The sequence below is a fragment of the Sphaerisporangium album genome, assembly GCF_003323745.1.
In the GTDB taxonomy this organism is placed as follows: domain Bacteria; phylum Actinomycetota; class Actinomycetes; order Streptosporangiales; family Streptosporangiaceae; genus Sphaerisporangium; species Sphaerisporangium album.
This window is the reverse complement of record NZ_QOIL01000001.1, coordinates 1-57,671: the sequence shown is the minus strand read 5'-3', so window position 1 is coordinate 57,671 and position 57,671 is coordinate 1. Positions and strand designations below refer to the sequence as shown.

Below are 57,671 nucleotides of genomic sequence, written 5' to 3'. Positions count from 1 at the left end.
CGACCCTCTACTACGGGGACAACAACACCCACCAGCCCGCGGAGTGGGCCGGGCTCACCGACTTCGACACGCGGCAGAACGGTCAGGGCCCGATGGGCGGACCGGTCTACCACTACGACGCGGAGAACCCCTCGCCCACGAAGTTCCCCGCGTACTGGGACAAGAAGTACTTCTTCGCGGAGTTCTCCCAGGACTACCTCGCCGCGTTCACGATGCCGGACGCCAACGGGCCCGTGACCGCGATCGAGAACTTCCTGCCGAACAGCGAGCTGCGGACGATGGCGATGCCGATCACCGACAGCCCGATGGACATCGAGTTCGGCCCGGACGGCTCGCTGTACGTGCTGGACTACGGCAACGGCTTCTTCCGCGAGAACCCCGAGGCGGGCCTGTACCGCATCGACTACACCCCGGGCAACAAGACCCCGCAGGCGAAGATCTCCACCGACAAGCGGTCCAGCAGCGCGGCCCCGCTCACCGTCCAGTTCAGCGGTGCGGCCTCCCGGGACACCGAGCCCGGCGACCTGGAGTACGAGTGGGACTTCGACGGCGACGGGACCTTCGACGCCTCGGGCGTGACCGCCTCGCACACCTACGACAAGCTCGGGCAGTACAACGCCCGGCTGCGGGTCACCGACGCGCAGGGCAAGTTCGGGCTGACGTCCGTCGAGATCACCGTGGGCAACACCGCGCCCAAGGTCGAGATCGCGACGCCGGGCGACGGCGGCTTCATCGACTGGGGCAACGCGGTGCCGTTCCAGGTCAAGGTGACCGACGAGGAGGACGGCAACAACCCCGTCTGCGGCCGGGTGCAGTGGTCGTTCGGCCTCGGCCACGACAACCACGCCCACCCGACCAGCACCGGAACCGGCTGCACCATCGGCTGGGTGACCCCCGCGGACGCCCCCGAGCACGGCGTGACCGAGAACATCTTCGGTGTCGTCGTGGTCAGCTACCGGGACAACGGCGCCAACGGCATCCCCGGCGCGCTCGGTGACGCCACGGTGGTCCTCAACCCCAAGCTGATGCAGGCCGAGCACGCCGACGCCTCCAGCGGCGTCACCAAGACGGCGGACGACACGGCGTCCGGCCTGAACAAGATCACCTCGTTCGACGCGGGCGACTGGATCGCCTACGACCCGGTCAACTTCGCCGGCATCACCTCGGTGAAGACCGTGGCCTCCGGTGAGGGGACGCTGTCCCTGCGCTGGAACTCCGCGACCGCGCAGCCGTTCGCGACCGTCAGCGTGCCCGCCGGCTCCGGCTGGCAGACGGTCACCACCGCGCTGGCGAACCTGCCCGCGGGCAGCGGCAAGCTGTACGTCACCTCCACCGGCGGGGTCGACGTGGACGCGTTCACCTTCGTGGGCGACGGCGTCGCCGACAAGACGCCGCCGACCGTGACGGCGACGCTGAACCCGGCGCAGCCCGGCGGCGAGAACGGCTGGTACACCGGCAACGTGACGCTGACGGTCACCGCGACCGACAACGGCACGGTGTCGAGCCGGCAGTACTCGATCAACGGCGGCGCGACCTGGCTGAACGCCAACAACCCGATCACGCTGAGCACCGAGGGCACCACCGAGGTGCGCTACCGCGCCACCGACAACGGCGGCAACGTCTCGCCGGTCGGCACCGTCACGGTGAAGATCGACAAGACCGCCCCGGTGCTGTCGGTGAGCGGCGTGGAAGCGAAGAAGTACGGCGACTCGGCGTCGATCACCCCCGTCTTCTCGGCGACCGACGCGGTGTCGGGCGTGGCGGGCGTGACGGCGGACATCGACGGCCGCGCGGTCACCTCCGGCCAGGCGGTGCCGCTGTGGACGCTGCCGCTCGGCGCGCACACGCTGAAGGTCACCGCGAAGGACAAGGCCGGCCGCACGACCGAGCAGAGCGTCGCCTTCGAGGTCACGACGTCGTTCGCCGACCTGGACGGGCTCCTGAAGTCATTCACGGCGGCCGGGAAGGTGAGCAGTGGTTCGCTCGCCGACCAGCTCGCGAACGCCAAGAAGGAGGCGGACCGCGGCCGGACCGGCAAGGCGATCGAGAAACTGGAGAAGTTCGCCGACCTGGCGGCGGATCCGGGCAAGGTCACCGATCCGGCGGCCCGGGACGTCCTGGTACGGGACGCGAAGGCGCTGATCGCCCAGTTGCGCGGTTAGCCGTCGCGAGACGAACGTGCGGGGGACGGGCCGGTCGGCTCGTCCCCCGCACTCATGTTGACCTCGTGGGCCCGCCTCCGCCCACGCATCACGCTGGACAAATCCACCTTCCGGTGATGTAAGAAGAGAGAACCGCTGAGCGAGACGCGTCGGCGACGCAGAGCCACCGACCGGGTCACCGTGCATGATGCACACCCGGAGGTGTCCGAGTATGCCGATCGCATCGTGACGAGGACGTGGCCGGTTCCTACCCTCGGACCACCACGCGTGTGGTCAGGCCCCCTGGCACACCTCGCTCCGCCCCCCGGAGGCAACCATGGCATCTTCTCTAGGCACCGACGACTACGCCATAACCCGGGTCCCCGCCCGCGCCCGCTACTCGTGGGTGTCCGTCGCCGTCCAGCGGTTCGGGCAGATCTCCGCCCTCAGCCAGTTCCTGCTCGGCGCGACCCTCGGGTTCGGCATGAGCTTCTGGAACGCCTTCTGGGCGATCACCTTCGGCGCGGTGATCCTGGAGCTGGTGGCCATCGCGCTCGGCGTCATCGGCATGCGCGAGGGCCTGACGACCTCCACCCTCGCCCGGTGGTGCGGCTTCGGCCAGGCGGGTTCCGCGCTGATCGGCCTCGCCATCGGGATCAGCCTGGTGGGGTGGTTCGGCATCCAGTCGGCGGTGTCGGCCGAGGGCCTGCACCAGCTGATGCCCGCCCTGCCGGTGTGGGCGTGGTCGCTCCTGTTCGGGCTCGCGGTGACGGCCATCGTGGTCAAGGGCTTCCATTCGATGGCCTGGACCGCGTACCTCACCGTGCCGGCCTTCATCCTGCTGGTCGCCTGGTCGGTCGGCACGGAGATGTCCCGGCACTCCCTGTCGGAGCTGGCCGCCACGGCCCCCGCCGGGCCGTCGCTGACGCTGCTCCAGGGCACGACGCTGGTCGCCGGCGGGTTCATCGTCGGCGCGGTGATCACCCCGGACATGACCCGGTACAACCGGTCGGTCGGCGACGTGGTGAAGCAGACCCTGCTCGGCATCACGCTCGGCGAGTACGTGATCGGCCTGATCGGCGTGCTGCTCGCGCACGCGGTCAAGTCCGCCGACATCATCACGATCGTCACCTCCACCGTCGGCTGGGTCGGGGTCCTGGTCATCATCGTCGGCACCCTGAAGATCAACGACTGGAACCTGTACTCCTCCGGGCTCGGCCTGGTGAACTTCGTGGGCACCGTCTTCGGCCGGCAGGTCAACCGCGCCCTGGTCACCCTGGTCATCGGCGTGGTGGGCAGCGTCCTGGCCGCCGCGGGCATCCTCGGCGGCTTCACCGACTTCCTCATCGTCCTCGGCGTCGCCTTCCCGCCGATCGCCGGGATCATGGTCGCCGAGTACTTCGTGGTCCGGACCTGGCGCCGGGAGCTGGACGCCACCCGGGCGTCGGGCGGGGTGCCGGAGCTGGCGCCGCGCTGGGTGCCGGCGACCTTGGTGATATGGCTCGCCGCCGCACTCGTCGGAAAGTTCGTGACCTGGGGCCTGCCCAGCATCAACTCACTCGTCGTCGCCTTCGTGCTGTACGCCGTCGCGGGCCGCCTCGGCCTGGTCAGGGGCTACGGCGTCGCACGCACCGAGACCGCCGACGGGGCTCCCACCGGCGTGTCCGCGCCGTCCGCCGCCTGAGCCGCGGGCCCTCTGAAAGGAACGGGAATGCGCATCGGAATCGACGTCGGGGGCACCAACACCGACGCCGTGCTCATGGACGGGCAGAGCGTGCTCGCCGCCGTCAAGACCGCGACCACGCGCGACGTGACCAGCGGCATCAACACCGCGCTGGCCGCGCTGCAGACCCAGCGGGCCTTCGACCCGGCCGCGGTGTACGCGGTCATGATCGGCACCACGCACTTCATCAACGCCCTCGTCGAGGCCGACCGGCTGGCGCCGACCGCCGCCGTGCGCCTCGGGCTGCCCGCCACCGCGTCGCTGCCGCCCATGGTCGACTGGCCGGAGCGGCTGGTGGAGGCCATCGCGGGCCGGGCCTACCTGTGCCACGGCGGGCACGAGTTCGACGGGCGCCGCATCTCCGAGCCGCGCGAGGACGAGATCCGCCAGGTGGCCGGGGAGCTGCACCGGCACGGCATCCGCAGCGTGGCCATCTCCAGCGTCTTCTCCCCGGTGAACGCCGAGTTCGAGCAGCGTGCCGCCGACATCCTCACCGGCGAGCTTCCCGGCCTCGCCGTCTCGCTCTCCTCGGAGATCGGCCGGATCGGCCTGCTGGAGCGGGAGAACGCGACCATCATCAACGCCTCGCTGCGCGAACTCGCCACCCGCATCGTGGACGGGCTGGTGGGGTCGCTCGAAGGCGCCGGCATCCACGCGCCGCTCTACCTCAGCCAGAACGACGGCACGCTGATGGACGTCGACTTCGCCCGCCGCTACCCGGTGGCCACCTTCGCCTCCGGCCCGACCAACTCCATGCGCGGCGCGGCGTTCCTGTCCGGGGCGCAGACGTGCGCGGTGGTCGACGTGGGCGGCACGACCAGCGACATCGGCGTCCTGCGGCACGGCTTCCCCCGTGAGGCCACCACGGAGGTCAGCGTGGCGGGCATCCGCACCAACTTCCGGATGCCCGACGTGCTCAGCCTCGGCATCGGCGGCGGCAGCCGCGTCCGGGGCGGGCAGGGGGACGTGACGGTGGGGCCCGACTCCGTCGGGTACCGCCTCGCCGAGGAGGCCCGGGTGTTCGGGGGCTCCACGCTCACCGCCACCGACGTCGCGGTGGCCGCCGGCCGCGCCGCGATCGGCGACCCGGGCCTGGTCCGGGACCTGGACCGGTCGCTGGCCGAGGCGGCACTGCGGCGGATCGCCTCCGACATCGCCGACGCCATCGAGCGCGTCCGCACCTCCCCCGACCCGCTGCCCGTGGTCGTGGTCGGGGGCGGGTCGATCCTGCTTCCGGACGAGTTCGAGTCCGGCCCCGTGCACCGGCCCGAGCACTTCGCCGTCGCCAACGCCATCGGCGCCGCCATCGCGCAGATCGGCGGGGAGGTCGACCGCATCTTCCCCGTCGAGCCCGGCCGGCGGCAGGCCGTGCTGGACGACGCCAAGCAGGAGGCGGTGGACAAGGCGATCGCCGCAGGGGCCAAGCCGGGCAGCGTGCGGGTCGTCGAGGTGGACGAGGTGCCGCTCGCCTACCTGCCGGGGAACGCCACCCGCATCCGCGTCAAGGCGGTCGGGGACCTGCAACTGGAGGGCGGCCGTGGCTGAGCGGCTCATCACCGAACCCGACCTGGACGACCTGGCGGCCGGCGCGGCCGTCCTCGGCACCGGCGGCGGAGGGGACCCGCACATCGGCCGCCTGCTCGCGCGGGCCGCGATCCGCGCGGGAGGCCCGGTCCCGCTGGTCCCGCTCGGCGAGGTCCCGGACGACGCGGTCGCCGTGGTGGTCGCCATGATGGGCGCCCCCACCGTCATGCTGGAGAAGGTGCCGGCCGTCGAGCAGGCGGCCCTCGCCGTCCAGGCCGTCGCCGCCTATCTCGGACGGCGGCCGACGCATCTGATCTGCGCCGAGGCGGGCGGCGTCAACGCGCTGGTACCGGTCGTCGCCGCCGCCGGGCTCGGGCTCCCCGTGGTCGACGCCGACGGGATGGGCCGCGCCTTCCCCGAGCTGCAGATGGTCATGCCGACCCTGTACGGGCTCGGCGCCACCCCGATGTCCATAGCCGACGAGAAGGGCAACCGCGGCATCTTCGACACGGTGGACAACAAGTGGGCCGAACGGCTCGCCCGGTCGGCCACGATCGACATGGGCTGCGCGGCGATGATCGGCCTGTACCCGATGACCGGGACGCAGGCGCGCGAGGCGCTCGTCCCGGGCACCCTCTCGCTGTGCGCGGAGCTCGGCCGCGTCGCGCGCGAGGCGCGGGCCGCGCACCGCGACCCGGTCGCGGCCGTCACGAGCCTGCTGGGCGGCGTGGAGCTGTTCGGCGGCAAGGTCGTCGACGTCGTCCGCCGCACCGAGGGCGGGTTCGCCCGCGGCGAGGCGGTGCTGGAGGGATTCGACGGCCGGCACGGCGAGCTGCTGCTGCGGTTCCAGAACGAGCACCTGGTGGCCGTCCGCGACGGCGAGGTGGTGGCCACCGTCCCTGACCTGATCTGCGTGCTGGACGCCGAGACCGGCGCCGCCGTCACCACCGAGTCCCTGCGCTACGGCCAGCGGGTGCGGGTGCTCGCGGCCCCGTGCGACCCGCGCTGGCACACCGCCGAAGGGCTGGAGCTGGTCGGCCCGCGGTACTTCGGCTACGAGCACGACACCGTCCGCGTCCCCACCGGACCCGCGGGCCACCCCCACGCCGGCCACGTCGAATCGGGAGCCCGCGCGTGAGCCGTACCATCACCCGGCACGACCTGGCCGACCTCGCCCGCGGGGCGGCCCTGCTCGGCACCGGCGGCGGCGGCGACCCGTACGTCGGGCGGCTGCTCGTCGAGCGGGCCATGCTCACCGGGTCCGGGACGATCACGCTGCTCGACCCCGGCGAGCTCGGCGACGACGACCTGGTCATCCCGGTCGCGCAGATGGGCGCGCCGACCGTGATGGTGGAGAAGATCCCCGGCGGCGGCGAGGCCGTGGCCGCCCTGCGGGCGCTGGAGGAGCGCCTCGGGCGGCGGGCGGACGCGACCATGCCCATCGAGTGCGGCGGGATCAACTCGATGATGCCGCTCCTGGTCGCGGCCCGCACCGGGCTGCCGGTCGTGGACGCGGACGGGATGGGCCGCGCGTTCCCGGAGCTCCAGATGGAGACCTTCTCGGTGTACGGGGTGCCGGGTTCGCCGCTCGCGATCGGCGGCGAGAACGGCGAGACCGTCATCATCGACACCGGCGCCGACAACGCGCGTATGGAATGGCTCGCCCGGGGGATCACCATCCGGATGGGCGGCGTCGCGCACATCGCCGAGTACGCGATGAGCGGCGCGGACGTCAAGCGCACGGCCGTCCCGAACACCCTCGGCCTCGGGCTGCGCATCGGCCGCGCGCTGCGCGAGGCGCGCGAGGAGCACCGCGACCCGGTCCAGGCGCTCGCCGCCGCGATGGAAGGCACCCTGTACGACAAGGTGAGGGTGCTGTTCCGCGGCAAGGTCGTGGACGTCGAGCGGCGCACGGTGGCCGGTTTCGCCCGCGGGCACGCCCGGCTCGCCGCCTTCCAGGGGCCCGGCGAGCTGGAGCTGACCTTCCAGAACGAGCACCTGGTCGCGCGGGCGGACGGGCGGGTGCGGTGCGTGGTCCCCGATCTGATCTGCGTGCTCGACGCCGACTCCGGGGAGCCGATCACCACCGAGGGGCTGCGGTACGGGCAGCGGGCCGTCGTCGTCGGCATCAGCACGCCCGCCCTGATGCGCACCCCGGAGGCCCTCGCGGTCTTCGGCCCACGCGCCTTCGGCCTCGACATCGACTTCCGCCCCGTGGAGGACCTCGTGTCGCCCTGAGTCGCGTCCCCCTGAGCACGTGTCCCCCTGAGTCCGTCTCCTTCTGAGCACGTGTCACCCTGAGCAGGTGCCCATCCATCACCTCGGCGAGGCCGACATCGGCCACCTCGCGCGCGGCGCCACGCTGCTCGGCTCCGGCGGCGGCGGGCAGACCGACGCGGCGGCCCGGCTGCTGCTGCGCGTCCTCGGCGGCGGCCGGGTCTCCCTGCTGAGCGGGGACGAGCTCGGCGAGGGCCACGTCGTGCCGGTCGGGATCGTCGGCGCGGTGTCGGTGTTCACCGAGAGGCTGCCCTCCGGCGGCGAGTGGGCGCACGTGCTCGCGGCGGTCGCCGGCCGCACCGGGATCCGGCCGGCCGGGCTGATGTCCATCGAGGCGGGAGGGGTCAACGGCGTCATCGTGTTCGCCGCCGCGGCCGAGCTGGGCCTCCCGGTGGTCGACGCCGACCTCCAGGGCCGTGCGCTGCCGCGGCTCGACCAGATGTCCGCGGCGGCGCTCGGCGAGCCTCTCACCCCACTGGCCATCGGCGACGCCGGCGGCCGGCTCCTGGTGCTGGACGGTCTGTCGGCGCCGGCCGCCGAGCGCGTCGTCCGGGCCGCGCTGAGCGAGTTCGGCGGCTGGGCGGCGATCGCGCTGCGGCCGATTCCGGTGGCGCGGCTGCACAGCCTGGCCATCGTCGGGTCGCTGAGCCGCGCCCTTCGCCTCGGGGCCCGCCACGCCGCGTGGACCCGCACCGCCGACGCGCGCGAGATGGCCGCGTCCCTCGGCGCCCGCGTCCTGGTCACCGGGCGGGTCGTCGAGGTCGTCCGCCACCGGGCCGCGACGGGGTTCGGGCGCGGGTCGGTGATCATCCGGGCGGACCGCGGGGGCACGCTCGTCCGGCTGGAGATGGAGAACGAGTACCTGCTCGCCCTGGTCGACGGCCTGCCCGTCGCCTCCACGCCGGACATCCTGTGCGTCCTCGACCGCGCCGGAGGGCTTCCCGTCTCCTGCGACACCGTGCGCGGCGGCGCCGAGGTCGTCGCACTGCACCTGCCCGGCCCGCCGTTCTGGTGGCGGCCGGAGGTCCTGCACGCCGTCGCGCCGCGCGCCTTCGGCCTGGACACCGACCCCGTCGCCCCGCCCCTGGACCACGGCCGTTCCGAGACGGGACCATGCGACCATTCCCCGGCGCGGCCATGATGACCAGTCCCCGGCGCGGCCATCACGACCATCGCGAGGCGGCCTCACGACCGCCGTCGCAGGGTGAGACCATGACCGTCCCCGCAGGACGCGATCACGGCGACCGGCGCGAGATCGGCGCCATGAGGGTCGCCCACCTGCGAGAACACGGCGTTGCCGCCAAGGTGGGGACATGACCGACGCCGCACCGACCCTGCGCGAGCTGATCGGCCACCCCCTGCTGGCCGCCGCCACGCCGCTCTCCGGGGACGACGACCTCGACCGGCCCGTCACCGGGGTGACGCTGATCGACCCCGCCGAGACCGGCCTCGTCAGGACCGGCGAGATCGCCGTCTGCCCGGCCGTCCCCGCCGGCTACCTCAGCAGCTGGCGGCTGGACGCCGTGATCCGCCGGCTGCGCGACCAGCGGGCCGCCGCGCTGGCGCTTCCGGTGCCGGGGCCGGGCGGCGAGACGGTCCTGGACGGCAGCCGCCGCCTCGCGCGTCACCTCCACCTGCCCATCCTGGGCATCGGCACGGCGCCCCTGCGCTGGGCGGGGGCGGCGGTGGCGCTCGTGCACTCCCCCGCCGTGGACGCGGCCGACCGCCTGCGCCGCGCGCACCGCGCGCTCACGCGTGGCCTGCTGAGCCCGCAGGACGTCGCCCGGGCCCTCGCGGCGATCCTGGAGCGGCCGGTGGCGGTCTTCGGCCCGGACGGCACCCCGATCGGCGCGTCCTTCGAGCCGCCGCCCGGCTTCGACCCGCACGCCATGGTGGCGCAGATCCTCACCGTGGACGGCGGGACGACCGTGGTCGTCCCGGTTCCGGGCGCGACCAGCGGAACCGCCGGCCTGTGGCTGGCCGCGGCCCTCGGACCCGCCCCCGCCACCTGGGCGCGCGGCGCCCGGGACGTGCTCCAGGCGGGGACGCTCGCCGTCCAGCGCTGGCAGGCCACCCGCCGGGTCGTCCTGGAGCGCGACGCCCGCCTGCGCGCCGGCCTGTTCGGCGACCTGCTCGAAGGACGGCTCGGCGGGGGCGACGCGCGGCAGCAGCGCGCGGCCGAGATCGGCTGGCGCCTGGACGGCTGGCACGTGGCGTTCCACCTGGCCGCGCTCGGGCAGGTCGACCTGCTCGGGCACAGCGACGCGGTCGCCGCCGCCATCGCGGCCGAGCGCATCGACGCGATCGTGGTGGAACGCGGCGACGGCTGGTCGGCGTGGACGACCGGCCGGACCGAACCGGACCAGGACGCCAGCCGCGACCTGCTCGCCGCCCTGCAACGGGTGCGGCACCGCCTCGCCGGCCGGTTCGACTGCGCCATCGGCGTGGGACGCGGCTACCTCGACGCGAGCGGGCTCACCCGGAGCCTCGCCGAGGCGTGGGACGCGGCCAGGCTCGCCCGCGGCCGCCCGCAGACCGGCCGCCTGGTGCACATCGACCGGCTGGGGCTGGCGCAGCTCCTGGTCGCCTGGGCGAGCACCGAGACCTTCGCCCCCACCGCGACCCGCCTGCTCGGGCCGCTGGAGTCCCAGCCCGGCGAGCTGACCGCGACGCTGTCGGCCTACCTGGACGCCGGAGGGTCGGCCGCCGACACCGCGGCGATCCTGGGCGTCCACCGCAACACCGTCGCCGCCCGGCTGCGCCGCATCGAGGAGCTGCTCACCGTGGACCTGAACAACCCGGACGACCGCCTCGCCCTCCACCTGGCCTGCCGCGTCACCCAGGACCACCACCCGGGCTCGGCGTGACGGGCGAACGACGGCCCGGCTCCGCGGTCAACCGTCCACGACGGTGGTGCGGGGACGAGCCGGCGGGCTCGTCCCCGCGCCGTTTCACGGGGTCGCTTCTGCGGGCACCGCGGGAACGGTGCGCGCGGGGGGCGCGGCGGAGGCCGGGCGCCGGCCGGGCAGGAAGGCCGCGAAGGCGATGGCGACGAGGGCGGCGCCCGCGCCGATGGCCATGACCACGCGGAAGCCGTTCTGGGACGGGACGGTGACGGAGCCGAGCGTGATGGTCATCTGGGCCAGGACGACGCCGGACACCGCGCTGGAGATCGAGGTGCCGATGGACCGGCTCAGCGTGTTGAGGCTGTTGGCGGCGGCCGTCTCGGACACGGGCACGGCCGCCATGACGAGCGCGGGCATCGCCCCGTACGCGAGGCCGATGCCGGCCCCGATCACGGCGGAGACGAGCACGAGGTGCCAGATGGCTGACATCAGGCCGACGCCCACGCCGTAACCGGCGGCGACCACGAGGGCGCCGAGCATCAGCGTCACCTTGGGCCCCCTGGCCTTGGAGATCCGCGCGGACAGCGGTGCCGCGGCCATCATCACCAGCCCGGAGGGGCCCATCACCAGGCCGACGGCCAGCATGCTCTGTCCCAGCCCGTAACCGGTGGCCTCGGGGAGCTGCAGCAGTTGCGGGAACACCAGGGACATCGCGAACATCGAGAACCCGAACACGGCGGACGCGAGGTTCGTGAACAGCACCTGACGGCGCGCGGTGGTCCGCAGGTCGACCAGCGGCTGCCCGGTGCGCAGCTCGAACCATCCCCACAGCACCAGCGCCACCACCGAGGCGACGGCCAGGCCCCCGGTGAGGGCGCTCGTCCAGCCCCAGTCGGCGCCCTTGGAGATCACCAGCAGGAGGCAGACCAGCCCGGCCGACAGCCCGGCCGCGCCCACCAGGTCGAAGCGTCCTCCGCTGCGGACGGCGGACTCCGGCACCAGCGCCAGCACGAGCACGGCGGCGAGCGCGCCGATACCCGCCGAGGTCCAGAACAGCACGTGCCAGTCGGCGTGCTCGGCCATGAGGGCCGCCGCGGGCAGTCCGAGCGCGCCGCCCACGCCCAGTGAGGCGCTCATCAGCGCGGTCGCCGCGCCGAGCCGTTCGGGCGGCAGTTCGTCGCGCATGATGCTGATGCCCAGCGGGATGACACCGGCCGCCAGCCCCTGGAGAGCGCGTCCGACGACCATGGGCGCCAGCGTGCCGCTGAGGGCGGCGACGACCGAACCGGCCACGAGCAGGACGAGGCTGGTCAGGAGCATCCGCCGCTTGCCGTACATGTCGCCGAGCCGTCCCACCACCGGCGTCGCGACCGCGGCCGCGAGCAGCGTGGCGGTGATCGCCCAGGCCGTGTCGGACGCCGAGGCGTTCAGGAGGTGCGGGAGCTGGGGGATCAGCGGGATGACCAGCGTCTGCATCAGCGAGACGGTGATCCCGGCGAGGGCGAGCACCACCACGACGGTGGTCGCCCTCGGCGGGGAGGATGCCCCGGCGGGTTCGGCAGGGACATGGGGCATGGCGAAGTCCTCCGTCTTGGAAGATGTGGGCGCGCACGACTTGGGTGGATTTTAAATCAGTCGCTTGACTTAAATTAGCAGCCCAAGTTAACTGGCCATCAACTGCGAGATTGCTCAAAGGAGGACGCGGTGGGTCAGGGTGACGGCGGGCCGGCCTTCGGCGCCGGGGCGCACGCGCGCCTCGGGCAGGTACGGTGATGACCATGGCCAGGACCGCCCGGGCCGAGCGGGTCGGCGCGACGCGGGAGTCGATCCTGGCGGCGGCCGAGCGGCTGTTCGCCGAGCACGGGGTGCTCGCCGTGTCCAACCGACAGGTCAGCGAGGCCGCAGGGCAGGGGAACAACGCCGCGGTCGGCTACCACTTCGGCACCAAGGCCGATCTGGTGCGCGCCATCGTCCGCAAACACGCCGAGCGGATCGAGCGGGTGCGCCTGCGGATGCTGGCCGAGATCGGCGACAGCCGGGACGTGCGGGACTGGGTGGCCTGCCTGGTGCGCCCGAGCGCCGAGCATCTGGCCGCCCTGGGCAACCCCACCTGGTACGCCCGCTTCGGCGCCCAGGTGATGACCGACCCCACGCTCCGCGCGATCATGGTGGACGAGTCCCTCACCTCGCCGTCGCTGCTCCAGGTCATCGACGGGCTGCACCGCTGCCTTCCCGACCTGCCGGCCGAGGTGCGCGCCGAGCGCGGGGACATGGCCCGTCTGCTGATGGTGCAGATGTACGCCGAGCGTGAGCGCGCCCTCGCCGAGGGCGCCCCCACACCCCGCGCGAGCTGGCACGACGCCGCGACCGGGCTGGTGGACGCGATCGTCGGGCTGTGGCTGGCGCCGGTCACGCTGGGCCAGAGCACGTGAGCGCCCCATGACGGCCGGGTGAGGCCGCTCCCGGTGACGGCCGCCCTCGCGTCCGCCCGCCGCCCCGTGGCCATCGACATCGAGGAGTGACACCCGCACCGCTCGGCACGAGCCGGCGCCCGCGAGCGGACGCCCGTGATCAGGCGGCTGCCCGCTCATAGGCGATGTCGTACTCGGCGGCGACCCGCGGTTCAGCCGAGCCGGGTCCGGCCTGCCTCCCGTACCGGCCTGAGTCCTCGCAGTCGAGCGGCGGCGATGCCCGGGGGGTCCGTACGGCCATGACGCCGAAACCCGGGCTCCGGCACACCCGCTCCGGAGCGGTCAGCGCGTCTCTGTGGAAGAAGGTCGCCCAAGGAGCCAATCGAGCCCGAACTCCCCCTCGTGGCGCACCCCTTCCACGAAGGCACACCACTCGGCCCGGGTGTACCGCACGACCGTCCCCGGTTCCTCGCCCGCTCCCGCCTCGTCCCGGACCAGGACCCGTTCCCCGTCGAACAAGACGAGAAGACGCTCATCGACACGAACCGGCACGCGCCCCGGAACCATCAGCCGCTCCAGGTCCAGATCTCGGGCCTGGCAGTCACCATTCGTGAGGCGCCACCGGGATGCCGCAGCGGTCGCAGTGGGTGGCGGTGAGCACGCGTAGTGACGTGACCGAGACGCGTGTGCCCGCCCGCGACCAGCGCGGCGACGACGTCGCGTTTACGATCGTTTCCTAGTGAGTTTCGAGACTTTCGGCCACAGCTGACGAGTGATGTAGTCCCATGTCAACGGCCATGGCTACGCCCTTCGTCCCGACGTGTGCAGGCGACGGGAGTGCTCGGATATGCCACTCCGCATCGCCGGATCGGCCGAATGTTTCCGAAACTGTTGACGACATATGTTCGAAACACCTAGCGTGGCAGCGATCGAGTTCATGGCCTGAGCGAAGGCCGCCGGCGAGGGCGAAGTGCCTGGTCCGGCGGGTGCGGCGACGGCGGTCGGGGACGGATGGGTCGCATGAGAGCCGCGCTGCTGGAACGCATCGGTACACCCCTTGTCATCAGCGGCCTGGAGCTCGACGAGCCACACGCGGAAGAGGTCCTCGTCCGGGTCGAGGCGGCCGGCGTCTGCCACAGCGACCAGCACTATCTCGCCGGGGACCTGCGGTGCCCGCTGCCGGTCGTCCCCGGGCACGAGGGCGCCGGTGTGGTGGAGGCCGTCGGGCCGGGCGTCACCCGGTTCTCGCCGGGCGACCGCGTCGGCCTGATGTGGCGGCCCCGATGCGGGCAGTGCCGCTACTGCCTCGTCGGACGGCCCGCGCTGTGCGAGGCGGCCGGCATCCAGGCGAGCTCGGGCGGCCTTCTCGACGGGACCACGCGCCTGCGTTCCGACGGGGAACGGGTCCATCACCTGCTCGGCGTCTCCTGCTTCGCCGAATACTGCGTCGTCTCCGAGCGCGCCCTGGTGCCCGTACCGGCGGAGGTGCCGCCCGAGATCGCCGCGATCGCGGGATGCGCCGTCGTCACCGGCGTCGGCGCCGTGCTGAACGTCGTGGGCAGGTGCGCGGGCGACGGCATCGTGATCTTCGGTGCGGGCGGCGTCGGGCTGTCGGGCGTCCTCGGAGCGGTCCTCGAAGGCGCGAATCCGATCGTCGTCGTCGACGTCGTGCCCGAGCGCCTGGCGATGGCGGCGAAACTGGGCGCCACGCACACCGTCGACGCGTCCGAGGAGGACGTCGCCCAGGCCCTGCGGGCGATCCGCCCCGGCGGCATGGAGTGGGCGATCGAGGCGATCGGCCGCCCCGCCACGCTCGAGACGGCGATCGACGTGCTGCGCCCGGGCGGAACGCTCGTGGCGGTCGGCCTGGGCGCGGTCGGCACGACGTTCGACGTGCCCCTCAACGTGCTCGTGCAGCGAGAGAAGCGGGTGGTCGGCAGCCTGTACGGCTCGGCCAACCCGCTCATCGACCTGCCCCGGCTGTTCGACCTCTATCTCGCCGGACGCCTGCCGCTGGACGCGCTCATCGGCCGGCGGTATCCGCTGGACCACATCAACGAGGCCTTCGCCGACCTGACCAACGGTTCGGTCGGGCGGGGCATCGTCCTGCCCTGGGAGTCGCAGTGACCGTCACACGAGACGAGCTCCGCTACGCCGTCTATCCGAGCCTGCGCGACCGGGTCGCCTTCGTCAGCGGCGGCTCGACCGGCCTGGGCTCGGAGTTCGTCTCCGCGCTGGCCGCGCAGGGTGTCCGGGTCGGCTTCGCCGACATCGACGCCGCGGGCGCGGAGCGGCTGCTCGACCGGCTCAGCCGTACGGACTGCCCGAAGCCGCTGTTCGTCGAGACCGACGTCCGCGACGTCGCACGGTTGCGTGCGGCGATCACGGAGGTGGGGAACGCGCTCGGGCCCATCTCGATCCTCGTGAACAACGCCGCCAACGACGAGCGCCACGACACGCGGGCGGTGGACGAGGCCTACTGGGACAACGCGATCGCGGTGAACCTGAAGCACCACTTCTTCGCGATCCAGGCGGTGGCGCCCGGCATGCGCGCGCTCGGCGGAGGTTCGATCATCAACCTGGGCTCGATCAGCGCGCACGCCGACTTCGTCGGGATGCCTGCCTATGTGACGGCCAAAGCCGGCATCGAGGGCCTCACCCGTACGCTGGCCCGCGAGCTCGGCCCGGACCGTATCCGCGTCAACTGCCTCATACCGGGCTGGGTCTTCACCGAGCGGCAGCTCGCGCAGCTCGTCACACCCGAGACGCTGGCGAAACTCGGCCAGGTCCAGTCGCTGAAGGACAACATCATGCCGGCCGACGTCGCGCGGATGGTGTTGTGGCTGGCGGCCGACGACAGCGCCATGTGCACCGGCCAGAAGTGGATCGTCGACGGGGGATGGATGTGAACGACATGACAGGGCCCACACGGCGCAGCGCGCACTGGTTCGCCGCGGAGGGGCGTTCCGGCATGCTGTACCGGTCCTGGATGCGCAACCAGGGGTTCGGGCCGGAGGTCTTCGACGGCCGTCCCGTCATCGGCATCGCGAGCACCTGGTCGGAGCTCGCGCCGTGCAACTCGCATCTGGACCGGGTGGCGGACGCGGTCAAGCGCGGCGTCTGGCAGGCCGGCGGTTTCCCGCTGGTGTTCCCCGTCCTGGCCACCGGCGAGACGCTGATGCGCCCGACGGCGATGTTGTACCGCAACCTGCTCGCCATGACGGCCGAGGAGCTCATCCGGGCCAACCCGCTGGACGGCGTGGTCCTGCTGTCCGGTTGCGACAAGACGACGCCGGGGCTGCTCATGGGCGCGGCCAGCGTCGACCTCCCGGCCGTGATGGTGACCGGCGGGCCGATGCTCAACGGCAAGTTCCAGGGCCGCGACGTCGGTTCGGGCACCCACGTGTGGAAGTTCGAGGCCGAGATCAAGGCCGGACGGATGACCGCGGAGGAGGGCTACGCCGCCGAGGGCTGCATGGCGCGTTCGAACGGGCACTGCATGACGATGGGCACCGCCTCGACGATGGCCTGCATGGCCGAGGCGCTCGGCATGCAGCTTCCCGGCTCGGCGACGTGGCCCGCCGTCGACATGCGCCGTATGGAGGTCGCGCAGGAGGCCGGGCGGCGGATCGTGGACATGGTCGAGCAGGACCTGCGCCCGAGCACGATCCTCACCCGCGAGGCGTTCGAGAACGCGATCAGGACCAACGCCGCCATCGGCGGGTCCACCAACGCGATCATCCACCTGACCGCGCTGGCGGGACGACTCGGCGTCGACCTGTCCCTCGACGACTTCGACGCCCTCGTGCGGGACGTGCCGACCATCGTCGACCTCATGCCGTCAGGCCGGTTCCTGATGGAGGACTTCTGCTACGCGGGCGGCCTGCCGGTCGTCATGCGCCTGCTCGACGAGGCGGGCCTGCTCCACTCGGATGCCGTCACCGTCACCGGCCGCGCCGTCGGGCAGAACGTCGCGGGCGCGGAATGCTGGAACACCGAGGTGATCCGCCCGCTGGCCGATCCGCTGCTGCCGTCCGGCACCGGCACCGCGATCCTGCGCGGCAATCTCTGCCCGAACGGCGCGGTGATCAAGCAGTCGGCCGCGTCGCCGTCCCTGATGCACCACGAGGGCAGGGCGCTGGTGTTCGACTCGCCCGAGGCCTACCACGCGGTGTGCGACGACGAGGAGCTCGACGTCACGCCGGACGACGTGCTGGTCATCCGGGGGGCCGGGCCGAAGGGGTACCCGGGTATGCCCGAGGTGGCCAACGTGCCACTGCCCGCGAAGCTGCTGCGCGAGGGCGTCAGTGACATGGTGCGCATCAGCGACGGGCGGATGAGCGGCACCGGGTTCGGCACGGTCGTGCTGCACGTCTCGCCCGAGGCGGCCGTCGGCGGCCCGCTGGCTCTGGTGCGAACCGGCGACCGCATCGAGCTCGACGTGCCGGCCAGGCGGTTGACGTTGCACGTGGACGACGAGGAGCTCGACCGGCGGCGCGCCGAGTGGAGCCCGCCCGCCGTGGACGAGGCAGGCGGATACCGGTGGCTGTACCGCGAGCACGTCCTGCAGGCCGAGGACGGTGCGGACTTCGGGTTCCTGCGGGGCGCCCGCGGAGGCGCGGTCCCGCGCGACTCGCACTGACGCCCGTGCGCGAAGAGCGAACACCAAGGAGTGACCGTGAACATCGTCAGATACCGCGTGCGAGATTCCGCGAAGCCGCGGGTGGGACTACATGACGAGGACGGCGTCGCCGAGTTCGCGGGTGTGCGGTCACTCGCCGAGCTCTGGGCGTCGCCGCTCGCGGGCCTGCGGGAGCGGCTGACCGGCGGCGCGCTCGGAGACCGGGTGCCCCTCGCGGAGGTCGATCTCCTCGCGCCGGTCGACGGCACGACCGAGGTGTGGGCGGCGGGCGTCACCTACGAGACTTCGCGTGAGGCGAGAGTCGAGGAGAGCGAGCGCGCCGCGACCGTCTACGAGCTGGTCTACGACGCCGAGCGGCCGGAGCTGTTCTTCAAGTCGGTCCCGTGGCGGGTCGTCGGCCCGGACGGAAGCCTGGGCGTCCGCGCCGACTCGGTGGTGGACGTGCCGGAGCCCGAGCTGGCGCTGGTGGTGAACCGCTTCGGGGAGATCGTCGGCTACACGGTGTGCAACGACATGTCCTCACGCAGCATCGAAGGGGAGAACCCCCTCTACCTGCCCCAGGCCAAGATCTATTTCGGCGCCTGCGGCCTCGGCCCCTGGATCAGGCCGGTCTGGGAGATCGAAGATCCGTACGACCTCACGATCGAGATGACGATCCGCAGGGACGGCGAGCGGGAGTGGAGCGGCCGGACGAGCACCGCGCGGCTGCACCGGCGCCTCGACGAGCTGGTGTCGTACCTGATGCGCGGCGACGTCCACCCGGACGGGGTCGTCCTGTCGACCGGCACGTGCCTCGTTCCGCCGGCACCGTTCACGCTCGCGGACGGCGACACGGTCGAGATCGGCATCGAGGGCGTCGGGGTGTTGCGCAACACGGTCGTGCGGCGGGGCACGCGTGACGAGAAGCCGTTCGAAGGGGCCCGGTCATGATCGAGGACATCCGCGGTTTCGCCAGCGTCGATCCGAGGACGGGTCGTGAGGTCGAGCGGATCGGCGCCGAGACGTCGCCCGCCGATCTGGACGACCTCTGCGCGCGAGCGGCCGTGGCCGCGCGGGAGCTCGCCGCGCTGGGGCGCGCGGGACGCGCCCGGCTGCTCCGATCGATGGCGCGCTCGCTGGCGGAACGCCGGGCCGGCCTGGTCGCCGTGGCCGACCGTGAGACCGCCCTGGGAGAGCAGCGGCTGAACGGCGAGCTGACCAGGACGTGCTACCAGCTCGACCTGTTCGCCGACGTGGCGCAGGACGGCGCCTATCTGGAGGCGACCATCGACCACGCGGGGGAAACCCCGATGGGACCACGCCCGGACCTGCGCCGGATGCTGGTCCCGCTCGGACCTGTCGCGGTGTTCGGGGCGAGCAACTTCCCGTTCGCCTTCTCCGTGCCCGGCGGCGACACGGCCTCGGCCCTGAGCGCGGGCTGCCCGGTGATCGCCAAGGTGCACGGGGCGCACCCGGCGACGTCGGTGCTCAGCCACGACGCGCTCGCCGCGGGCGCCAGGGCGGCCGGTGTCACCCCGGATGTGGTCACCCTGGTCTGGGGGCGAGAGGCGGGCGTCGGCCTGGTCGGGCATCCGGCCGTCCAGGCCGTCGGGTTCACCGGCTCCCTCGGCGCCGGGCGCGCGTTGTTCGACGTCGCGTCGTCCCGGCCGTCGCCGATCCCCTTCTACGGCGAGCTGGGCGCGCTCAACACGCTCGTCGTGTGCCCCGAGGCCGCCGCGTCGCGCGGCGAAAAGATCGCCGCGGGGCTCGCGGCCTCCTTCACGCTCGGTGTCGGGCAGTTCTGCACGAAGCCGGGCATGGCACTGCTCCCCGCCGGCGTGCACGGCGAGGCGATCCGCCGCTCGCTGGCGGAGCACGTCGACGCCATGTCCGCCGGCTTCATGCTCAGCGAGCGGACGGCCGACGCCTACCGCCGCGGCGCGGACACCCTGCGCGGCATGGACGGCGTCCGGATGCTCGCCGGCGGGAAGGAGACCGGCGGGGGCGGCGGCTGGACCGGCGCGCCGATGTTGCTGCACGCGGACGCCGGCGCCGTGACGGGCGCGCTGATCGAGGAGTGCTTCGGGCCGGTCCTGGTGACCGTCGAGTACACCTCCGAGGAGCATCTCCTCCGGCTCCTCGAGACCTTCGGCCCGGCTCTCACCGGGACGGTCCACGCGGACGCGGCGGACGGCGGCCTGTCGGCCCGGCTTCTCGCGCAGCTGTCCGGCACGGTCGGCCGTGTGGTGTGGAACGGATTCCCGACCGGTGTGGCGGTGGCCTGGGGCATGCACCACGGCGGGCCGTACCCCGCGACCACCAGCGCGCTGCACACCAGCGTCGGCACCACGGCGATCCGCCGCTGGCTGCGCCCGATCAGCCTGCAGAACGTCCCGCAGGAACTGCTGCCGGACGAACTTCGCGACGCCCCGGCCGCCTCCACCGGGCTCGTCCGCCGAGTCGACGGCGTCCTCACTTCGGTCCGCGAGCCGGCCCGGATGGCAACGGACTCGACGAAAGGGACATCGCCGCGATGACGACACCATCCGAGGCGTCCACGCCGCTCCGCTGGGCGATCATCGGCACCGGCGGCATCGCGGGCATGTTCGCCGACGACCTGCGGCTGTCGGGCCATGGCGAGCTGGTGGCCGTCGGCTCCCGCTCCGCGCGGCGGGCCGAGGCGTTCGCCGCCAAGACCGGCGCCGCCCGCTTCCACGGCGACCACGACGAGCTGCTCGCGGCCGGCGACATCGACGCCGTCTACGTGGCGGTGCCGCACAGCGCGCATCGGGACGTCGCCGTCGCCGCCATCGAGGCGGGCAAGGCCGTACTGGTGGAGAAGCCGTTCACCGTCAACCGCGCACAGGCCGAGGAGCTGGTGAAGCTGGCCCGCTCGAACGGGGTGTTCCAGATGGAGGCGATGTGGACGCGCTTCCTGCCGCACATGGTCCGCGTCCGCGAGCTGCTCGCCCAGGGGCGTCTCGGCGATGTCCGTCAGGTCAACGCCGAGCTCGGCGTCTGGTTCGAGAAGGACCCGGCCCACCGGATGTTCGACCGCACCTGGGCGGCGGCGCGCTCCTGGACCTCGGGGTCTACCCGGTGTCGTTCGCGTCCATGGTGCTGGGCGACCCCTCGAACGTGCACGGGACCGCGCAGTTCGGCGACACCGGGGTGGACGGGCAGACCGCCGTCGTGCTCCAGTACGAGCAGGGCAGGCAGGCGGTGATCGCGACCTCGATGGAGGCGTGGCTGCCCAACCAGGCGTCGATCTCCGGCACGGACGCGCGCATCGACGTCGACTTCATGTGGTTCACCCCGAAGTCGTTCACCTTGACCGAGCGGACCGGGGCGGTGGAGCGTTACGACTTCCCCGTGACGGGCAACGGGCTGCGGTTCCAGACCGAGGAGGTCGCGCGGTGCGTCCGCGAGGGCCTGCTGGAGAGCCCCGTGATGCCGCTCGACGAGTCCTGCCAGATCATGGGCACGATGGACGAGGTGCGGGCGCAGATCGGCCTTCGCTACCCCGGCGAGTGACACGAGTGGCGAGGGCGGCCCGGGATCTCCCGGGCCGCCCTCGCCGTCTCCTGGCGCCGATGGCCGGCGCCGCGGACCGCTGTCAGCCCTCGGCGTCCGCGGACGTGACGGTCGCCGCCATGACCCGGTCGAAACCGACATGGCGCCGCGGCCCGGTCATGGAGACGGAGATGGTCTCCCGGATGTCCCTGCTCGACGCGCCGACCCGCAACTCCACCGCGCCCGGGTCGACCAGCCTCCGTCCGGACGCTCCGGTGTAGGAGGTCTGGTCGGCGTGCAGCGTGATCGTGACCTCGCGCGTCTCCCCCGGCTGCAGATCGACCCGATGGGCCGTCAGCAGCGACTGCACCGGGCGGGCGACCTCGGCGACCGGGTCGTGGAGGTAGACCTGCACGACGTCGGAAACCGGGCCGGCCGCGCCGTTGTGGAGCGTCACCCGCACGTCGAAGGTGCCGTCGGTCGGCCACGTGGCCTCGGCGTCGGCGGTTACGCCCTTCCACGTGATCGGGGTGTACGACAGTCCGTGGCCGAACGGGAACAGCGGAGTGGGGTCCACCGAGCTCACCTCGCTGCGCCCGCCCAGCGGCGCGGCCAGGTAGGTGGAGGGCTGGTTGCCGCCGTCGCCGGGAAAGCTCACCGGGAGCCGTCCCGCCGGATCGGCCCGGCCGGACAGCACGTCGGCCAGAGCCCGCGCGCCCTCCTCGCCGGGGAAGAACCCGCACACGACGGCCGCGAGACGGTCGATCTGCCGGGCCAGCTCGTACGGCCGGCCGACCAGCAGCACCAGGACGACCGGGACGCCCGTGGCCAGCACGGCCTCCAGCAGCTCCTCCTGCCGCCCGGGCAGGCGCAGGCTCGCGGCGTCGCAGCCCTCCCCGGAGGTGCCGCGCCCGAACAGGCCCGCCTGGTCGCCGAGCACGGCCACGCAGACGTCGGCGGCCGCCGCCGCGGCGACGGCCGCAGCGATGCCCTCGTCGTCGCCGCCGAGAACGGGAACACCCTGCTCGTAGCGCACGTCATAGCCGGCGGGGTCGGCGCGCAGCGCCTCGGCCAGGGTCGGTATCTCGATGCCGATGGGCACGTCGGGGTGGTGCACGCCGACGTGCATCGGGAACGAGTAACAGCCCATCATGGCCTGCGGCGTGTCGGCCCGGGGCCCGACCACGGCCAGGCGCAGGCCCGCCGCCAGCGGCAGCGAGCCGGTGTTGCTGAGCAGGACGACGGAACGGCGGGCCAGTTCGCCCGCGAGGGCGCGCTGGGACTCGCCGTCCAGCACGGCGTCGCCGGTCTCCTCCAGGACGGCGGGCTCGGGCGCCCATCCCTCGTCGAGCAGGCCCAGCCGGACCTTCTGTAGCAGCACGCGGCGCAGCGCGCGGTCGACGAGGGCGACGTCGACCTCGCCGCGGCCGATCGCCTCGATCAGCGGCGGGCCGTAGGCGTTGACCGTGGGCAGTTCCACGTCGATCCCGGCCGTCAGCGCCAGCCTGGCCGCGTCGCCGGGGGACTCGGCCACGTTGTGCAGGGTCTGGAGGAAGGCGACGGAGAAATAGTCGGCCACGACGGTGCCGGTGAAACCATAGGTGTCGCGTAGCAGATCGGTGAGCAGGGCGGGGTCGGCCGCGACCGGGACGCCGTCGATGTCCGCGTAGGAGTTCATCACCGAGTCGGCCCCGGCCCGCAGCGCCATCTCGAACGGAGGCAGCAGCACGTCGGCGATCTCCCGCCGGCCCACCGACACGGGGGCCAGGTTCCGGCCCGCCTTGGAGGCCGAGTAGCCGACGAAATGCTTCAGGGTGGCGATCACACCCGCAGACTGAACGCCGCGGACGTACGCGCTGCCGATCGTGCCGACGAGGACGGGGTCCTCGCCGATGGTCTCCTCGACGCGGCCCCATCGCAGGTCGCGGGCGACGTCCATGACCGGGGCGAGGCCCTGGTGGATCCCGAGACGCCGCATGGTGGCGCCGATCTGCGCCCCCATCCGCTCGACCAGGTCCGGGTCGAAACCGGCACCCCAGCACAACGGTGACGGGTAGACGGTGGCCTTCCAGGCGGCGAGGCCGGTCAGGCACTCCTCGTGCACCAGCGCGGGCACGCCCCATCGTCCCGCCGCGGCGATCGCGCGCTGGGCGTTGGCGAGCGTGGTCGCCCCGGTCAGGACGTCGACGGGCGCGGTGCCGAACGGCCGGGTCAGCTGGCCGATGCCGTTCTGGACGAGCTCGTCCCACCCGACCGGCAGTGACGTGAACTCGTGCTGGTGCGGGGCCATCTCCCCGTCGCTGTTGTCGATGCCCACCCAGACGCCGTAGAGCTGCGCGACCTTTTCGGCCAGGCTCATCCTGGCCATCAGCGCCTCGACTCGGTCCTCGTCGGGGACGCCGGCGTCCCTCCACGCCTCCGCCGGGGTGTCAGTGCTCAAAGCCACGGTCTTCTCCGTTTGTCGTTGGAATCGCTCGTACGGCCGTCGGCCGCATCAGTCCAGCCACCCGCCGGACGACGGCGTGTACCGGTCGAGCTCGTCCCACAGCTCGGGGGCGATCGGGGTGGTGGCGAGATCGAGGGTGGTCTTGATCCGCGCGGGTTCCGAGACGCCGACGATGGTCGACGTCACCCGGGGGTCGCGCAGCGAGAACTGCAGCGCGGCGGCGGCCAGGGGCACGTCGTGGGCGGCGCACACCCGCCGCATCGACCGGACCGCGTCCCTGACGGACTCGTCGGTGTCCCGGTAGGCGTAGCGAGGCTGGGCGTCCGGGCCCTTGACCAGCATGCCCCCGCCGTACGGCGCGCCGTTGACGAAGGCGACCCCCCGCGCGACGGCCTCGTCGAGCAGCGGACCGGCCTCACGGTTCACCAGGGTCCAGCGGTTGTGGTTGATCACCGCCTCGAACACGCCGGTCCGGACGAACCGCCGCATCAGCTCCACGGGGCCGCCGGCGATCCCGAGGTGGCCGACGACGCCGGCGTCGCGGAGCGCGACCAGCGCCTCGACCGGTCCGCCCCGGGCCATCGCCTCCTCGAAGGTGACGTGGTACTCCGGGTCGTGCAGGTACATCATCGGCACGTGGTCGACGCCGAGCCGTTCGAGGCTCTCCTCGACCGAGCGTCGCACGCGCTCGCCGGAGAAGTCGCCGGTGCCGGGGTCGGCGTCGGCCTTGGTGGCGAGGACGAACCCGTCGGGGATCCCGCCGCGGCGGCGCAGGACGGCGCCGATGCGCAGCTCGGCGCTGCCGCCGCCGTAGTTGTTCGACGTGTCGAGGAAGTTGAACGGCCCGTCGAGCACGGCCTCGACCGTCGCCTCAGCCCTGTCCTGGCCGACCGCGTAGCCGTACAGCGCGGGCATGCTCGCCAGGGGGCTGGTCCCGATGCAGACGGGGGTCACCGTGAGGCCGGTGCGGCCGAACGCGCGGCGCTCGGCCGGGTCGGGCGGCCCGTTGTGCGTGTGGTCATCGGCCATGTCAGATCACGAATTCGGTCGTGCGGCGGCCACGGCATCCGGGCTCGGCCCGGAAGATCATGCCTGCCGTGGGCTGACGCCGCAGGTCGTCGGGGGAGAGTTCCTCGGTGGAGGTGCTGATGACGAGCCGGTCCAGATCGGGCCCGGCGAAACAGCACGACGTCACCTGGGACACCGGCAGGCCGATGGTGCGCTCGACCAGGCCGTCCGGGCCGAAGCGGCAGACGCGCGAGCCTCCCCAGAAGGCCACCCACACGGCGCCCTCGGCGTCGACCGTGAGCCCGTCGGGCATCCCGGGGATGGCGGAGGTGTCCGCGAACACGCGCCGGTCGGAGAGGGCACCCGTCGTCACGTCGTAGTCGAACACGTCGACGCGGCGAAGGGGGCTGTCCACGAAGTAGCACAGGGTGGTGTCGGGCGACCAGTCCACCCCGTTGCCGATCGTGACGCCGGTCAGCACGGTGTGCAGAGATCGGTCGGCGTCGAGGCGGTACAGGCGGCCCGCGCCCGGCGCGAGGTCGTACGCCATGCTGCCGGCGAAATATCGCCCGGCGGGATCGACGCCCGCGTCGTTCATGCGGATCTCCGGCCGGCCGGCCAGCGGGGCGGCGAGCCGTTCGGTCACCCCGTCGCGCGTGGCCAGGGCCACGCCGTCGCCGTCCGCGACGACGAGGGTCCCGGGCTCGGTCGTGGGATGCACGGCCGTGACCGGCGCCGGCAGGTCGAACCAGCCGACGTCGGCGCTCCCGGCGTCCACGCCGGCGTCGAAAACCCGCCCGCGGGGGATGTCGACGAACCGCAACCGGCCCGCGGCGTCGTCCCACACGACGCCCTCGCAGTGGACGCCGGAGACGTCCAGCCAGGGCTCCGCCGCCAGGCCGGCTCCGGTGCCCGGCATCACGGCGCCAGCGCCGCCGCGGCGGCCCGGTACCCCTCGACCAGCCGGCCCAGGACCGCGTCCGTCTCGGCGTCGGGGCGGGCCTCCCCGGGGTGGGCGGTGCGCCATTCCTGCAGCCGCCGGGCCCCGACCGACCAGGTGATCGTCGGCTGGAACGCCGGGACGAACCGCTTGATCTTGGTGTTGTCGAACACCGCGCTGTGCATGAGGTCGCCGACGATGAGGTCTGACCAGAACCAGTCGGGGGCGACGACCCGGATGAGCTCCGCGGGCAGGTGCAGGAGCCGGGCCGGCGTCCCCGCGGTGCGCCCGATGATCTCGTAGATCTCCTCCCACGTCAGCGCCTCGTTGGAGGTGATGTGGAAGTCCTCCCCCAGGGCCTGCCAGTTGCCGATCAGGCCGACGAGCCCCACCGCGAAGTCCCGCGCGTGCGTCAGGGTCCACAGGCTGGTGCCGTCACCGGGCACGACCAGCTCGTCGCCGCGAGCGATCCGGTCCCACGCGGTCCAGTCGCCGGGCAGCGGCGGGTGGGCGTCGTCGTAGGTGTGCGAGGGCCGCACGATGGTGACGGGGAAGTCGCGCTCCTCGTAGGCCCGGTGCAGGACGTCCTCGGCGGCGATCTTCTCCCGGGCGTAACCCAGGTAGGGGTTGCGCCGGGTGGTCGACTCGACGAACGGCACCTGCCGTACCGGCTTGTGGTAGACCGAGGCGCTGCTGATGTGGACGTACTGGCCCGTACGGCCTTCCAGCAGCTCGACGGCGGCAGCGGCGTCCTCGGCGCCGAAGCTGAGGAAGTTGACCACGCTGTCGAATGTCGTGCCGTCGAGGGCCCGGCGCACCGACTCCGGGTCCTGGACGTCGGCTTCGATCGTCGTGACCCCGGCGGGGAGAGGCCGGCGGCCGGCGGTGCGGCCACGGTTCAGGACGTGGACGTCCTGGCCCTGACGCACCGACTCGGCGACGGCGGCCGAGCTGATCGTGCCGGTGCCGCCGATGTAGAGAACCTTCACTGCAGGACTCCGGATCTTGGATGTATCTTGGGTTCGTGGGGTGGGCGATCAGCTGCGCGACTTACCGGCGTACCAGTCCTCGAAGCCGTTCTCCACGACGCTGATCAGCAGATCCTCGGGCCGGATGCCGATCTCCTCCAGCCGCGTGGCGATCTGGTCGAACATCGCGTACTTGGTGGTCACGTCGTACATGTGCACCATCAGGATCTGGATGCCGACCAGCTGCCGCCGGTCCACGCCGTTGTAGCCCGGGTCGAAGACGATTTCTTCGGGCGCGTGCGTGCGGAAGATCTGGAACTTGTCGGTCGGGTCCATCCCCAGGCCGTCCACCAGGGCCTGGTGGACCCCGTCACTGATCTGCCGGCCCAGCCGTTCGGCGAGGGAACGTTCAAGGTCGATCTGCACGAGAGGCAACGATGGTTCCTTTCAACGCCGGGCGTCGGCCGGTTGTCCGGGCACCACGGCGGGGATGCGCGAGATAGGGCGCCGAAAACTTTCGGAAAGTATTTGAAACTTAAGGTCCGCAGCGACAACGTAGAACGGTGTGTCGAGGAACGTCAAGGGTCGAAAAGCTGACATAGCGACATCTTTGCTTGTCAGGAGACCGAAGTGCTGATCATTCCCGTTCCGCGGCTCCGGCTGTCGCAGGCGCGTCCGAGTCCGGGCGAACGCCCTCGGTCGCCGAGAAGGCGAAGCGTTCTCCCTGGCGAGCGGCATGATCAGTGCGGTGGATCGCGGCCGTTCCCCCGTGGCCACGGCTCGCGACCACGCTGGAGGGGGGACGCCTGCGGCCGACACCGGCCAGGGCGGAGTGCCGCAGGAAACTTTCTATAAACTTTCGCCCCACTCGGCCCGCGGGAATCTCTTCCGCCGGGACGACACCATCCGGGAGTGGGGCCACGTCGACGTCCGCGACGCCGCGCGGGCCTGCCGGCCGCCCGCCGGCGCCGGCGTGTCAGCCCCGGGCGCGTGAGCTCCGGGCCGCAGGCTGGTACGGCGCGGTGCTCTGCCTGACCACCAGGCTGGTCGACAGTTCGAGACGTAACGGCTGCTCACCGGGGGAATGCGTCGTCTCGAGCACGTTGCGGATGGCCAGCACGGCCATCTGTGCGAGCGGCTGCCTGATGGTGGTCAGCCGCGGCCACATCCACTCGCACACCTCGGTGTCGTCGAACCCGACGACGCTGAGGTCCTCGGGAATGCGCAGGCCCCTGGCGCGGGCCGCGTCGTACACCCCGGCCGCCTGCTGGTCGGAGCCTGCGAAGATCGCCGTGGGCGGTTCGGGCAGGTCGAGCAGCTCGGCGGCGGCCCGCCTGCCGCCCTCGGAGTAGAAGTCACCCTGTCGCACCAGGCTCTCGTCCAGCGGCAGCCCCGCGCGCCCGAGAGCGGCGCGGTACCCGTCCAGGCGCTCGAGACTGCACCGGACGTCCTCGGGCCCCGTGATCACGCCGATGCGGCGATGGCCCAGCTCGGCGAGATGTTCTGTGGCGGCGAAACCGCCCGCCCAGTTGGTGGCGCCGATGGTCGGGACGTCGCGGTCGTACCCGCCGACCTGGTCGATGACGACGAAGGGGGTGTCGATCGGGCGCAGCTTCTCCGGGGACACCTGCCGGGTGTTGGTGACCACGAGGACCACGCCGTCGGTCGGCCGGGAGGCCAGCGTCTTGAGCCACTCGCGCGGCTGAGCCTGCCGATCGTGGGTCACGGTCAGGATGAGGCTCGCGCCCAGCCGGTAGGCCTCCTGCTCCGCACCTCTCAGCAGCTCACAGGCCCAGGCCGTGTCCAGCTCGGTGATCACGAAGTCGACCACGCCGACCTTGCCCGCGTCGGATCTGGCCCTGCGCTGGTAGCCCGTCGAGACCAAGGCGTCCTGGACCCGGCGGCGGGTCTCGGGGCCGACGGCTTCCCGGCCGTTGAGCACCTTGCTCACCGTCGGGGCGGACACGCCCGCCGCCCGCGCGACCATCGCGATGGTCACCCGGTCGGCGTCGGCACCCCGGGGAGCCCCCGCCGCCCGCTTCTGCGTCCTCGTCCGCTGCTCGGTCGCCACGACACCTCTTCACGCGCTGAGTCAGTGTTGTCGAAAGTTTCTACAACGGTAGCACCGCTGGTAGCGGGCTCGCTGGCGCCTGCGGCGGGTAGGCTGCTCACGGCATTAATACCGAATTGTCCGATTTTGGGCTGTAACGTGGCCTGTCGGCACGCGGAGGCACCGGCCCGCACGGCGTCCTGGACCGTCTACGCCGTGCAGGGGCCCGGCAATGACCTGCGGGACGTCACACCGACGATCTCGATGTGACCGTCCCCTCCAGAGGCGGGCACTCCCGCCGGCGGCCGCGGGACACCTCCAACGTAACTGAACGGAAACAAATTCGGCCGTGGTTATTGACACTGTCGCCGACCCGGTGTTTCTCTCTCACCAGAAGACTTTCCGAAACTTTCGGTTTCCGCAACCGTGCAACTTTCGACGATCGGCAACCCCGGCCGCAGGAGGACGCACGTTCCTTTCCGCGCCCCGTGCCGACCTCGTCGCCACGTGCGAGCGGACCCCGTGCTCTTGCGTGAGCACGGACCGTCGCGGTCGTCCCCCTTCAGCGGAGGACGCGCGGCGTCGACACGACCAGTGCGTGCGAGTCACGTGCAAGGAGAGATCACATGCTGGGATCCTCGCGAATCTGGAAGCGCCGTCTCCCCGGAGCCGCAGCCGTGTTCACGGCCGCGGTGCTGGCGCTCGCCGGATGCGCCGGCGGAGCCACGACCGAGACCACGGACAAGGGCTCTGCCGACTCGGGCACCATCACCTGGTGGGGGTGGACGCCTGACGCGGCCCCCGCCGAGGCGTACATCAAGGCGTTCAACAAGGCCTATCCGAACATCAAGGTCACCTACAAGAAGCTGACCATCGACGGCTACGACGCGGCGATCCGCCCCGCCCTGGCCTCGTCGGTCGGCCCGGACGTCTTCGACGTCGCGCCGGGGGCCGCCAACGGTTCCGTCGACATCTACGGCGTGAACGCCATCGACCTCACCCCCGCCGTCGAGAAGTCGCTCGGCGCGGACTGGAAGTCCAAGCTGGCCCCGATCGGGGTGTCCAGCCTTACCAAGGACGGCAAGCTCGCCGCGCTGTCGGTCGGCTCCAACTACGCCGGATCGGTCTGGGTCAACCAGGACCTGTTCGACAAGTACGGCCTGAAGCCGCCGGCCACCTACGACGAGTGGAAGAGCGTCTGCGCGGCCTTCAAGACCCACGGCGTCAAGTGCTTCGTGCAGGGCGCCGCCCAGACGGCCTTCAACGAGGACACCCTGCAGGCGATCAGCAACAACATCGAGCCGGGCGTGTGGGCGCGGGCCCTGGACAAGAAGGTCCCGTGGACCGACCCGACGATCGTCCAGGCGCTGACCATCTGGAAGAAGCTGTTCGACGACAAGATCATGCAGGATGGGGCACTGGGCGTGCAGCAGTACCCGGACGCCAACAACGACTTCATGTCGGGCAAGGCCGCGATGGTCATGATGGGCACCTGGTACATGCAGTACTCCACCGTGGAGGGCAGCACGGCCGCCATCTCCGGCGCGGGCGTCGCGAACCCCAAGCCGTTCACCCAGTTGCCGATCGCGTTCCCCGACGTGGCCGGCACCGGCAATGTCGGGTCGCTCTACGGTGATGCGGACTTCGGCCTGGCCGTGAACAAGAAGTCCAAGTCCATCGCCGCCGCCACCACCTTCGCGACCTGGCTCGGAACGTCGCAGGCGGGACAGCAGGCGGTCGGCGACATCCTCAACGACATCCCGGCCCTGACCAGCGTTCAGCCGGACTGGACCTCGATCAAGCTGGTCAACCCGACGGCGCAGCAGCCGGCGCTGGAGAAGCTGATCAGCGACGCGGGCAAGTCGGCCGAGCCGCGCCTCGCGACGGTGAGCGCCGACCTGCAGACCGCCATCGGCGTGGCGTCGACCACGGTGGCGGCGGGGCAGGCCACGCCCGAGCAGGCCGCCGCGACCCTGCAGAGCGCCGCCGAGAAGCTGAAGTAGAGCCGCTGACGGCCCGTCTCATCCCACCCGCGCAGGGAGATCCATGACTTCCACAACCTCGCCGAAGATCGAGGCGCGCCGTCCATCGCCCGCCCCTGTTCCGGGCAACCCCAGAAACAGGGGCGGGAGGCCCTCGGGCCTGCCGTGGATCTTGCCGGCGTTCGTCTTCGTCGTCGGACTGATCTATTACTGCATCGTCGAGACCGGCTACCTCTCGACGCTCGACTGGGACGGCACCAGCCCGACTCCCACGTCGGTCGGGGCCGCCAACTACACGGCGATCATCCAGGACCCCATCTTCTGGAGGGCCATCTGGCACACGGTGGTCTTCTTCATCGTGACGTTCACCGTGCAGACCGCCATCGGGTTCGTGTTCGCGGCGCTGCTGCACTCGAAGGTGCGGCTCGGCGCCGTCTACAAGGTGCTCGTCTTCACGCCGGTGGTGCTCGCGCCGGCGACCATGGCGCCGGTGTTCCGGCAGATGTTCGCCGCGGACGGCCAGCTGAACTGGGCTCTGGACCACATCGGTCTCGGCTTCCTGTCCCAGCCCTGGCTGGCCCAGTCGGCCACCGCGATGCCGGTGGTCATGTTCATCACGGTCTGGCAGTTCACCGGCCTCACGTTCGTCCTCTACTACGCCGCGATGGGGCAGATCGACCCCGAGACGCTCGAGGCCGCCCGCACCGACGGGGCGAGCAACCTCCGCGTCCTGATGAACATCGTCTGGCCCGGCGTGCGGGGCACGACGGTGGCCCTGGCGATGCTGGGCGTGATCGGTGCGCTGAAGACCTTCGACGTTCCGTATCTGGTGACCATCGGCGGCCCGAACTACAGCACCGAGTTCCTCGGGACCTACATCTACCGGATCAGCATCCCGTCGGCCCACGTCGGCTACGGGGCGGCCCTGTCGATCCTGCTGCTCATCCTGGCGTTGCTCGGCGCGATCACCGTCGCGGCCCGCGCCAACCGTAAGGACGGTGAATCCAGTGTTTGAGGCGCGCCGGCTGTCGACCAAGCTGCTGCTTCAGATCCTCGTGACCCTGATGATCATCCCCTACCTGTTCCCGCTGGTGGTCATGGTCCAGGGATCGCTTGCGGGTGAGGGAGTCGGCAACTACCAGGCCGTCTTCGCCGTCGGCGCCGTAGGGACGTTCTTCAGGAACAGCGTCATCGTCTCCGCCTCGACCATCCTGATCGTCTACGTCCTCACCATGTTCGCCGCCTTCGGGTTCTCCAAGCTGCACATCCGCGGCAAGGAGATCTATTTCTGGATGATCCTTGCCGCCCTCACGCTGCCCGAGGTCGTGCTGCTCACCCCGCTGTTCGCGACGACCCTCAGCCTCGGCGTGTACGACACGTACTGGGCGGTGGTGTTGCCGCTGGCCGCGCTGCAGATCCCCTTCGCCGTCCTGCTGGCCCGCAAGTTCGTCGACGGCGTCCCCGACTCGCTCTTCGACGCGGCGCGGGTCGACGGCGCCAACATCTTCATGGCGTTCCGCTACATCGTCGTGCCGATGACACGCCCCATCGCGGCGGCGATCGTCGTCCTGACGCTGATCGGTTCCTGGAACGACTACCTGCTGCCGCTGGTGCTCATCCAGGACCCGGCCAAGCAGACGATCACGCTGCTGCCGCAGTTCTTCGTCAGCCAGTTCAGCAACGACCAGACCAAGGTCCTGGCCAGCGCGGTCATCACCGCGATCCCCGAGATCGTGGCCTACCTGTGCCTGCAGCGCCTCTTCGAGAGGGGCCTGGCGGCCGGCGCGCTGAAGTAGCCCTACACCCGAGACCACCCCATGATCCACCGCGCTTTCCAGATTTGAGGAACAAAGCACATGACGTCGAACAACACGGCCTTCCTCCGCACGGCAGGCCGCGAATTCGTCGACCAGACGGGCACCGTCGTACGCCTCCGGGGCGTCGCCGTGGGTGGCTGGCTGAACATGGAGAACTTCATCACCGGCTACTCCGGCAACGAGTCACTGATGCGCGACACGGTCCGCGAGGTCTTGGGCGAGGAGAAGTACGAGTTGTTCTTCGAGCGGCTGCTGACCGCGTTCTTCGACGAGGACGACGCGAAGCTGCTGGCCGGCATGGGCATGAACTGCGTGCGGTTCCCCGTCAACTACCGCCACTTCGAGGACGACGCCAGGCCGTTCGAGTTCAAGGAGGACGGCTTCCGCCACCTCGACCGGGCCATCGAGGCGTGCGCGCGGCATGGGATCTACTCGGTCGTCGACCTTCACGCGCTGCCGGGGTCCCAGAACCATCACTGGCACTCCGACAACCCGACCCACCGGCCGGCGTTCTTCGACCACCCCCACTTCCAGGACCGCGTGGTGGCGATCTGGGAGCGCATCGCCGAGCACTACAAGGACAACCCCTGGGTGGCGGGCTACAACCCGATCAACGAGCCCGCGGACGAGTCGCGCAAGGTCGTCGGGCCCTTCTACACCCGCCTGGTCGACGCCATCCGCGCGATCGACGACCGCCACATCCTGTTCCTCGACGGCAACACCTACTCGACCGAGTTCGACGTCTTCGACAAGGAGTGGGACAACACCGTCTACGTCTGCCACGACTACGCCGCCCCGGGCATGGGCAACGGCGGCGACTACCCCGGAGTCACCGACGGCAAGTACTGGGACAAGGCGGCGCTGGAGGAGAAGTACCTCAAGCGCACCGAGTACAGCCGCCGGACCGGGACGCCGGTCTGGGTGGGAGAGTTCGCGCCGATCTACACCGGCGACGAGCGCAGGGACGCCATGCGCCGGCAGGTCCTCGAGGACCAGCTCGAGATCTACCGCCGCGACGGGGTGAGCTGGTCGAGCTGGATGTACAAGGATCTCGGACGGCAGGGTGTGGCCATGGTGAGGCCCGACTCCCCGTACCTGAAGCGCTTCGGGGACTTCGTGGCGAAGAAGAACCGCCTGGGCGCCGACAACTGGGGCAGCGACGGGAACGGGATCATCGAGGTGACCAAGCCGTTCCAGGACATGATCGCGCGTGAGTTCCCCGACTTCGATCCGTACCCGTGGGGCCGTTTCGACTGGGTCCGCACGCTCATCCTGAACCTCGCGGTCGCCCAGCCCCTGGCCTACGAGTACGCCAAGCTGTTCCGCGGGCTGAGCGACGACGAGCTGATCGCCCTGGCCGACTCGTTCGCGCTCCGCAACTGCGATGTCCGGACGACCCTCGTCGAGCAACTGCGCAACGGCTGAGGCCACCCGGCCCCCGCCCTGACGTGACCGGGCGCACCGGCGGGCGTCCGAATTCGGACCACCTGGATGCCGGACGGAACTCCGAGGAAGGCATCCCGGCCGACGCCGGGATGCCTGCTCGAAATAGGATTTCGGGCCGAGGCCTCGCGATGGTGGACGCCCTCGCGGCCCGCTGGGGATTCCAGCGCACGACCGGCAACACCAGCGTCTGGTTCCACCTCACCGAACCCGCCCGCGCAACCACCTGCGCCTCGATCCGTTCCCCGTCCCAGGCACGGCCATGAGCCAGTGGCGTCGCGGCCGGGACGAGGAGGGCGCCGTGGCGTCGCAAGGCGAGAAGGTCGCGATCGGGTGAACCTCACCCGAGAAACTGCCGCGCGCCACGCAACCTGGTCCGAAGCCGCCGCTGGGTCATCGCCGACTCCAAGCGCACATCCATCGGGCGGGGCACGTTGGTGTCCGCCCTCCGACCTGATGGCAGCCGGTCCGCGTCGAGTCCATCACGCCGGGCGATGAGCCGCCCCAGCTCGTATCGGCTCACCGCATCGGTTCCAGCAACATGGTGGACGCCGTGATACTCGGACGCGGCGAGTTCGAGGAGCGCCGCGGCGAGATCGAAGACATGCACGGGACATCGCACCTCGTCGGTGAACAGCATTCCTCTCGCCCTGCCGGTGGCCAGTGAACGCACCAGCGCCTCGTGCGCAGAGTCACCGCCATCACCGACGATCAGGGAGGTCCGGGCTATCACCGCGGTCGGCGCGATCGCGTTCACCGCCGTCTCGGCAGCGGCCTTGGCCGCACCGTACGGGGTGATCGGGTCAGGGACGCACGTCTCGTCATAGCGAATCGCGGCACCGGAGAAGACCGCGTCGCTGGACACGTGGACCAGGCGCCCACCTGCCGCAGCGGCGGCGAGAGCCACGTTCACAGCTCCAGTCGCCGTGGTCGCCCAATCCGTCTGCCGGTACGCGGCGTTGATGACCACCTCTGGCCGAAACGTGCCGATCAGCGCGTCGACGTCCTCTCGCCGGCGCACATCGAGCGGCAACCACTCGACACCTGAGGTCTCTCCTGATCGGGTCAGGTAGGTCGCAGCCACCTCATGCTCGGCCACCGAACACTGCCGAGCGAGTTCGCCGCCCAGAAAACCACTGCCACCGACGATGAGGAATCTCATGCCCGATCACACCCCGCCTCTCGCAACGCATCCGCGTCCATCTCCCTGTGTTCGGGCACAACTCGGACCAGCTCGCCGAGCCGCGTGTCATCGCCAGGATCCATCACAGCTCCAAGATGCCTCCACCGCAGCCGCCAAGCTCACCGCCCAGCGACTGCACGCCCGCCTGCGCGCCTCGGGCCGGCAGCGCAACATCGCTCTCGGCCCTACGGTCATCCAGGTGAGTACGAGTACTCATGCGCCGCTCTGGCGGCCTTTATACGCTTCGATCATGTTCTTGAAGCCGGCCACCACCGGGCGGTGGCTCGGGTGGGCAGCCGCCGTCGCGGCGGTCGCAGCCGCCCCTGGCCTCTGGCTCTGGTTGACGGCCCCTCGGGACGTCGGCAACGACCGCTGGAAACTGGTGGCCGCCCAGCCGTCGGTCACCTATGGACAGGTCATCGCCACCGGCGAGCACGACGCCTGGGCCGTCGGCTGGGACATCCTCGGCATCGGCGCCTGGCTGCCGGTGGTCGACGGCCCGCACCGCCCCACGGTCTTCCACTGGGACGGCGACCGCTGGACGAAAAGCGACTTCCCAGTGAAACGCGGCAACATCGGTTCGGTCGCCGCGTCCGCCTCCTCCAACGTGTGGGCACTGGCCGGCGACGAGAGCGGCACCTCCGTCCTGCGCTGGGACGGACACACCTGGGCGATCGCCCAGAAGCTGCCCGGTACGTGCCTCGCCGTCACCGCTGACAACGACGTGTGGGTCTTGGGCGACTACAAGGCCTGGCACTACAACGGCGCCACCTGGTCGGAACAGAGCGTCTCCTTTTCCGCCTTCCGAGTCAGCGCCCGCTCCGCCTCCGACATCTGGGCCCTCGACGGCGAATCCCCCTGGGTGCACCACTTCGACGGCAAGGTCTGGACCCGAGTCGACTTGACCGCGGCGCTGCCCAAGGCTCCGCCCCCGTCGGACGATTTCCCGCCCGAGCCCGGTCCTCGGCTGACCGCCATCACCGCCGACCCGGCCGGCATCTGGATCACGGGGGAGATCGGGGCGTCGTCGTTCCTGCTCTCCCAGACCGGTTCCGGCTGGCGCAGCGAGGACACCTCCGCGAAGGCCGGACGCATGGTCCGTGACCTCCCACCCGTCCCCGACGGCAGGGGCGGCCACTGGTTTCTCGGCTCCACCGACATCAACGGTGACGACTCCGCCCTCGCCCACCGTGCCCCCTCCGGCCACTGGACCAGGGTTCCGTCCGGCGGTGAACTGACCTCGCTGTCGGCCGTCCCCGGCGGCCCGCTCCTGGCCACCGGAGTGATCGGCAAAGCTTCAGGCGTCTTCCGCAACCTTCCCTGAGGAGGGCCCTGCAGAAGCAACCAGTCGGACATGACGTGACAGGTTAGGCAGATGGGATGTCTGCGGTCCCTCCTGATCGGGTCAGGTACGTCGCAGCCACCTCATGCTCGGTGGACCAGCTCACCGAGCCGCGTGGAATCGCCAGGATGCATCAACAGCCACAAGATGCCTCGTGATCGATGAGGCTGCCTCGGTTCCAGCTGAGACAGGACGCACATCTCCGCGCGACGCACGGAGGCGGGCGCTGTCATTCCCCGCCAACAGGGTCAGGTGGAGGTGGCGCGTTCGGCCTGGGCGCGGAGGGAGCGGACGGCCTGGGCGGGGTCGTCGGAGCCGTAGACGGCGTTGCCGGCGACGAAGACGTCCGCGCCGGCCTCGGCGCAGCGTTCGATGGTCTTGGCCGAGACACCGCCGTCGACCTGGAGCCAGATCTCGCCGCCGTGCTTGTCGATCAGCTCACGCGCCTTGCGGATCTTGGGAAGCATGATGTCGAGGAACGGCTGACCGCCGAACCCCGGCTCCACCGTCATCACCAGCAGCATGTCGATCTCGGGGAGCAGGTCCTCGTACGGCTGGACGGCCGAGCCCGGGTTGAGCGCGAACCCCGCGCGGGCCCCCGCCCTGCGGATCTCGCGCAGCGTCCGGACCGGGGCCTTGGCCGCCTCGGCGTGGATCGTGACGCTGCCCGCCCCCGCCTCGGCGTACGCGGGCGCCCAGCGGTCCGGGTTCTCGATCATGAGGTGGCAGTCGAGCGGCAGCTCCGTCGCCTTCAGCAGGGACTCGACCACGGGCAGCCCGATCGTGAGGTTGGGCACGAAGTGGTTGTCCATGACGTCGACATGCAGCCAGTCGGCAGCGGCCCCCACCTCGGCGGCGACGTCGGCGAGCCGTGCGAAGTCGGCGGTGAGGATGCTGGGTGAGATCTGTACGGCCATGATGCCGCAGTCTAGAACCCATCCGCCCTCCCTCACCGCCCGGCACACCCCGAGTGGCGTTGGGGCCACGGCCCGCGGTTCGCCCGCCGCCGCGAAAGCGAACTCCTCACGCGCCGGAACATTTATCGCTTTGCCACTTATTACCTTATTCGGGCAACCATAAATGGACCGCGCTTTTGCCCCGGCGACGATCGCGAATGACGCCCCGAATAGCCCGGCGGCACCCCGCACACTGGGCGATGCGGCACGAACAAAACCCCGCAAAATAGCGGAAAACGCTATATGCCCGTACCGGCAAAGTCAATCTTTTCGATGTTGATCTTTACTGATAGATTTGTCCGAAATGACACAAATGAGTGGTCTGTGACTCCGTGTGAGGGCCGCTCACGTCACGACAGGAGTGACCATCCGGTGGCACCAGAGAAGGGCCTGGAAGGCTTAACGCACCCCCCGACCCGCGTACGGCGGTGGCCCCGCCTCGCCCAGATGGCGGCGGCGGGCCTGGCGAGCCTCGTGATCACGAGCCTCGTCGCCGTGCCCTCGTGGGCGCATGAGCCCACCCCCTCACCCTCAACGTCGTCCCCTCGTCCTCTCCCAGGGGGGACGGTCGTGGTGGACAAGGGCGTCGAGGCCGCCAAGGCCGAGGCCAGGCGGACGGGCCGGCGAGTGGAGATCCCGTCGAAGTTCACCGAACACGCCAAGGTGTGGGCCAGCGAGGACGGCACCCATCTGCAGACCGAGATCTCACTGTCCCCGATCCAGACGAAGAACCGCCGCGGCGGCTGGGACCCCATCGACACCGCTCTGGTGGCGAAGGACGGCGCATGGGTTCCGAAGACCGTGAGAACCCCGCTCAAGCTCAGCGTGGGGGGCACGAAGACCCTGGTGACGGCCGACGGCGAGCACGGTACGGTCACGACGGGACTGAACGGGAAACTCCCCAGACCGACCATCTCGGGGAACACCGCCGTCTACCGTGACGCGATCTCTCCGGGGGTCGACCTGTCGGTCAGTGCCCTAGCCGACGGGTACGTCCAGCGCGTCGTCATCCGTGAGCGCCCGTCGGGGCCGGTCTCGGTGAAGCTCCCGTTCACCCTCCCCGCGGGGATGGACTTCGGCGCGGCCCCCGGCGGCGCGCCGCAACTGCACGGCAAGGACGGCAAGCCCGCCGCCTCCCCGGTTCACATGATCGCCGAAGACGCCTTGGTCGAGCAGAGTCCCGAACTCGGTCATACCGGCACGGTGAAGGCGAAGGTCGTCCGGGATGACGGCCGGCAGGCGCTGGTCGTGGAGCCCGATGCCGGGTTCCTGGCCTCGCGGGACACCGCCTACCCGGTCACAGTGTCGATCTCCAGTATCTGGTACGGCGCGGGCGTGCCGGTGGACACGCTGGTCTCCAGCGTCCAGTACCCGGCCGGCGCTCCGGCGGCCAACTGGCTGAGGGCGGGCACCTCCAGCAACGCTTCGGAGATCTGGCACTCGTACCTGAAGTTCAACATCAGCAAGGAACTGCGTTACTCGACCATCCTCAACGCCGACCTGCGGATGTGGAACTACCAGTCCCACCAGTGCGGGCTGAACGTCGGTGCGATCTACGCGCGGCGCGTCACGTCTGACTGGTCCCCCGCCACCATCACCTGGGGGGGACGCCCCGCCGCGACCAGCACGGGACAGGAGACCAACACCGCCGCGTACGGCACCGCCAACTGTTCCCCGAGCTCGGGCCTGTACGGAACGGGCGAGTTGTACTACTCCGTCGAGCCCATCGTGCGGTCCTGGCTCAGTGGCAGCGCGCCCAACTACGGATTCCAGTTGCGGGCGGCCAACGAGGGCACCGGGCCGAACTGGCGGCAGTTCCGCTCGGCCGAGTACACCGGGTCCGACGGCATCGCCCCGGTGCTCTACATCGAGTACCAGCTATCCGAGAGGGTGCGGGTCGCCTTCACGTCCGACACGCAACCGGCGTCGTTCCCGACCTACCAGCAGGCAGTGGCCATGCAGGAGGTCCTCCCGGCCACCCCCGAGCACACCGCGATCACCACCGCGCAACTCGACGCGCTGGCCGACCAGCGGTACACGCGGTCCGACACGAGCATGGACCAACTCCTTCCCCTGGAAGGAGAGACCGACGCGCCGCCCCTCGACCCGGACATCGGAGACGGCACCCTGCCTATCGTCACCGGAACGGCCCCGGCCGACGGCGCCACCGGCGTGCACGTGGGCACCGCCGTCACCGTGACGTTCAGCGAGACGGTCCGGGGTGCGGTGGTCACCGTGACCGACCCCGACGGCGGTGTGGTGGCCGGCGCCGCCGACGAGCCCGAGTACGGCGGCACGACGCTCACCTTCACCCCCGCCGAGCCCCTGCGCACCGGCGTCGCCTACACCGCGACCGTCGGCGGCGGCATCGACCTGTGGGACAACGTCATGACCCCCCATTCGTGGTCGTTCACCACGTCGACGACCTCCGATCCGCCTCCCACGCCCACCCCGACGCCGACCGTCGACACCACGCCTCCGGCCGTCGTCGCGACCTCGCCGCAGGCGAACGCGACGGGCGTCCCCGCGGACACGGTGGTGACGGTCACCTTCAGCGAGCCGGTGACCGGCGTACGGATCGCCGTCGCGAACGGCCAGGGCGCGAGCGTCGCGGGCACCGTCGCCACGAACGGGAGCACCGCCGCCTTCACTCCGTCGGCACCGCTCACGGGCGGCGTCACCTACACCGTGACGGTCAGCGCGGCCGCCGACGCGGCTGGCAACGTCCAGACTCCGCACACGTGGACATTCACCACGGTCCCTGCCGCGGCTCAGCCGGTGAACCCCAACCCGTACTTCGAAACCGAGATCGACCCCTGGTACTCCTACTACCTCGAGGACGAGCTCACCCGATCGACCACGCGGGCGCACGAGGGGATCGCCTCGGCCAGGTTCGTCCCGCTGGAGGGGACGTGGGGGGCCGCCGCCGAGGAAGTCGAGGTCTCCCCGGGCACCGCCTACCACTTGTCGGGCTGGTTCTACCCCGTCGCCACCTCCGTCGAGGGCTTCGAGTTCGGCATCGAGTGGTACGACGAGAGCTACGACTACCTCGGGTACGCCCCCTTCGCCATCCAGCAGAACCTGGGGGTGTGGCAGCGGGTGTCGGCCGCCGTGAGCGCGCCGACGACGGCCGTCCACGCCGTCATCTACGTCTCGGGCGCGGCCACGATCCACTTCGATGAGGTGACACTCGTCCCGGCGGCGGGGCTCGCCGCCACGCGGGCCGGCGCCGGGACGAACAAGACACGGGCGCACGGCCCCTCTTCGCTGCGAAGCCCGGACGGTCGCGGCCGGGCCAAGCCCACGGCGCGGACCGCGCGGTCGGCCGCCGCCGCGGCGTCCGGCTTCGACTACAAGCACATCACCCTCGAACAGTGCACGGCGGCGCGGAGGAACGGAGGAACGCCGTACGCCAGCTTCGGCTGGTCGGTGGTCAACCGGTACAGCTCCTGCTGGAGCAAGTTCATCGGCGTCGGGGAGTACGTCAAGCAGGGCGACAACTACCGGCCTCAAGTCGAGGACGGTTACGTGGTCGAGGCGACGACGGTATACCACACCTACCTCGGGACCGCCGACGGCTCGGCCGTGGTGGACGGGAGCGGGGTCACCCCGCAGACCGTCTCGCTGTTCACCCGCCTGGGGAACATCGTGGCCTACGACGACGACGATGTGATCCCGGCCGCGGACCTCGACGACTACCGCATCGGCCTGGTGATCAGTTCCGACGGCGAGAGCGGCTCCACCTGCAGGCTGACCCCCGCCACACTCGCCGAGATGAGGGCGAAGGGCTGGCAGCAGTACGCCGAGAACATCTGGACCTTCCGCGACACCATCGCCAAGTTCAAGGCCGACGGCGACGACACCTTCCGGTTCGTCTCCGACAGTCTCGACGGCGACCGCGTCAACACCTGCACCATGCGTCCCCGGCTCTACAACACCCTGAACGAGTGGGACGAGTTCGGCGACGAGGTGGACGACGAGACCTGGGACGAGGCCGCCATCCCGCTATGGAACACCGGCTGCTTCGACGACCTCGGCCTCGACGCCGGCAAGGTGGTCGGGACGGCGCGGGTGTGCGGCGGAAGCCGTCACTACTTCGCTCCCACCGTCCGCTGTGACGAACTGACCTTTGGCAAGCTCGACAGCACGGACAGCGCCTCGGGGGGCAGGGTGGCGGCGGCGAGCGACAGCACTTACGGCGTGCACACCGGCGCCTGCGTGTTCCGTGAGGCCACCCCGGTCTTTGAGATGTCGAAGAGCAAGGCGGCCGCCGCCGGGAAACCCATGGACCAAGTGATCGACCACATCGCGACGGCCCTGGATCCACTCAGGAACAAGGACACCTGGCCGTACCTCCTGGACGCGGCAGGGAACCGCCAGAAAAAGACCATTCCCGGCAATGCCGACAAACCCCGGGGCACGGTGGAGGGACTGCCGCTGAAGCGCACCACCGACAAGGCATGGAGGGACGAGAACCGCAAGGTGTTCTCCTGGGAGAGGAGGATCGACGGCATCCTGACCAAGGGCGAATGCGACCGGTACTACTGGGAGATGAACCCCCAGCACCGAGGGACGCAGCACTACACCGATGCGGGACTGGAATGTGATGAATTCCCGTTCGCCAGCACCCAGCAGGGCGCCTGGAAGGCCGCCGGTCATTACTCCGTCCGCCCCGTGCTGGCGCTGCACAACAACAAGCACGGACTGTACTGGCTCCGCATCTTCTATTCGCGCAACAGAGTCGGCAACAACAACGAGTTCCTGGTCAGGACGATGAGCTGACCTCTCGTCCCGGCCCCTGCCCTGTGGGGGCCGGGACGGAGTACCTCCGCGGCGCTACGAATGGTTGGATACGGCATGATTGCGCCATTCGCCGCCGATCTTTGAGGAGTGTCATGGCCGCTTCCGTGGGCGCCGGGTGGGCCGGTGTCGCCGGGTACGACTGGGGCGATCTCGATCTGATCCGTGCCCGGCTGAACGCCGGCGCCGACCCGAATTCCGGGGTCCACCACCTGGGCGCCCTCGGCGGGAGGCCGCTGCACTTCGCGGCCGAGTGGGGATCGCCCGAGGTAGTGGCCGAGCTGGCCGGTCGCGTGGACGACGTCGACGCCGAGTACGACGACCGTACCGCGCTGTGGTCAGCCGTCTTCGCCGACCGCGCGGACAACGCCCGCGCCCTGGCGGCGGCCGGCGCGGACCCCTGGCGGCCGATGATGGCGGGGTGGTCTCCCGGGCGGCTGGCCCTGGCCGGTCCCACGCCCGGCCTCTTCCCGGTCCCTCCGGGGGAGCCCGGCCTGTCCGAGGCCGAGGCCGCGGCCTCGGCGGAGGCGCGGCGACTTGTCGCGGCCCTGGGTGGGCTGGACGACGAGGGCCTCGGGCTGGCCTGCGTGGCGGGCGTCACCGCCGCCAAGACGGTCCGGCGCCTGGACGCCACGCCGGCCGACGAGGCCGACGTCGAGGCGCTCATCGAGGATCCGTGGTCCGCCATGGACGACACCGAGGACGGCACCGGCGGCAGTCTGATGATCGTCGGGGTCACCGACGTTCCCGGCGGGTGTGTCATCACCCAGCCTTGGGGATACATGCCCTCCACGCCCGGTGTCACCAAGCGGGTGTCCATTGGGACCGTCTGCTACAGCATGTTCGCCAATCCCAAGAGCGGGAACCAGGGAGCGGTCGCCCGGGACGGCGTGGTCGTGGATTCCGACACGCATCCCGGTGGCGGGGACGCCGGCGGGCACCTGACGGCGGAGGAGATTCTCGCCGCCTACCTGTACCGGGGCCACGCCGTCGCCTACTGCTGCGCCGCCGCCGGGCTGCGGCCGTCCGACGCGAGCCCCGTCGCCGGTCCGCCCGGCCGGTGGGTGAGGCTCCCCCGCCGCGACTACTGGAGTTGACTCCACGGCCCCCGGCGGGCCCGGGGGTCAGCCGTGGCGCAGGCTCTCGATCCGGCCGGACTCGACGGCCATGCGAACCGCGTCCATCCTGTTGTGGGCGCCGGTGTTGGTGATGACGCTGGAGATGTGGTTACGGACCGTCGCCGGCCCCGGGCAGGTCAGAAGACGAGCGGGCTGCGGCGTTCGATCAGGACGACGTCGCGCCAGACGCCGTGGTGGCGGCCGATGCGTTCGCGGGTGCCGATCACACGGAAGCCGGCGCGGGCGTGCAGGGCGAGGCTGGCGGTGTTCTCGGGGAAGATCCCGGACTGGATCGTCCAGATTCCGGCGGCCTCGGTCGAGGCGATCAGCGCGTCAAGCAGGGACCTGCCGACGCCGCGTCCGCGGGCGCCGGGGTGGACGTAGATCGAGTGCTCGACCACGCCCGCGTAGGCGGGGCGGCCGGAGACCTGGGACGCGGCGACCCAGCCGAGCACCCGCCCGGTCTCGTCCAGGGCGACGTGGCGGTGCGCGGGCAGCCTGGCGGCGTCGAAGTGCCGCCAGCCGGGGGCACTGGTCTCGAAGGTGGCCTGGCCCTCGTCGATGCCGAGCCGGTAGATCTCCAGCACCTCGGCGGCGTGCTCGGGGGCCATGTCGGCGATGCGCGGTGTGGTGGCAGGGGTCACCACTACATCTTCCTAGGGGCGGATCGACCGAAACCCCCTACCCCCGGCCGAAAACGCGGCCCCGGATCGCCGGGACGCGGGGACGCGGGGCCGGGACGCGGGGCGGGGACGGGGGGCCGGATCGCCGGGACGCAGGGCCGTGGAGCGTACCGCCGGGCGTGCGGGCGCGCGCCCGGCCCGCGCGGATCGAGTCCGCGCGGGCCGGAGCGGATGCCGGGGGCCAGAGGTCTAGTCGCTCCCGGTGGACAGGGCGAGCTGGATGACGTTGTCGTTCTCCAGCACCCAGGTCGCGGAGAGACCGCCCTCCTTCACCAGGGCCTTGCCGTCGCCCTTCAGCACGCCGATCCGGTTGCCGGCGAGGGCGATCTGGATGACGTTGTCGTTCTCCAGCACCCAGGTCGCGGAGAGACCGCCCTCCTTCACCAGGGCCTTGCCGTCGTCCTTCAGGACGCCGATGCGGTTGCCGGACAGCGCGAGTTCGAGGACGCCGATGTTCTGGGTGACCCAGGTGGCCGACAGGCCGCCCTGCTTGACCAGCGCCGTGCCGTTGCCCTTCAGCACGCCGATGCGGTTGCCGGAGAGGGCGATCTGCCGCACGCGGGTGTTCTCGGTGACCCAGGTGGCCGAAAGGCCGCCTTCCTTGACCAGAGCGGTGCCGTCGCTCTTCAGCACGCCGATGCGCTTACCCGCGAGCACGATCTGCTTGACCCCGGTGTTCTCCAGGACCCAGGACGCCGACAGGCCGCCCTCCTTCACCAGCGCCCTGCCGTCGCCGGTCAGCACGCCGATGCGGTCGCCGGACAGCGCGAGCTGCTTGACCCCGGTGTACTCGGTGACCCAGTTCGTGGACAGGCCGCCCTCCTTCACCAGCGCCGTGCCGCCGCCGGTCAGGACGCCGATGCGGTCGCCCGCGAGGACGACCTGCTTGACGTCGTCGTGTTCGAGGACCCAGTTCGTGGAGAGGCCCCCCTCCTTGACCAGCGCGTTGCCGTCGCTCTTCAGGACGCCGATGCGGGGCGGGGCCGCGGCGGCGGCGGGGGCGGCCGTGGCCGCGCCCAGGACGGCGACGAGCCCGCCCGCGATCGCGAGGGTGCACCTGCCCGCGGCCGCGCGGGCGAGAGTGCGCCCACGCCGGACCGCTGTTCCGATCGTCATGACGACCTCCGAATCAGACCAGGCGGGGCTCGGGTGCCCGCCTCGAATGTAACGGAGAGTGTACGAGTCACTACTGAAAGGACAAAGGATCGGCCGGCCGCGCTCGGGTGAGGAACATGTGTCCCAGAAGTCGTTCTGTACCACTCGGCTATCGGCGGCCGTTCCCAAGTCCTCGCCGTCGAGGACGACCTCCTCCATGTGGCGCCCCCGGCCGGGGCGGAAGCCGTGCTCCTCGGCGGGCGATCGCAGGTCGCGGGCGCCTTCGGCGAGGTCAGACCATGTACTGGTCGTGACGCAGGTACAGCTCCGTCCACTCCTCCGGCGTGAGCGTGCGACCGGTCGCGGCGATCTCGGCCAGCTCCTCGAAGTACGCCTCACGCGGCGCGCCCGGGGCGAAGTGCAGCAGCAGCGAGGCTGGCTCGCCGGACTCGTTGCGGAACGCGTGGATTCCGCCCGGCGGGACGTGCAGGAAGTCACCCGGCGTGGCCTCGACCCAGGCCGCCCCGTCGTACAGGCGGACCGTCCCGGAGAAGACGAAGAACGACTCGGCCATCGTGCGGTGGTAATGCGCGCTCGGCCCGCTCGGCCGCGGACCCATGTCCCAGCGGTAGAGCCCGAACAACCCGCCCGTGGTCGCACCTGTGGCAAGGTAGCTGACCACCGTGCCGCCCTCGCCGATCCTCAGCTCGGGTTCGTGGCCTTTGGGCCGGAACGTCCCGCCGGCCTCGCCGTCCTCGGCGAAGTACAACCGCTCCGGGTATGACATGGCGCCCTCTCGTCTCCTCCCCGGCCGGGGCCTCGCGCCACCGGTCGAAGCCGCGTCCACGCCGCGTACGCCCGACGAAGGTCCGGCATGCTGACGAGAGGACAGCGTAGTGCCGGGGGCGGGTGCGCGAGATGGCGGACGGCGGCCGCGCGGGCGGCCGCCGTCGTGGGTCAGGCGTGAATGAATCAGGCCCTCGTCAGGCGTGGGTCAGGCACGGATCAGGCGCGGGTCAGGCGCGGAAGGCGGTCCACATGTCCTGCATGCGGGTGGACTGCCCGGCGGTGAACTCGAACATGCAGCGGTCGTCGGAGTAGTCCATGTAGTTGTGGATGGGGTCGACGCCAGCATTGCCGGTGCAGGTGTCACGGCCGGTGGGGCACCCGTATGCGGCGCTCTTCTCGGCGGGGGTGTCGGCGACGTAGTCACCCTGGCCGTTACAGCCGCCCTGGAAGGTGTGGTAGAGGCCGAACCAGTGGCCTACCTCGTGGGTGCCGGTGTAGCCGAGGTTGTAGGCGCTGTAGGACCCACCGGGCAGGCTGCGGTAGTCGATCACCACGCCGTCCAGGAGGGGGTTGGCGGCGTAGTCGCTGGGGAACGTGGCATAGCCGAGCAGGCCGTTGGTGAAACCGACCGAGTACCAGTTCAGGTCGGCCTTACCGCCCTTGCGCAGCGCCCTCTTCATGCCGTTGCCGTCGTTGCCGACGAACCAGGTCGCGTTGTTGGTGGTGTCGGTCGAGACCAGCCGGAACGAGAACGGGGTGGCACTGCCGCCGACCCGGGCCGCGTAGGTGTTGTTCAGAACGGTGATCTGGCTGTTGATGGTGGCCGTGGAGACCTGTCCCTGGCTCCCGTTGGTGATCGTGTGCCAGTAGACGTTGACGGTGACCGGGGCGATGGCGGCCGTGCCGGCCGTGCCACGCGGCTTGAGACCCTTCGCCGCGAGTGCGTCGAGCATCGCCTTGTCGATCTGGTCCGCGCGGGCGACGCTGATCTCGTTGGGGTCGTGCTGCCCGTGCTGGGGCCGGGCGGCGACGTCGCCGTGGGTGGACGCCGGGGCGAGACAGGGGTTCGAGACGGCCGCCACGGATGCCGATGGGGTGACCAGCATCACGGGCAGGAGCAGCAGGGATGAGAGCAGGGCCATGCGACGGGGGGTGATGTGCATCGTTCTCCCTGAACATCAATCATCGCGAGTCCCGATCTGGGACTCGCGATGATGTAATAATTCGGGATATTTGCCGACTAGGCGCGTAAGAGTTACTTGACCGGTTTGTTAGAAAGCAGTCATCGGTCGAACCGCCGCGATGAGAACGCACGCCCCGGCGAGGAGGTCCCCCGCAGTGCCACCACGCGACTCAGGAGGCCCGGCGCAGCAGGGCGAGGAACATCGCGTCGGTGCCGTGCCGGTGCGGCCAGAACTGCGCGTACGGACCCTCGCCGAGGGAGTCGACCTCGTCCAGGTAGTCGCGCGCGTCGAGCACCTCGACGTCGCCGCGCCGCTTCACGACGTCGTCGACCACCGCGCGGGTCTCGGCCAGGTGCGGCGAGCACGTCACGTACGCCACCACCCCGCCCCGGCGCGTGGACGTCAGCGCCGAGCCGAGCAGCCGGCGCTGGAGGGCGCCGAGCTCGGGCACGCTGCCCGGATCCCGCCGCCAGCGCGCCTCGGGACGGCGGCGCAGCGCGCCCAGCCCCGTGCACGGCGCGTCGACCAGCACGCGGTCGAACGCGCCCTCGCGCCAGGCGGGCTCGGTGCCGTCCGCCGAGATGACCCCCGCCTTGCGCGTCGCCCGCCAGACCAGGCGGGCGCGGTGGAAGCGCTGGTCGGAGGCCAGCAGGTGGCGGTCCTCCTGGAGGGCGAGCGCGTCGAGCAGCCCCGCCTTGCCACCCGGACCCGCGCACATGTCCAGCCATAGGCGGTCATCGCCGTCCAGGGGCACCCGCGTGAGCGCCAGGGCCACGAGCTGGCTCGCCTCGTCCTGGACGGCCGCGCGGCCCTCGGCGACGGCGGGAACGGACGCGGGGTCGCCCTCGGGCAGGTAGGCCGCGTACGGCGAGTAGCGGGCGGGGACGGCCCCGGCCTCGACCAGCTCGCCGACCGTGCTGCGGCCCGGCCAGGCGATCAGCGTGACGCCGGGGCGCTCGTTGTCGGCGGCCAGCAGCGCGGCGGTCTCCTCGGGGTCGCCGCCGACGGCGTCGCGCAGCGCCGAGGTGATCCAACGGGGGTGGCTGTGCGCGACGGCGAGGTGGCCGATGAGGTCCTCGTCCGGGTCGGGGGCGACGATGGGCAGCCACCGGTCGTAGTCACGCGTGGCGACCTTGCGCAGGATGGCGTTGGCGAACTTGGACGCGCCCGTGCCGACGCGCAGCCGTACGAGATCGACGGTCGCGCTGACGGCGGCGTGCGGGGGAATGCGGGTCTTGAGCAGCTGGTGGACGCCGAGGCGGATGGCGTCGAGCAGCGGCGGGTCGATGTCCTCGGGCGGGCGGTCGCTGCACACGGCGATGATCTCGTCGTAGGTGCCGAGACCGCGCAGGGTGCCGTAGGCCAGCTCGGTGGCCAGCGCGGCGTCGCGGCCGGTCAGCCCGCGTTCGCGCAGCAGGGTGGGCATGAGCAGGTTGGCGTACGCGTCGCGCTCGTCCACGGCGCGCAGCAGGTCGTACGCCGTGTTGCGCGGCTCGTCGCGGACCGGCTTGGACCTGCCCGCGGGCCTGCCCGGCCTGCCTCGCCCGGCCGCGCGGCCCGAGCCGCCGTCATCCCGTGTCACGCGTCTCCCGCCGTCAGGCCCGTCGTCTCGATCATCAGGCCCGTCGCCTCGATCATGTCGTACATATCCGTAATATCCGCCCAGTTCGCCCGGCGGTGGCACGCGTCGCGGCTCCCCATCGCGGGGTCAGCCGAGCCGGTCGTCCGGAGTGAGCCGCACGCCGCGTGCCCACTCCCCCGCGGTCATCCGCCGCTTGCCTTCGGGCTGGACGTCGCCCAGCCGCACCGGGCGGGTCGCGGTGCCCACCAGGACGGTGTTCTTGGCGGCGGCGATCTCACCCGGGGCCAGGGCGCCGGCGCCCGGGATCGGCTCCTCCCCCTCCGGCACGGGGGCGACGGGGCCGAGCTTGAGGCGCTCGCCGCGGAACTCCGCCCACGCCCCCGGGGCGGGGGTGCAGGCGCGGACCAGCCGGTCGACGCGCATCGCCGGAGCCGTCCAGTCGACCCGCGCGTCCGCGACGTCGATCTTCGGCGCGTAGCTGACGCCGTCGGAGGGCTGCGGGCGGGCCTCCAGCTCGCCGTCCTCCACGCCGTCGAGCGTGGCCGCGAGCAGCCCGGCCCCGGACTCGGCGAGGCGGGCCAGCAACTCGCCGGTGGTGTCGGCGGGCCGGATCTGCTCCGTCACGACGCCGTACACCGGCCCCGCGTCGAGCTCCTTGACGATCTGGAACGTCGCCGCGCCGGTGATCTCGTCGCCGTGCAGCACGGCGTGCTGCACCGGGGCCGCGCCGCGCCACGCGGGCAGCAGCGAGAAGTGCAGGTTGATCCACCCGTGCTTGGGAATGTCCAGCGCCGCCTGCGGCAGCAGCGCGCCGTACGCCACCACCGGGCAGCAGTCGGGCGCGATGGCCCTCAGCCGGGCGAGGAACTCCGGGTCGCCCGCCTTGGCCGGCCGCAGCACCTCGATGCCGGCGGACTCCGCGAGCTCGGCGACCGGACTCGCGTGGACCTTGCGCCCCCGCCCTGAGTGGGCGTCCGGGCGGGTCACCACGGCGACCACCTCGTGGCGGGGCGAGTCGAGCAGCGCCCGCAGCGACGGCAGCGCGGTTTCCGGGGTTCCGGCGAAGACGAGGCGCACGATGCTAGAGGGCCTTCCCTTGAGTGGCGTGCGGCGAGAACTTCACGGCCGGCGCGGCGAGGCCGCTCCACTCGGCCTCACGGATCGCCTTCATCGCCAGCTTGCGCTGCTTGGGGTCCATGCGGTCGATGAACAGGACGCCGTCGAGGTGGTCGGTCTCGTGCTGCACGCACCGGGCCATCAGGTCGGTGCCCTCGATGGTGATCGGCTCACCGTGCATGTCGAACCCCTTGGCCACGGCGCGGATCGCGCGCGGCGTCGGGAAGGTCAGGCCGGGGAACGACAGGCACCCCTCCTCGCCTTCCTCGTCCTTCTCGTCCGAGAGGTCCAGGCTGGGATTGATCAGGTGGCCGAGCTGCTCGTCGATGTAGTACGTGAACACGCGCAGGCTGACGCCGATCTGCGGCGCGGCGAGCCCGGCGCCCGGGGCGTCCATCATCGTGTCGGTGAGGTCCTTGACGAGTTTGCGCAGCTCCTTGTCGAAATCCACGACCGGCTCCGCCGGGGTGCGCAGCACCGGATCGCCGAACAGGCGGATCGACTGAATTGCCACGGACGACTCCGTTCACATCACGATTGAGGGTCACCCTAGTTTATGGCTCGCCGCGGACCGCCGGTCTGCGACGTCACGGGCGGGCCGCGCCCGGCGAGGGCTCAGCGCGAGCGGGCCTTCATCGCGGCCTTGCGCGCCGCCTTGGCGACCGTCGCGTCCGGGTGGTTGGCGCCGAGCAGCTCGAGGACGGCGATGGCGTCGGGGTGGCTGCTGCGGCTGATGTCCTCCACCAGGCGCAGCAGCTCCTCACCGGCCTCCAGCTCCTCGAACTCGCCCATCGCCTCCGGGACGTCGGCGATGTGCAGCAGCGTGGCCAGGGTGTCGACGGCCAGCCAGGTGCCGTCCTCCTCGGTCAGGACGGGCGCCTCCAGGTCGCGGACGGCCAGCCAGACCGCCGCGTGCCGCCACATCGCGGGCTCGGCGAGGGCCTCGCGCAGCGCGGGCTCGGCCTCCGGGCCCATCTCGGCGAGGACGGTGCCGATCACCCCGCGCTGCCCGGCCGTGCCCGAGGCCGCGACCTTGATCAGCTCGCGGGCGGCGTCCTCGGGGACGCGGCGCTCGGCCCACAGCGCCGGGGCGCTGGACGGGGCCTCGCCGGTCAGCATGGCGTCCACCAGCTCGGAGGCGCTCAGCTCGGCGAACCCGGCGATCTCCGACAGCAGCGGCGCGTCATGGCCCTCGCGCAGCAGGTCCTGCCGGACGGCCCAGACCCCGAGCGGGGTGAGCCGGACGCTCTCGGCGCCACGCTCGAACAGGCCGCAGTACTGGAGCAGGTCGAGCGCGACGTCCAGCTCGGCGGGGAGCGTCTCGCGCAGCCGCCGCATCTCGTGCGCGCGGGCCTCGCAGCCGATCTCGTGGGCCTGCAGCATGCCCTCGATCAGGCCGGCGTAGGTGATGCCGTCGGTGGTGGCGTAGATCGTGGCGAGCATCTCGGTCAGGTGCTCGTCGGCCACCGCCGAGCCCGTCAGGCCCTCCTCGGTGCGGTCGAGGACGTCCATGACCACGCCGTCCCAGAACTTCATCAGGTCGGACGGCTCCTCACCCGGGGACGCGCCCGCGCGGGTGACGCGCAGCAGGCCGCCGTTGACGGCGACGATCCACACCAGGCGCAGCCGGTCGAGCGTCAGGCCGAGCTCGCCGGACGCCTCACGGGCGTCGCCCTCCGGCAGGAGACCCTCGGCCGTGACCTCGCGGGCGCCCGTCCACGCGGCCAGCCGCCGCGCGTCGCGCACCAAGGGGACGGACGCGACCGCGCCCGCGAGCTCGGCGGGGGGCGCGAGCTCGACCGGAGGGAAGCTCAGCACCTCGCTCTCGCAGTCGTCGCAGTCGCACTCGTCGTTCTCGCCCGCCATCTCGGCGAGCAGCGCCTCGCGCTCCTCGCCGGACACACTTCCCAGCTCGTCGATGAGGTTACGCAGCTCTCCAAGATCGAAGACGCCGCCGTTCCCGCTGTTGGCCATTCAGGCAACTTACTCCACACCAGCCACACCCGAAGACGGTCTCCGGACGTTCGCCTTGATCACCGTGCGATCACCGTCCCGCCCTCCCCGCCGGCCGGTCCCGACCCTCAGTGGATGCCGCGCGAGCGGGCCTTGAACGCGGCCTTGCGGGCGGCCTTCGCGAGATTCCTGTCCGCCAGGTGACGCCCGAGCAGGTCCAGCACCTCGGCGACGTCCGGGTGGTCGACCTGCCACATCTCGTCGATGACCTGGGCGGACGGCGCCGCCGCCGCGAGGTCGCCCGCGATCTCGTCCGGGTCGTCGCCCTCCCGGGGCAGGACGAACGCAAGCGCGTCCACGCCGGCCCACAGCGCCTCCTCGGGCGTCAGGGCGGGCGCGGTCAGGCCGTGGGACGCCAGCCACATGAGCGCGTGCGGGCGCAGCTCCGGGTCGTCCAGGACCTCGCGGACGGCGGGCGCGGCCTCGGCGCCGAGCCTGTCGACGAGCGTCACGGCGACGCCCCGCGTGCCGGCCGCCGTCCCCCGGGCGGCGGCCAGGATCTCGCGGGCCGCCTCCTCGGGCGGACGCCGGCCGAGCCAGGCGGCGATGTCGCGCTCGGCCTGCCCGGCGGGGACCCCTGCCACCAGCGAGGCGATCAGGGCCTCGGCGTCCCCCTCGGCCGGGTCGGCGGCGACCGGCGCCACCAGGCCCATGCGGGAGTACACCTCGCGCAGCCCCCACCGGCCGTGCGGGGTCAGCGTCACGGCGTCGTGCTCGTAGGCGAGGGTGCCGCACCGGGCCAGGACGCCCAGCGCCGCCTCCAGGCCGCCCGCGTCCGGCTCGTCGTCCTCGGCCGACACCTCCTCCAGGTACTCGCGCAGCGCCACGACCGCCAGCGGCTCGTGAAGCCGGTACAGCATGTCGTGCACGGCGTACAGCTCGCGGTCGACCGGAGCGAAGCCCGTGACGTCGGCCTCCGAGGCGCCCGTGAGGAAGGCCACCGTGCCCGCCCACAGGTCCAGCACCTCCTCGTCGCCGCGCGTGGACAGCGGCCCTGGCCCCCTCGGCGCCGACACCGTCCGCCCGGACGCCTCCGCCAGGCCGACGGCGAGCGCGACCTCCCAGGCCAGCGCGGGCGCGGCGACGCCCAGCTCGCGGGCGGCCAGCGCGGCGTCCCTGGCGCGCAGCCGTCCCTTCAGGGTGGGGGCATGGCCGCCGTCCACCATCCACGACAGGACCCGGTGGGCGTCGTGGAGCAGACCGGCCTCCCGGACGGCCTGAGCGACCTCCTGAGGCGGCGCCAGGCGTACCGGAGGCAGAGGGGCGCACCCCGGGCAGTCGCACACCTCACCGGCGCCGACGGCCGCCGGGCGGCGCGGCCCGGCGGTGAGATCGTCTCTGGCGGCGTACGGAGTGCCGGCCTCCAGCGCGTCGGCGCCCATCGCCCCGAACATGCTCTTGGCCATACCGAACTTCGTCGTGTCGGCCAGCGCCGCCGGCATGTCCGGGGCGATCTCGTCGATCTTGGCGCGCATGCGCCCCGCCATCTTGGTGCCGATCTCCCCGCTCTGCAGCAGGAAGTCGACCAGTGTGCGCGCCGCGGCGACGGTCTCGGCCGCGCTCTCGGGGGGCGCGATGACCTTGCGCGGATAGATGTCGAGCAGGAGCTGCTCGAACGTGACGGGAGTGAAGTCGGCCAGCTCGCCCACGTCCAGGTAGTCGCTGGCGTAGTCGCACAGGAGCCGCACCTCGTCGGCATCCACCACCACCCCGTTCGAGCGCCCCCACGCCCGGAAGTCCTCGATGGCCGCGTTCACCCATTCGATCGACACAGGGAGAAACTAACGGCTTACTTTCAGGCCCGCGAATCGGCGAGCTGGGGTCAGACCAGATCCATCGGGTCCATACAGACTCGGACCAGGTCAGGAGCCTTGCGCGCGGCCCTCACCCCCGCCGCTCCCTTGAGCGCCTTCGCCAGCGCGGCCTCGGCCCCGCGCGGCACCCGTACCATCAGCCGCTCCTCCGCCTCCGCGGGGGTCTGAGGGGGCCGTCCTCGCGGCCCCTCGACGGGGACGGGGCCCAGGATCTGCGCGCCCTCGGGGAGGCCGAGGCCGGTCGCCATCTCCCTGACGGCCGCCGGCGGGCCGGTCAGCGTGGCCATGCGGACGGCGGGCGGGAAGCCCAGCGCCGCACGTTCGGCCAGCTCGCGCTCGGCGTGGGTCACCGGATCCCAGCGCAGCAGCGCCTGCACGACCGGCAGCGCCGAGTCTGCGAGGACGACCAGCTCGGCGCCGGGACGCAGCATCGCCGCCGCGTTCATCCAGCGCCGCAGGGTCTCCTCGGCGGCCCGCAGGTCGGGGCGGCCCAGCATGGCCCAGCCGTCCAGCAGGACGGCCGCCGCGTACCCGCCCTCCGGGACCGGCTCGGCGCCGGGGGTGGCCACGACCAGGGCCCGCGAGGAGCCGACGGTGGCGAGGACCGAGTCACGGCCCGACGTCCTCACCGGGACTGAGGGGAAGGCGCGGCCCAGCTCCTCCGCCGTACGGCGGGCGCCGATCACCACGGCCCGCATGCGGTTGCTGCCGCACACCTGACACCGCCAGGTCCCGGCGATCCTGCCGCACCACCGGCAGTAGGGAGCGGCATGCCCCCCGCGCAACGCCAACGGCCCGCCGCACAACGGCGCCTGCGCCCACAGCACCTCATGCGCACCGCCGCTGCCCGCTTCCCCCCGGACCCCCTCACGCCCGACGTCCCGGGAGCCTTCACCCGCGGCCTCCCGGAAGCCCTCAGACCCGACGTCCCGGGAGCCCTCAGGCCCGGCCGTCTCCACGGGAAGAACAGGCGCCGTCCACCATCCGGACTCCGCCCCCTCGGCGACCGTCTCACCGAACGCCCCCGAGGGACGCGTTCCTGGCGACGTTCCTTGATGGGACGCTTCGCCACCCCGAGGAACCTCGCGGGGGGGAACTCCACCGGGGGGAACTCCACCGGCTGGCGGCACCACGCCACCGCGGGGTACTGCGCCTCCGGGGACTGTTCCGCCACCGCGAAGTGCACCACCCCCCTGGGTCGCCCCACCACCGCCGGACGCACCGCCGGACGCACCGCCATGCTGGGAGGCTCCGCCACCATGGGATGCGTCTGCGTGAGGGGGCACGCCTCCCCGAGAAGGTTCCTCTCCACGAGACTGCCCGCCTTGCGCACCAAGGTCGGCCGGTCTTCCGAGGCGCCCGAGAGCCGCGCCGTCCGCCTCGTACCGGCTAGCCGCGAGGTCGGGAGCACCCTGGCGTGCGGCGGGGCTCGTGCGCGCACCTGGATCGCCCACGGACGAACGGGCGGCGGACTCCAGGCGGCGGCGTCTGCCGGGGGCGCCCGGCACGGGGGCGGGGTCGCCCGCGAGGGGCGGCGACTGGGTGCACCGAGCCGGGGTGCGGCAGACCTGGCAGGCCAACGCGGGCAGGTAGCCGCGGCGCGGCACCTGGATCAGCACCGGCCCGCTCTCCAGGCCGTGCCTGAGGGCCGCCCACGCGACGCTGGGCAGGCGGGCCGCCCGCGCCGCCGCGTCCCTGGCCAGCTCGACGTCATCGCCTGCCGGGCGCACTCGTGGCGCGAAACGCCTCACGGTCTCCCTCGCGGGGCCGATCGGGCGCGCCCAGCCCGTCGCCACAAGCCGCGTCGCCTCGGCCGTACGGGCATGGCCGGCGACCAGCATGGCCGCGCCGGTCTGGTGCGCGCGCAGGGCGAGGACCTCCCGCGTGTGCGGGTAGGGCGCGAGGCGCTCGGCGTGCAGGTCGTCCCCATCGTCCCAGATCACCACGAGGCCGAGGTCGTGGACGGGCGCGAACGTGGCGGCACGGGTGCCCGCGACCACGCGCACCTCGCCGCGCAGCACCTTCAGCCATCGGCGGTAGCGCTCCGCGGGGCCTAGGCCGGCGGTGAGCGCAACATGAGCGCCCTCCCCCAGCACCCGGCGCAGGGCCGCGTCCACCAGCGTGACGTCCTTGCCGTCCGGCACGACGACCAGTGCGCCCTTGCCCCCGCGCACGGCGGCGAGGACGGCCAGAGCGATCCCCTCGGGCCACGTGGGCACACCGCCCTCCCGGATCCCCGGCAGTGCACTCCAAACAGCCCGAGCAGCCTTCCCCTCAGCCAACGCCGCTACGAACGCGGCCCCCGCCGGATACTCCCCCCACAAGCCAGGCAGCACGTCCGGCTCACCAATGGCCGAGGTCGCGGCCTCTCCCGCGTCGACTCCCCCACTCGAACCCGCCACCACGTCCCCGGGGTCGGGCCGCTCGGCTTCCACCTTGGCGTGGCGCGGGGGGATGGCCAGACGCACGACGTCGGACATGGTGCCCGCGTAGCGGTCGGCCACGGCGCGGCAGAGAGCGGCGATCTGCGGGGTGAGCACCGGCTCCGGGGACACGACGCGTTCCAGGGGCGTGAGCCTGCCCTCGTGTTCGGTGCTCGCGGTGCGCTCCAGCACGAAGCCGTCGACCAGCTTGCCGGCGAAACGGACCCTCACCCGGCAGCCCGGCACCGCGTCGTCCGCCATCGCCTCGGGGACGAGATAGTCGAACGGACGGTCAAGGTGCGCCAGCGGAGTGTCCACCAGGACCCGGGCGACCGGAAGCTCCGCCGCGGGCACCGGGGCCCCCTTGGGCGCCGCACGTCCGGCGGCAGCGTCCGCGCCCTGCCCCCCCACGGCGGCGAGCGGCAACAAAGCCCCGACGTCCTCAGCGGCCACGGGAGCCCCGTCCTCGGCGGCCACACGAACACCGCCACCGGCCCCGGCACGAACAGTGTCGCCGGCCGCCACAGCAGCACCGTCCACGGCCGTCACACGAGCCCCACCACCGGCCGCCACATCAGCACCGTCCTCGGCGGCCACGCGAGCCTCGCCACCGGCCGCCACGCGACTCTCGTCGTCGGCGTCCCTCGTGACCCGTACCCCCGTGCTCACCTGGTCCCGAACATCCCTTCGCGCCCCCGCCGCACCACCGCCGCTGTCCGGCCCTCGACGACTTCACGTCCCTCGCCGCTCGGCCTCAGAGCCTGACCGGACGAGCGAAGAAGCCTCATATCGAACACACTATCGCCTGGTCAGCGCGCCGAAGGACAGCGCGTCTCCCGCCACAGGAAGCCTGCGCACACCCACGACGAAGCACCCCGATTCACCCGTACGGCCGGTGTTGGGGCGAGGCGGACACGGGCCGGAGCAGCGACCTCCCCTAGCCCCCGTCCGGCCATCCCGCGAGGCGCCATCATCGATCTCCACGAGCAGCACACCCTACGCCGAGAACCGCCCGCACCGCTCGCGTCTCCCCCTGGCGGGGGCGGCTCCCCTCCCGTCCACGTGCGTGTGACTTCAGGCGCCGCGTCGGTGAGAAGGGACGACGGAGATCCCGGCGCCTTGTACGGAGATCGCCCGGCCCCGTGGTCCTTGTCTGATGACCGCAGGCCGTGTTTCCCTCTTCGCGGTCATGCAGGTATTCCTGTTCCGGCGCCCTGTATGCGGCACTTCGAGCAGTTCCGGTATGGCGACCGAAACCGTCAATACGGAGGCGACGCTGGGCCGGAGGACGCGTGGCGGCGGTGTCGGACGAGGTGAGACGGGCGCGGCTTCGGTCACATCGCGAAAGGCGTCGGCAGCGTCGCCAGGCCGGGCGGGCTCGTCCTGGACGTGGAACCTGGTCCAGCGCCGCATCACCGGATCGCGACAGGCCTCGATCAGCAAGGCTGAGTTGCGGAACCGGACAAGGCAACGTCGCGGGGTTGTGCAGCCCCGGGCAAGGCAGCATCGCGGGCCTGGGGCAAAGCGCAGTCGCCGGCCCGGACAACGCAGGGTCGCGGTCCGGGCAAGGCAGCATCGCGGCCCGGGCAAGGGAAGGTTGCGGGGTCGGGCTAGGGAGGGTTGCGGCCCGGGGTGGTGGGCCGCAACCTTTGTGGATCTTCGGTCAGAGGCCGAGGGCCTGGCGGAGTTCCTCGGCGCGGTCGGTGCGCTCCCAGGAGAAGTTGGGCTCCTCGCGCCCGAAGTGGCCGTAGGCGGCGGTCTGGGAGTAGATCGGGCGCAGCAGGTCCAGGTCACGGATGATCGCGGCCGGGCGCAGGTCGAACACCCGCGTGATCGCGTCCTGGATCTTCGCCACCTCGACCT

General features: G+C 71.7%; 43 protein-coding genes and 1 pseudogene (1 of these 44 running past the window's edge). 24 read left to right on the top strand and 20 right to left on the bottom strand.

From position 1 onward, the window contains the following. The 7 genes from DQ384_RS00220 to DQ384_RS00190 all read left to right on the top strand — a co-directional run. Positions 1-2,162: the 3' portion of a PQQ-dependent sugar dehydrogenase gene (locus DQ384_RS00220; protein WP_114026589.1), read on the top strand. Its footprint begins 1,150 nt before the window's first position; the window shows 2,162 of its 3,312 coding nt (coding positions 1,151-3,312); the start codon falls outside the window, past its left edge; the stop codon is at positions 2,160-2,162. 316 nt (positions 2,163-2,478) lie between these two features. Then, positions 2,479-3,825 carry a purine-cytosine permease family protein gene (locus tag DQ384_RS00215; protein ID WP_114026588.1) on the top strand — a complete coding sequence of 449 codons (1,347 nt, stop codon included), beginning with the start codon at positions 2,479-2,481 and terminating at the stop codon, positions 3,823-3,825. Positions 3,826-3,852: 27 nt separating this feature from the next. After that, positions 3,853-5,409, top strand: a complete 1,557-nt coding sequence (locus tag DQ384_RS00210; RefSeq protein WP_114026587.1) for a hydantoinase/oxoprolinase N-terminal domain-containing protein — start codon at positions 3,853-3,855, stop codon at positions 5,407-5,409. Next, on the top strand, positions 5,402-6,526 hold the full coding sequence (locus tag DQ384_RS00205) for an S-methyl thiohydantoin desulfurase family protein (RefSeq protein WP_114026586.1): 1,125 nt from the start codon (positions 5,402-5,404) through the stop codon (positions 6,524-6,526). Before DQ384_RS00210 ends, DQ384_RS00205 begins: the two co-directional genes overlap by 8 nt. After that, on the top strand, positions 6,523-7,626 hold the full coding sequence (locus tag DQ384_RS00200) for an S-methyl thiohydantoin desulfurase family protein (protein WP_114026585.1): 1,104 nt from the start codon (positions 6,523-6,525) through the stop codon (positions 7,624-7,626). Before DQ384_RS00205 ends, DQ384_RS00200 begins: the two co-directional genes overlap by 4 nt. Before the next feature lie 67 nt (positions 7,627-7,693). Then, positions 7,694-8,806 (top strand): DUF917 domain-containing protein, encoded by a 1,113-nt coding sequence (locus tag DQ384_RS00195; protein WP_220182706.1) that lies wholly within the window; start codon positions 7,694-7,696, stop codon positions 8,804-8,806. A 172-nt stretch (positions 8,807-8,978) separates the two neighbouring features. Further along, complete coding sequence (locus DQ384_RS00190) at positions 8,979-10,532, top strand: helix-turn-helix domain-containing protein (protein WP_114026584.1); 1,554 nt, start codon at positions 8,979-8,981, stop codon at positions 10,530-10,532. 84 nt (positions 10,533-10,616) lie between these two features. Here the strand turns inward: DQ384_RS00190 and DQ384_RS00185 are convergent, their stop codons facing one another. After that, positions 10,617-12,086 (bottom strand): MFS transporter, encoded by a 1,470-nt coding sequence (locus DQ384_RS00185; protein WP_114026583.1) that lies wholly within the window; start codon positions 12,084-12,086, stop codon positions 10,617-10,619. A 203-nt stretch (positions 12,087-12,289) separates the two neighbouring features. Between DQ384_RS00185 and DQ384_RS00180 the strand changes: the two genes are divergently transcribed. The 8 genes and pseudogenes from DQ384_RS00180 to DQ384_RS44050 all read left to right on the top strand — a co-directional run bounded on the left by DQ384_RS00180 (position 12,290) and on the right by DQ384_RS44050 (position 21,077). Further along, positions 12,290-12,943, top strand: coding sequence for a TetR/AcrR family transcriptional regulator (locus tag DQ384_RS00180; RefSeq protein ID WP_114026582.1), 654 nt, complete (start codon positions 12,290-12,292; stop codon positions 12,941-12,943). A 999-nt stretch (positions 12,944-13,942) separates the two neighbouring features. Further along, on the top strand, positions 13,943-15,049 hold the full coding sequence (locus DQ384_RS00170) for an alcohol dehydrogenase catalytic domain-containing protein (protein ID WP_181870942.1): 1,107 nt from the start codon (positions 13,943-13,945) through the stop codon (positions 15,047-15,049). After that, positions 15,046-15,831: an SDR family NAD(P)-dependent oxidoreductase gene (locus DQ384_RS00165; protein ID WP_114026580.1), complete on the top strand. Its 786-nt coding sequence runs from the start codon at positions 15,046-15,048 to the stop codon at positions 15,829-15,831. The genes DQ384_RS00170 and DQ384_RS00165 overlap by 4 nt, the downstream gene beginning before the upstream one ends. Before the next feature lie 5 nt (positions 15,832-15,836). Then, a complete protein-coding gene (locus tag DQ384_RS00160) occupies positions 15,837-17,564 on the top strand; it encodes an IlvD/Edd family dehydratase (protein ID WP_114027004.1) in 1,728 nt (575 codons plus the stop codon). Positions 17,565-17,600: 36 nt separating this feature from the next. Continuing rightward, positions 17,601-18,494 (top strand): fumarylacetoacetate hydrolase family protein, encoded by an 894-nt coding sequence (locus DQ384_RS00155; RefSeq protein ID WP_114026579.1) that lies wholly within the window; start codon positions 17,601-17,603, stop codon positions 18,492-18,494. After that, complete coding sequence (locus tag DQ384_RS00150; RefSeq protein WP_114026578.1) at positions 18,491-20,080, top strand: aldehyde dehydrogenase (NADP(+)); 1,590 nt, start codon at positions 18,491-18,493, stop codon at positions 20,078-20,080. Before DQ384_RS00155 ends, DQ384_RS00150 begins: the two co-directional genes overlap by 4 nt. Then, positions 20,077-20,439: pseudogene (locus tag DQ384_RS44055) on the top strand (Gfo/Idh/MocA family protein); the annotation flags it as partial. The gene DQ384_RS00150 and the pseudogene DQ384_RS44055, both read left to right, overlap by 4 nt. 26 nt (positions 20,440-20,465) lie before the next feature. Further along, positions 20,466-21,077 (top strand): Gfo/Idh/MocA family protein, encoded by a 612-nt coding sequence (locus DQ384_RS44050; protein WP_425451406.1) that lies wholly within the window; start codon positions 20,466-20,468, stop codon positions 21,075-21,077. 82 nt (positions 21,078-21,159) lie between these two features. Here DQ384_RS44050 and DQ384_RS00140 read toward each other — a convergent pair whose 3' ends face one another. From DQ384_RS00140 to DQ384_RS00110, 6 genes are all read right to left on the bottom strand, one after another. Beyond that, complete coding sequence (locus DQ384_RS00140; RefSeq protein ID WP_245966153.1) at positions 21,160-23,502, bottom strand: beta-xylosidase/alpha-l-arabinosidase; 2,343 nt, start codon at positions 23,500-23,502, stop codon at positions 21,160-21,162. Between the two features lie 48 nt (positions 23,503-23,550). After that, complete coding sequence (locus tag DQ384_RS00135; RefSeq protein ID WP_114026577.1) at positions 23,551-24,531, bottom strand: aldo/keto reductase; 981 nt, start codon at positions 24,529-24,531, stop codon at positions 23,551-23,553. A 1-nt stretch (position 24,532) separates the two neighbouring features. Beyond that, positions 24,533-25,429: an SMP-30/gluconolactonase/LRE family protein gene (locus DQ384_RS00130; protein WP_114027002.1), complete on the bottom strand. Its 897-nt coding sequence runs from the start codon at positions 25,427-25,429 to the stop codon at positions 24,533-24,535. Beyond that, on the bottom strand, positions 25,429-26,439 hold the full coding sequence (locus tag DQ384_RS00125) for an NAD-dependent epimerase/dehydratase family protein (RefSeq protein WP_114026576.1): 1,011 nt from the start codon (positions 26,437-26,439) through the stop codon (positions 25,429-25,431). Before DQ384_RS00125 ends, DQ384_RS00130 begins: the two co-directional genes overlap by 1 nt. A gap of 48 nt (positions 26,440-26,487) precedes the next feature. Next, a complete protein-coding gene (locus DQ384_RS00120; RefSeq protein ID WP_114026575.1) occupies positions 26,488-26,844 on the bottom strand; it encodes a tautomerase family protein in 357 nt (118 codons plus the stop codon). Between the two features lie 550 nt (positions 26,845-27,394). Next, on the bottom strand, positions 27,395-28,489 hold the full coding sequence (locus DQ384_RS00110) for a LacI family DNA-binding transcriptional regulator (RefSeq protein ID WP_245966152.1): 1,095 nt from the start codon (positions 28,487-28,489) through the stop codon (positions 27,395-27,397). Positions 28,490-29,094: 605 nt separating this feature from the next. Between DQ384_RS00110 and DQ384_RS00105 the strand changes: the two genes are divergently transcribed. The 5 genes from DQ384_RS00105 (at position 29,095) to DQ384_RS43505 (ending at position 33,976) form a co-directional block, all read left to right on the top strand. After that, a complete protein-coding gene (locus DQ384_RS00105; RefSeq protein WP_114026573.1) occupies positions 29,095-30,471 on the top strand; it encodes an ABC transporter substrate-binding protein in 1,377 nt (458 codons plus the stop codon). A gap of 43 nt (positions 30,472-30,514) precedes the next feature. Beyond that, positions 30,515-31,465 (top strand): carbohydrate ABC transporter permease, encoded by a 951-nt coding sequence (locus tag DQ384_RS00100; protein WP_114026572.1) that lies wholly within the window; start codon positions 30,515-30,517, stop codon positions 31,463-31,465. Then, positions 31,449-32,246, top strand: a complete 798-nt coding sequence (locus DQ384_RS00095) for a carbohydrate ABC transporter permease (protein WP_220182702.1) — start codon at positions 31,449-31,451, stop codon at positions 32,244-32,246. Before DQ384_RS00100 ends, DQ384_RS00095 begins: the two co-directional genes overlap by 17 nt. Before the next feature lie 60 nt (positions 32,247-32,306). After that, on the top strand, positions 32,307-33,692 hold the full coding sequence (locus DQ384_RS00090; protein ID WP_114026570.1) for a glycoside hydrolase family 5 protein: 1,386 nt from the start codon (positions 32,307-32,309) through the stop codon (positions 33,690-33,692). A gap of 149 nt (positions 33,693-33,841) precedes the next feature. Next, a complete protein-coding gene (locus tag DQ384_RS43505) occupies positions 33,842-33,976 on the top strand; it encodes a hypothetical protein (protein ID WP_281273976.1) in 135 nt (44 codons plus the stop codon). A 74-nt stretch (positions 33,977-34,050) separates the two neighbouring features. On the opposite strand, the gene DQ384_RS00085 is transcribed toward DQ384_RS43505, so the two are convergent. After that, positions 34,051-34,872: a sugar nucleotide-binding protein gene (locus DQ384_RS00085; protein WP_114026569.1), complete on the bottom strand. Its 822-nt coding sequence runs from the start codon at positions 34,870-34,872 to the stop codon at positions 34,051-34,053. Between the two features lie 271 nt (positions 34,873-35,143). On the opposite strand from DQ384_RS00085, the gene DQ384_RS00080 reads away from it, so the two are divergent. Further along, a complete protein-coding gene (locus DQ384_RS00080; RefSeq protein ID WP_181870941.1) occupies positions 35,144-36,217 on the top strand; it encodes a hypothetical protein in 1,074 nt (357 codons plus the stop codon). Positions 36,218-36,483: 266 nt separating this feature from the next. Here DQ384_RS00080 and rpe read toward each other — a convergent pair whose 3' ends face one another. Continuing rightward, on the bottom strand, positions 36,484-37,152 hold the full coding sequence (gene rpe / locus DQ384_RS00075) for a ribulose-phosphate 3-epimerase (protein ID WP_114026567.1): 669 nt from the start codon (positions 37,150-37,152) through the stop codon (positions 36,484-36,486). 609 nt (positions 37,153-37,761) lie between these two features. Between rpe and DQ384_RS00070 the strand changes: the two genes are divergently transcribed. After that, positions 37,762-41,973, top strand: coding sequence for an Ig-like domain-containing protein (locus tag DQ384_RS00070; protein ID WP_114026566.1), 4,212 nt, complete (start codon positions 37,762-37,764; stop codon positions 41,971-41,973). A 113-nt stretch (positions 41,974-42,086) separates the two neighbouring features. Continuing rightward, positions 42,087-43,088: an ankyrin repeat domain-containing protein gene (locus DQ384_RS00065; protein ID WP_114026565.1), complete on the top strand. Its 1,002-nt coding sequence runs from the start codon at positions 42,087-42,089 to the stop codon at positions 43,086-43,088. 158 nt (positions 43,089-43,246) lie between these two features. Here the strand turns inward: DQ384_RS00065 and DQ384_RS00060 are convergent, their stop codons facing one another. The 10 genes from DQ384_RS00060 to DQ384_RS42605 all read right to left on the bottom strand — a co-directional run bounded on the left by DQ384_RS00060 (position 43,247) and on the right by DQ384_RS42605 (position 56,219). Further along, a complete protein-coding gene (locus tag DQ384_RS00060) occupies positions 43,247-43,753 on the bottom strand; it encodes a GNAT family N-acetyltransferase (protein WP_245966151.1) in 507 nt (168 codons plus the stop codon). A gap of 228 nt (positions 43,754-43,981) precedes the next feature. Beyond that, a complete protein-coding gene (locus DQ384_RS00055; protein WP_114026564.1) occupies positions 43,982-44,908 on the bottom strand; it encodes a peptidase S1 in 927 nt (308 codons plus the stop codon). A gap of 271 nt (positions 44,909-45,179) precedes the next feature. Continuing rightward, positions 45,180-45,674 carry a cupin domain-containing protein gene (locus tag DQ384_RS00050; protein WP_114026563.1) on the bottom strand — a complete coding sequence of 165 codons (495 nt, stop codon included), beginning with the start codon at positions 45,672-45,674 and terminating at the stop codon, positions 45,180-45,182. A gap of 229 nt (positions 45,675-45,903) precedes the next feature. Then, complete coding sequence (locus tag DQ384_RS00045) at positions 45,904-46,839, bottom strand: zinc metalloprotease (protein WP_220182701.1); 936 nt, start codon at positions 46,837-46,839, stop codon at positions 45,904-45,906. Positions 46,840-47,029: 190 nt separating this feature from the next. Beyond that, positions 47,030-48,442 carry an RsmB/NOP family class I SAM-dependent RNA methyltransferase gene (locus tag DQ384_RS00040; protein WP_114026561.1) on the bottom strand — a complete coding sequence of 471 codons (1,413 nt, stop codon included), beginning with the start codon at positions 48,440-48,442 and terminating at the stop codon, positions 47,030-47,032. A 126-nt stretch (positions 48,443-48,568) separates the two neighbouring features. Then, on the bottom strand, positions 48,569-49,519 hold the full coding sequence (fmt, locus tag DQ384_RS00035; RefSeq protein WP_114026560.1) for a methionyl-tRNA formyltransferase: 951 nt from the start codon (positions 49,517-49,519) through the stop codon (positions 48,569-48,571). 4 nt (positions 49,520-49,523) lie between these two features. After that, positions 49,524-50,072 carry a peptide deformylase gene (gene def / locus DQ384_RS00030; protein WP_114026559.1) on the bottom strand — a complete coding sequence of 183 codons (549 nt, stop codon included), beginning with the start codon at positions 50,070-50,072 and terminating at the stop codon, positions 49,524-49,526. 101 nt (positions 50,073-50,173) lie between these two features. Continuing rightward, positions 50,174-51,532, bottom strand: coding sequence for a hypothetical protein (locus DQ384_RS00025; RefSeq protein ID WP_114026558.1), 1,359 nt, complete (start codon positions 51,530-51,532; stop codon positions 50,174-50,176). 107 nt (positions 51,533-51,639) lie between these two features. Then, positions 51,640-53,343, bottom strand: a complete 1,704-nt coding sequence (locus DQ384_RS00020; protein WP_114026557.1) for a hypothetical protein — start codon at positions 53,341-53,343, stop codon at positions 51,640-51,642. A 50-nt stretch (positions 53,344-53,393) separates the two neighbouring features. Beyond that, the gene (locus tag DQ384_RS42605; protein ID WP_245966201.1) at positions 53,394-56,219 is read right to left on the bottom strand and encodes a primosomal protein N' family DNA-binding protein; all 2,826 of its coding nucleotides are present in this window, start codon (positions 56,217-56,219) and stop codon (positions 53,394-53,396) included. Here DQ384_RS42605 and DQ384_RS42600 point away from each other — a divergent pair. Further along, the gene (locus DQ384_RS42600) at positions 56,106-56,573 is read left to right on the top strand and encodes a hypothetical protein (RefSeq protein ID WP_181870940.1); all 468 of its coding nucleotides are present in this window, start codon (positions 56,106-56,108) and stop codon (positions 56,571-56,573) included. The genes DQ384_RS42605 and DQ384_RS42600 overlap by 114 nt on opposite strands. Positions 56,574-57,471: 898 nt before the next feature. Here the strand turns inward: DQ384_RS42600 and DQ384_RS00005 are convergent. Beyond that, a partial coding sequence (locus DQ384_RS00005; protein ID WP_181870939.1) for a methionine adenosyltransferase domain-containing protein occupies positions 57,472-57,671 on the bottom strand: 200 nt, incomplete at its 5' end.

Bases quoted from the DNA above. Each gene is read 5' to 3' on its own strand.
- DQ384_RS00055 (WP_114026564.1), bottom strand. From the start codon at position 44,908: ATGACGATCGGAACAGCGGTCCGGCGTGGGCGCACTCTCGCCCGCGCG.
- DQ384_RS00160 (WP_114027004.1), top strand. From the start codon at position 15,837: ATGACAGGGCCCACACGGCGCAGCGCGCACTGGTTCGCCGCGGAGGGG.
- DQ384_RS00190 (WP_114026584.1), top strand. From the start codon at position 8,979: ATGACCGACGCCGCACCGACCCTGCGCGAGCTGATCGGCCACCCCCTG.
- DQ384_RS00065 (WP_114026565.1), top strand. From the start codon at position 42,087: ATGGCCGCTTCCGTGGGCGCCGGGTGGGCCGGTGTCGCCGGGTACGAC.
- DQ384_RS00050 (WP_114026563.1), bottom strand. From the start codon at position 45,674: ATGTCATACCCGGAGCGGTTGTACTTCGCCGAGGACGGCGAGGCCGGC.
- DQ384_RS00210 (WP_114026587.1), top strand. From the start codon at position 3,853: ATGCGCATCGGAATCGACGTCGGGGGCACCAACACCGACGCCGTGCTC.
- DQ384_RS43505 (WP_281273976.1), top strand. From the start codon at position 33,842: ATGGTGGACGCCCTCGCGGCCCGCTGGGGATTCCAGCGCACGACCGGC.
- DQ384_RS00100 (WP_114026572.1), top strand. From the start codon at position 30,515: ATGACTTCCACAACCTCGCCGAAGATCGAGGCGCGCCGTCCATCGCCC.
- DQ384_RS00105 (WP_114026573.1), top strand. From the start codon at position 29,095: ATGCTGGGATCCTCGCGAATCTGGAAGCGCCGTCTCCCCGGAGCCGCA.
- DQ384_RS00080 (WP_181870941.1), top strand. From the start codon at position 35,144: ATGTTCTTGAAGCCGGCCACCACCGGGCGGTGGCTCGGGTGGGCAGCC.
- DQ384_RS00090 (WP_114026570.1), top strand. From the start codon at position 32,307: ATGACGTCGAACAACACGGCCTTCCTCCGCACGGCAGGCCGCGAATTC.
- DQ384_RS00215 (WP_114026588.1), top strand. From the start codon at position 2,479: ATGGCATCTTCTCTAGGCACCGACGACTACGCCATAACCCGGGTCCCC.
- DQ384_RS00170 (WP_181870942.1), top strand. From the start codon at position 13,943: ATGAGAGCCGCGCTGCTGGAACGCATCGGTACACCCCTTGTCATCAGC.
- DQ384_RS00180 (WP_114026582.1), top strand. From the start codon at position 12,290: ATGGCCAGGACCGCCCGGGCCGAGCGGGTCGGCGCGACGCGGGAGTCG.
- DQ384_RS00135 (WP_114026577.1), bottom strand. From the start codon at position 24,531: ATGGCCGATGACCACACGCACAACGGGCCGCCCGACCCGGCCGAGCGC.
- DQ384_RS00025 (WP_114026558.1), bottom strand. From the start codon at position 51,532: ATGGCCAACAGCGGGAACGGCGGCGTCTTCGATCTTGGAGAGCTGCGT.
- DQ384_RS00045 (WP_220182701.1), bottom strand. From the start codon at position 46,839: ATGCACATCACCCCCCGTCGCATGGCCCTGCTCTCATCCCTGCTGCTC.
- DQ384_RS00150 (WP_114026578.1), top strand. From the start codon at position 18,491: ATGATCGAGGACATCCGCGGTTTCGCCAGCGTCGATCCGAGGACGGGT.
- DQ384_RS00130 (WP_114027002.1), bottom strand. From the start codon at position 25,429: ATGCCGGGCACCGGAGCCGGCCTGGCGGCGGAGCCCTGGCTGGACGTC.
- DQ384_RS00185 (WP_114026583.1), bottom strand. From the start codon at position 12,086: ATGCCCCATGTCCCTGCCGAACCCGCCGGGGCATCCTCCCCGCCGAGG.
- rpe (WP_114026567.1), bottom strand. From the start codon at position 37,152: ATGGCCGTACAGATCTCACCCAGCATCCTCACCGCCGACTTCGCACGG.
- DQ384_RS00085 (WP_114026569.1), bottom strand. From the start codon at position 34,872: ATGAGATTCCTCATCGTCGGTGGCAGTGGTTTTCTGGGCGGCGAACTC.